The sequence below is a fragment of the Rivihabitans pingtungensis genome (assembly GCF_003201855.1).
Lineage (GTDB): Bacteria > Pseudomonadota > Gammaproteobacteria > Burkholderiales > Aquaspirillaceae > Rivihabitans > Rivihabitans pingtungensis.
In genome coordinates, this window is record NZ_QJKI01000005.1 from 118,431 (window position 1) to 174,811 (window position 56,381).

At 61.2% G+C, this 56,381-nt stretch carries 52 protein-coding genes and 3 tRNA genes; 15 read left to right on the forward strand and 40 right to left on the reverse strand.

Annotated features, from left to right (window positions below):
- The 8 genes from DFR34_RS17850 to DFR34_RS05835 all read right to left on the reverse strand — a co-directional run.
- The coding region (locus tag DFR34_RS17850) for a GTP-binding protein (protein ID WP_039011239.1) at window positions 1-96 on the reverse strand (96 nt) is incomplete at its 3' end.
- 39 nt (window positions 97-135) lie between these two features.
- Window positions 136-210, reverse strand: a tRNA-Thr gene (locus DFR34_RS05805).
- 14 nt (window positions 211-224) lie between these two features.
- Window positions 225-298 (reverse strand) — tRNA-Gly (locus tag DFR34_RS05810).
- 33 nt (window positions 299-331) lie between these two features.
- Window positions 332-416: transfer RNA gene (locus DFR34_RS05815), tRNA-Tyr, on the reverse strand.
- Window positions 417-581: 165 nt separating this feature from the next.
- Window positions 582-836 carry a YfhL family 4Fe-4S dicluster ferredoxin gene (locus DFR34_RS05820; RefSeq protein WP_110390212.1) on the reverse strand — a complete coding sequence of 85 codons (255 nt, stop codon included), beginning with the start codon at window positions 834-836 and terminating at the stop codon, window positions 582-584.
- 66 nt (window positions 837-902) lie between these two features.
- Complete coding sequence (gene rsmD, locus DFR34_RS05825; protein ID WP_110390213.1) at window positions 903-1,463, reverse strand: 16S rRNA (guanine(966)-N(2))-methyltransferase RsmD; 561 nt, start codon at window positions 1,461-1,463, stop codon at window positions 903-905.
- Between the two features lie 129 nt (window positions 1,464-1,592).
- Window positions 1,593-2,915: a M16 family metallopeptidase gene (locus tag DFR34_RS05830; protein ID WP_110390214.1), complete on the reverse strand. Its 1,323-nt coding sequence runs from the start codon at window positions 2,913-2,915 to the stop codon at window positions 1,593-1,595.
- Window positions 2,905-4,287 carry a M16 family metallopeptidase gene (locus DFR34_RS05835; protein ID WP_110390284.1) on the reverse strand — a complete coding sequence of 461 codons (1,383 nt, stop codon included), beginning with the start codon at window positions 4,285-4,287 and terminating at the stop codon, window positions 2,905-2,907. The genes DFR34_RS05830 and DFR34_RS05835 overlap by 11 nt, the downstream gene beginning before the upstream one ends.
- Before the next feature lie 115 nt (window positions 4,288-4,402).
- Here DFR34_RS05835 and ftsY point away from each other — a divergent pair, with 115 nt between their 5' ends.
- The 6 genes from ftsY (at window position 4,403) to DFR34_RS05865 (ending at window position 9,071) form a co-directional block, all read left to right on the forward strand.
- On the forward strand, window positions 4,403-5,509 hold the full coding sequence (gene ftsY, locus DFR34_RS05840) for a signal recognition particle-docking protein FtsY (RefSeq protein ID WP_110390215.1): 1,107 nt from the start codon (window positions 4,403-4,405) through the stop codon (window positions 5,507-5,509).
- A gap of 18 nt (window positions 5,510-5,527) precedes the next feature.
- Window positions 5,528-6,181 carry a cell division ATP-binding protein FtsE gene (gene ftsE, locus DFR34_RS05845; RefSeq protein WP_110390285.1) on the forward strand — a complete coding sequence of 218 codons (654 nt, stop codon included), beginning with the start codon at window positions 5,528-5,530 and terminating at the stop codon, window positions 6,179-6,181.
- Window positions 6,178-7,086, forward strand: coding sequence for a permease-like cell division protein FtsX (gene ftsX, locus DFR34_RS05850; protein WP_110390216.1), 909 nt, complete (start codon window positions 6,178-6,180; stop codon window positions 7,084-7,086). Before ftsE ends, ftsX begins: the two co-directional genes overlap by 4 nt.
- A gap of 339 nt (window positions 7,087-7,425) precedes the next feature.
- Complete coding sequence (rpoH, locus tag DFR34_RS05855) at window positions 7,426-8,277, forward strand: RNA polymerase sigma factor RpoH (RefSeq protein ID WP_110390217.1); 852 nt, start codon at window positions 7,426-7,428, stop codon at window positions 8,275-8,277.
- A gap of 22 nt (window positions 8,278-8,299) precedes the next feature.
- Window positions 8,300-8,602: a hypothetical protein gene (locus DFR34_RS05860; protein WP_110390218.1), complete on the forward strand. Its 303-nt coding sequence runs from the start codon at window positions 8,300-8,302 to the stop codon at window positions 8,600-8,602.
- A gap of 4 nt (window positions 8,603-8,606) precedes the next feature.
- Complete coding sequence (locus DFR34_RS05865) at window positions 8,607-9,071, forward strand: PIN domain-containing protein (RefSeq protein ID WP_110390219.1); 465 nt, start codon at window positions 8,607-8,609, stop codon at window positions 9,069-9,071.
- Window positions 9,072-9,125: 54 nt separating this feature from the next.
- Here DFR34_RS05865 and DFR34_RS16785 read toward each other — a convergent pair whose 3' ends face one another.
- The 9 genes from DFR34_RS16785 to DFR34_RS05905 form a co-directional block, all read right to left on the reverse strand.
- Window positions 9,126-9,473 (reverse strand): hypothetical protein, encoded by a 348-nt coding sequence (locus DFR34_RS16785; RefSeq protein ID WP_146215061.1) that lies wholly within the window; start codon window positions 9,471-9,473, stop codon window positions 9,126-9,128.
- Window positions 9,474-9,672: 199 nt separating this feature from the next.
- Complete coding sequence (locus DFR34_RS05870; RefSeq protein WP_110390286.1) at window positions 9,673-10,257, reverse strand: DUF4339 domain-containing protein; 585 nt, start codon at window positions 10,255-10,257, stop codon at window positions 9,673-9,675.
- Window positions 10,258-10,516: 259 nt separating this feature from the next.
- On the reverse strand, window positions 10,517-10,723 hold the full coding sequence (locus tag DFR34_RS05875; RefSeq protein ID WP_211309301.1) for a YkgJ family cysteine cluster protein: 207 nt from the start codon (window positions 10,721-10,723) through the stop codon (window positions 10,517-10,519).
- Between the two features lie 76 nt (window positions 10,724-10,799).
- Window positions 10,800-12,419, reverse strand: a complete 1,620-nt coding sequence (locus tag DFR34_RS05880) for a dynamin family protein (RefSeq protein ID WP_211309302.1) — start codon at window positions 12,417-12,419, stop codon at window positions 10,800-10,802.
- A 14-nt stretch (window positions 12,420-12,433) separates the two neighbouring features.
- Complete coding sequence (locus DFR34_RS05885) at window positions 12,434-14,188, reverse strand: dynamin family protein (RefSeq protein ID WP_110390222.1); 1,755 nt, start codon at window positions 14,186-14,188, stop codon at window positions 12,434-12,436.
- 7 nt (window positions 14,189-14,195) lie between these two features.
- Window positions 14,196-14,786 carry a hypothetical protein gene (locus tag DFR34_RS16790; RefSeq protein WP_146215062.1) on the reverse strand — a complete coding sequence of 197 codons (591 nt, stop codon included), beginning with the start codon at window positions 14,784-14,786 and terminating at the stop codon, window positions 14,196-14,198.
- Window positions 14,787-14,802: 16 nt separating this feature from the next.
- Entirely contained in the window at window positions 14,803-15,675 is an 873-nt protein-coding gene (locus tag DFR34_RS05895) for a GTPase (RefSeq protein ID WP_110390224.1), read from the reverse strand.
- Window positions 15,676-15,983: 308 nt separating this feature from the next.
- Window positions 15,984-16,871, reverse strand: a complete 888-nt coding sequence (locus tag DFR34_RS05900) for a helix-turn-helix transcriptional regulator (protein ID WP_110390225.1) — start codon at window positions 16,869-16,871, stop codon at window positions 15,984-15,986.
- Window positions 16,872-17,253: 382 nt separating this feature from the next.
- The gene (locus tag DFR34_RS05905; protein ID WP_146215063.1) at window positions 17,254-17,766 is read right to left on the reverse strand and encodes a pilin; all 513 of its coding nucleotides are present in this window, start codon (window positions 17,764-17,766) and stop codon (window positions 17,254-17,256) included.
- A 95-nt stretch (window positions 17,767-17,861) separates the two neighbouring features.
- Between DFR34_RS05905 and bioA the strand changes: the two genes are divergently transcribed.
- Complete coding sequence (gene bioA, locus DFR34_RS05910; protein ID WP_110390227.1) at window positions 17,862-19,214, forward strand: adenosylmethionine--8-amino-7-oxononanoate transaminase; 1,353 nt, start codon at window positions 17,862-17,864, stop codon at window positions 19,212-19,214.
- 60 nt (window positions 19,215-19,274) lie between these two features.
- Here the strand turns inward: bioA and DFR34_RS05915 are convergent, their stop codons facing one another.
- The gene (locus tag DFR34_RS05915; RefSeq protein WP_110390228.1) at window positions 19,275-19,748 is read right to left on the reverse strand and encodes a DUF2721 domain-containing protein; all 474 of its coding nucleotides are present in this window, start codon (window positions 19,746-19,748) and stop codon (window positions 19,275-19,277) included.
- 175 nt (window positions 19,749-19,923) lie between these two features.
- Here DFR34_RS05915 and proB point away from each other — a divergent pair, with 175 nt between their 5' ends.
- Window positions 19,924-21,042, forward strand: coding sequence for a glutamate 5-kinase (proB, locus tag DFR34_RS05920; RefSeq protein WP_110390229.1), 1,119 nt, complete (start codon window positions 19,924-19,926; stop codon window positions 21,040-21,042).
- A gap of 130 nt (window positions 21,043-21,172) precedes the next feature.
- Here the strand turns inward: proB and DFR34_RS05925 are convergent, their stop codons facing one another.
- The 19 genes from DFR34_RS05925 to mmuM all read right to left on the reverse strand — a co-directional run bounded on the left by DFR34_RS05925 (window position 21,173) and on the right by mmuM (window position 42,481).
- Complete coding sequence (locus DFR34_RS05925; protein ID WP_110390230.1) at window positions 21,173-22,225, reverse strand: PDDEXK nuclease domain-containing protein; 1,053 nt, start codon at window positions 22,223-22,225, stop codon at window positions 21,173-21,175.
- A 43-nt stretch (window positions 22,226-22,268) separates the two neighbouring features.
- Window positions 22,269-22,745, reverse strand: coding sequence for a cyclic pyranopterin monophosphate synthase MoaC (gene moaC / locus DFR34_RS05930; protein WP_110390231.1), 477 nt, complete (start codon window positions 22,743-22,745; stop codon window positions 22,269-22,271).
- 65 nt (window positions 22,746-22,810) lie between these two features.
- A complete protein-coding gene (lpxC, locus tag DFR34_RS05935; RefSeq protein ID WP_211309308.1) occupies window positions 22,811-23,722 on the reverse strand; it encodes a UDP-3-O-acyl-N-acetylglucosamine deacetylase in 912 nt (303 codons plus the stop codon).
- A 259-nt stretch (window positions 23,723-23,981) separates the two neighbouring features.
- Window positions 23,982-25,181, reverse strand: coding sequence for a cell division protein FtsZ (gene ftsZ, locus DFR34_RS05940; RefSeq protein WP_211309303.1), 1,200 nt, complete (start codon window positions 25,179-25,181; stop codon window positions 23,982-23,984).
- 78 nt (window positions 25,182-25,259) lie between these two features.
- Entirely contained in the window at window positions 25,260-26,498 is a 1,239-nt protein-coding gene (ftsA, locus tag DFR34_RS05945; RefSeq protein ID WP_110390288.1) for a cell division protein FtsA, read from the reverse strand.
- A 29-nt stretch (window positions 26,499-26,527) separates the two neighbouring features.
- The gene (locus DFR34_RS05950) at window positions 26,528-27,268 is read right to left on the reverse strand and encodes a cell division protein FtsQ/DivIB (RefSeq protein ID WP_110390233.1); all 741 of its coding nucleotides are present in this window, start codon (window positions 27,266-27,268) and stop codon (window positions 26,528-26,530) included.
- Entirely contained in the window at window positions 27,258-28,169 is a 912-nt protein-coding gene (locus DFR34_RS05955; protein ID WP_110390234.1) for a D-alanine--D-alanine ligase, read from the reverse strand. Before DFR34_RS05955 ends, DFR34_RS05950 begins: the two co-directional genes overlap by 11 nt.
- A 10-nt stretch (window positions 28,170-28,179) precedes the next feature.
- Window positions 28,180-29,577 carry a UDP-N-acetylmuramate--L-alanine ligase gene (murC, locus tag DFR34_RS05960; RefSeq protein WP_110390235.1) on the reverse strand — a complete coding sequence of 466 codons (1,398 nt, stop codon included), beginning with the start codon at window positions 29,575-29,577 and terminating at the stop codon, window positions 28,180-28,182.
- Between the two features lie 98 nt (window positions 29,578-29,675).
- A complete protein-coding gene (murG, locus tag DFR34_RS05965; RefSeq protein WP_211309304.1) occupies window positions 29,676-30,743 on the reverse strand; it encodes an undecaprenyldiphospho-muramoylpentapeptide beta-N-acetylglucosaminyltransferase in 1,068 nt (355 codons plus the stop codon).
- A gap of 5 nt (window positions 30,744-30,748) precedes the next feature.
- Window positions 30,749-31,909: a putative lipid II flippase FtsW gene (gene ftsW / locus DFR34_RS05970; protein WP_211309309.1), complete on the reverse strand. Its 1,161-nt coding sequence runs from the start codon at window positions 31,907-31,909 to the stop codon at window positions 30,749-30,751.
- A 14-nt stretch (window positions 31,910-31,923) separates the two neighbouring features.
- Window positions 31,924-33,291, reverse strand: coding sequence for a UDP-N-acetylmuramoyl-L-alanine--D-glutamate ligase (gene murD / locus DFR34_RS05975; protein ID WP_110390236.1), 1,368 nt, complete (start codon window positions 33,289-33,291; stop codon window positions 31,924-31,926).
- A gap of 14 nt (window positions 33,292-33,305) precedes the next feature.
- Window positions 33,306-34,391, reverse strand: coding sequence for a phospho-N-acetylmuramoyl-pentapeptide-transferase (gene mraY / locus DFR34_RS05980; RefSeq protein WP_110390237.1), 1,086 nt, complete (start codon window positions 34,389-34,391; stop codon window positions 33,306-33,308).
- A 118-nt stretch (window positions 34,392-34,509) separates the two neighbouring features.
- Window positions 34,510-35,892: a UDP-N-acetylmuramoyl-tripeptide--D-alanyl-D-alanine ligase gene (locus tag DFR34_RS05985; protein ID WP_245906817.1), complete on the reverse strand. Its 1,383-nt coding sequence runs from the start codon at window positions 35,890-35,892 to the stop codon at window positions 34,510-34,512.
- A complete protein-coding gene (locus tag DFR34_RS05990; RefSeq protein WP_110390238.1) occupies window positions 35,885-37,369 on the reverse strand; it encodes a UDP-N-acetylmuramoyl-L-alanyl-D-glutamate--2,6-diaminopimelate ligase in 1,485 nt (494 codons plus the stop codon). Before DFR34_RS05990 ends, DFR34_RS05985 begins: the two co-directional genes overlap by 8 nt.
- Window positions 37,366-39,114 carry a peptidoglycan D,D-transpeptidase FtsI family protein gene (locus tag DFR34_RS05995; RefSeq protein WP_110390292.1) on the reverse strand — a complete coding sequence of 583 codons (1,749 nt, stop codon included), beginning with the start codon at window positions 39,112-39,114 and terminating at the stop codon, window positions 37,366-37,368. Before DFR34_RS05995 ends, DFR34_RS05990 begins: the two co-directional genes overlap by 4 nt.
- Window positions 39,115-39,116: 2 nt before the next feature.
- Window positions 39,117-39,401, reverse strand: a complete 285-nt coding sequence (gene ftsL / locus DFR34_RS06000) for a cell division protein FtsL (protein WP_110390239.1) — start codon at window positions 39,399-39,401, stop codon at window positions 39,117-39,119.
- Window positions 39,398-40,351 carry a 16S rRNA (cytosine(1402)-N(4))-methyltransferase RsmH gene (gene rsmH / locus DFR34_RS06005; protein WP_110390240.1) on the reverse strand — a complete coding sequence of 318 codons (954 nt, stop codon included), beginning with the start codon at window positions 40,349-40,351 and terminating at the stop codon, window positions 39,398-39,400. Before rsmH ends, ftsL begins: the two co-directional genes overlap by 4 nt.
- The gene (gene mraZ / locus DFR34_RS06010; RefSeq protein ID WP_110390241.1) at window positions 40,348-40,791 is read right to left on the reverse strand and encodes a division/cell wall cluster transcriptional repressor MraZ; all 444 of its coding nucleotides are present in this window, start codon (window positions 40,789-40,791) and stop codon (window positions 40,348-40,350) included. The genes rsmH and mraZ overlap by 4 nt, the downstream gene beginning before the upstream one ends.
- Before the next feature lie 742 nt (window positions 40,792-41,533).
- Window positions 41,534-42,481 (reverse strand): homocysteine S-methyltransferase, encoded by a 948-nt coding sequence (gene mmuM / locus DFR34_RS06015; RefSeq protein ID WP_110390242.1) that lies wholly within the window; start codon window positions 42,479-42,481, stop codon window positions 41,534-41,536.
- A gap of 791 nt (window positions 42,482-43,272) precedes the next feature.
- On the opposite strand from mmuM, the gene DFR34_RS06020 reads away from it, so the two are divergent.
- Window positions 43,273-44,478, forward strand: a complete 1,206-nt coding sequence (locus tag DFR34_RS06020; protein WP_110390243.1) for a TylF/MycF/NovP-related O-methyltransferase — start codon at window positions 43,273-43,275, stop codon at window positions 44,476-44,478.
- A 378-nt stretch (window positions 44,479-44,856) separates the two neighbouring features.
- Here the strand turns inward: DFR34_RS06020 and gatB are convergent, their stop codons facing one another.
- The 3 genes from gatB to gatC are packed head-to-tail and all read right to left on the reverse strand — an operon-like array spanning window position 44,857 to window position 48,122.
- Entirely contained in the window at window positions 44,857-46,290 is a 1,434-nt protein-coding gene (gatB, locus tag DFR34_RS06025) for an Asp-tRNA(Asn)/Glu-tRNA(Gln) amidotransferase subunit GatB (RefSeq protein ID WP_110390244.1), read from the reverse strand.
- A 46-nt stretch (window positions 46,291-46,336) separates the two neighbouring features.
- Entirely contained in the window at window positions 46,337-47,785 is a 1,449-nt protein-coding gene (gatA, locus tag DFR34_RS06030; protein WP_110390245.1) for an Asp-tRNA(Asn)/Glu-tRNA(Gln) amidotransferase subunit GatA, read from the reverse strand.
- 49 nt (window positions 47,786-47,834) lie between these two features.
- Window positions 47,835-48,122, reverse strand: coding sequence for an Asp-tRNA(Asn)/Glu-tRNA(Gln) amidotransferase subunit GatC (gatC, locus tag DFR34_RS06035; RefSeq protein WP_110390246.1), 288 nt, complete (start codon window positions 48,120-48,122; stop codon window positions 47,835-47,837).
- A gap of 217 nt (window positions 48,123-48,339) precedes the next feature.
- Between gatC and DFR34_RS06040 the strand changes: the two genes are divergently transcribed.
- From DFR34_RS06040 to DFR34_RS06065, 6 genes are all read left to right on the forward strand, one after another.
- On the forward strand, window positions 48,340-49,380 hold the full coding sequence (locus DFR34_RS06040) for a rod shape-determining protein (protein ID WP_110390247.1): 1,041 nt from the start codon (window positions 48,340-48,342) through the stop codon (window positions 49,378-49,380).
- A gap of 82 nt (window positions 49,381-49,462) precedes the next feature.
- Window positions 49,463-50,365 (forward strand): rod shape-determining protein MreC, encoded by a 903-nt coding sequence (gene mreC / locus DFR34_RS06045; RefSeq protein WP_110390248.1) that lies wholly within the window; start codon window positions 49,463-49,465, stop codon window positions 50,363-50,365.
- A 3-nt stretch (window positions 50,366-50,368) separates the two neighbouring features.
- Window positions 50,369-50,878, forward strand: coding sequence for a rod shape-determining protein MreD (gene mreD / locus DFR34_RS06050; protein ID WP_110390249.1), 510 nt, complete (start codon window positions 50,369-50,371; stop codon window positions 50,876-50,878).
- 3 nt (window positions 50,879-50,881) lie between these two features.
- The gene (gene mrdA, locus DFR34_RS06055; protein ID WP_110390250.1) at window positions 50,882-52,849 is read left to right on the forward strand and encodes a penicillin-binding protein 2; all 1,968 of its coding nucleotides are present in this window, start codon (window positions 50,882-50,884) and stop codon (window positions 52,847-52,849) included.
- Window positions 52,846-53,955: a rod shape-determining protein RodA gene (gene rodA / locus DFR34_RS06060; RefSeq protein WP_110390251.1), complete on the forward strand. Its 1,110-nt coding sequence runs from the start codon at window positions 52,846-52,848 to the stop codon at window positions 53,953-53,955. The genes mrdA and rodA overlap by 4 nt, the downstream gene beginning before the upstream one ends.
- Before the next feature lie 161 nt (window positions 53,956-54,116).
- Window positions 54,117-56,273 carry a putative bifunctional diguanylate cyclase/phosphodiesterase gene (locus DFR34_RS06065; RefSeq protein WP_158281744.1) on the forward strand — a complete coding sequence of 719 codons (2,157 nt, stop codon included), beginning with the start codon at window positions 54,117-54,119 and terminating at the stop codon, window positions 56,271-56,273.
- Window positions 56,274-56,381 lie beyond the last annotated feature (108 nt).

Consider the following 56,381-nt stretch of genomic DNA (forward strand, 5'->3'; position numbering starts at 1 on the left):
GATCGCAGCGGTCAGGGTGGTCTTGCCGTGGTCAACGTGACCGATGGTGCCAACGTTGACGTGCGGTTTGGTCCGTTCGAACTTTTCCTTAGCCATGATGAAAATGCCCTAAAAAGCTGATAGTCGAAAAAATTTTGGTGCCCATGGGCAGAATTGAACTGCCGACCTCTCCCTTACCAAGGGAGTGCTCTACCCCTGAGCTACATGGGCCAATAGACTTACTTTGGAGCGGGTGAAGGGAATCGAACCCTCGTCTTAAGCTTGGAAGGCTTCAGCTCTACCATTGAGCTACACCCGCAATTCCAACTAAAAACGCACGCCGCTAAAAAACTGGTGGAGGGAGAAGGATTCGAACCTTCGAAGGCAGAGCCGTCAGATTTACAGTCTGATCCCTTTGACCGCTCGGGAATCCCTCCGTTCAAGAGAGGCGCATTATGATCTCACGCCCCGATCTCGTCAACACTTTTCTGGCAAAAAATTTGGATATTTTTTCCAAAATCACATTAGTCATTGTTTTTACAACAAAAAAACCCGTCAACTTTCGTCAACGGGTTTTGACCAAACCGGCCACGGCGCAAACATCAAGCCGCTTTGCCAGAGATGATCAGGTATTTCTTCATCAGTTGATCTTCAGTTTCTTCGTGGTTCGGATCAAGCGGGATGCAATCAACCGGGCACACCTGCTGGCATTGCGGCTCATCATAGTGGCCCACGCACTGGGTACAGAGGTCAGGATCGATCTGATAGATTTCCTCACCCTGCGAGATGGCGTGGTTGGGGCATTCCGGCTCACAGACATCGCAATTGATGCATTCGTCGGTGATCATCAAAGACATAGTATTTTCCTCAAGTATTCACTGTTTGAATTGTGGCACTTCCCTTCCTCACTCGCAAGGAAGGGTTCAGGATTCGTCCGTCACGCGTCGCAGCAGGCCGTAATGCACCGCCCCGGCCTGTCCGCTGCGCATCAACTGCCAGCCATCCGGGATGGTCGGCCACTGACCGCACTCTATATAGATGCAGCCATCGGCGCGCACCCGCTCGGCCGCCAGCGGCAAGATGCGCGCCAGCAGTTCGGAAGCAAACGGCGGATCCAAAAAAATCACGTCAAAACTGTCACGGCAGTGCATCAGCCAGGCCAGGGCGTCGGCGCAGGTGACTTCCACCCGCGACATGCCCAGCTCACGCGCCTGATTGCGCAGCGATTGGGCGGCCGGCGCGGCTTTTTCCACCAGCATCACCCGCCGGGCGCCGCGCGACGCGGCCTCCAGGCCCATGGCGCCGCTGCCGGCAAAGGCGTCCAGCACGTCCAGACCATCCAGCGTCTGGCCCAGCCAGTTGAACACGGTTTCGCGCACGCGGTCTGGCGTCGGACGCAGGCCAGGCAGGTCCGGAAAGCTCAGCAGTCGCCGCCGCCACTCGCCCCCAATGATCCGCACTGTATTCTTGCCCGCCTTCGCCATGCCCACTCCTTGTGACTTCACCCTGAAACGCAACAGGGGGCAACATTATGCGCCCCCCGTGCCGAAGAAGAAACCTTCTTGCTCAAACAGCTGTATGGATGCCAGCCGGCTGACGGCGGGCTGATTCGGTCATGGCGCCGGCTTGGGCCCCACCCGCACCTGACTGAGCGCCGCCAGGCTCAAGCGGCGCTTCCAGGCGTCGCGCACTTGCGCCAGCGTCACCGCCGCCACCTTGTCCGGGTAGCGGTTCAGCCACTCATTGGGCAGATCGTACTGACCCAGCATCGACACATAGCCCATCAGCTTCAGATTGCTGTCCAGCCGCAGCGGAAAACCGCCAATGATATGGCGCTTGGCCTGGGCCAGTTCGTCTTCGCTCGGGCCCTCGGCAATAAACTGGGCGATGGTGTCTTCCACCACTTTCAGCGCAGTGTCCGCCTGGGCGTTGCGCGTGCTCAGGGCAATTTCAAACTCGCCGGCCTGCTCCATCGGGCTGAAATGACTGGACACGCCATAGGTCAGCCCACGCTTGTCGCGCACCTCTTTCATCAGCCGCGAATCAAAACCGCCGCCGCCCAGCACGTAGTTACCCACTAACAGGGGAAAATAATCCGGGTCGTCGCGCCGCAGCACCGGCATGCCCAGGAACAAATGGGTTTGTGTGCCGCTGTGCAACAGCTGCTCGCGCCCGCCCTGCGCTGGCGCAGACACCGGCGGAATCGGCTTGAGCGCGTCCGCGCCGGCCGGCAGGCGGGCGGTGAGCTGCTCGGCAATGCGTTCGGCGTCGGCGCGGCTGATGTCGCCCACCAGCGACACCACCGCGCGCCGGGCGGTGTAATGCGCGCGCCAGAAGCGCAGCACATCGTCGCGGCTGATGCGGCGCACGCTGTCGGCGTTGATGCGCGCCGACAAGGCGTAGGGATGCGCGCCATACATCAGGCGGCGCAAGGCGCGCTCGCCGCGCCCGGCCGGATCGTCCTCCGCCTCGCGCAGCGCGGTCAGCATCTGGGCTTTTTCTCGCGCCAGCAGCGCTGCCGGAAAGCTGGGCCGCGCCAGCATATCGGCCAACAAGGCCAGCGCCGGCTCGCGCTGCGCCGGGTCGGACAAGGTGCGCAAGCCAACCCCTGCGCGCTCGATATCACTGGAGCCGCTCAGTTGCGCGGCCAAGTCGGCCAGACGCGCCTTGATGGCTTCTTCGCTCAGCGCATCGGTGCCGGCGTCAAGCAAGGTCAGCGTCAGGTCAGAGACACCCGGCTTGTCGGCGCTGTCGCGACGATTGCCGGCATCAAAGTCCACCCGCACATCCAGCAAGGGATTGTCGTGGCTGGCAACAAACAGCACCTTGGCGCCGTGCGCCGTTTGCCAGCGTTGAATGTCCACCGCCTGCGCCGGCGTCAGCCAGCCCAAACTGATCAATAGCAGGGCAGCCCCTGCGCGCCAATTAGCGAACATGTGCGCCTCCTTCAGTCAAGGGCGCCGCTGGCGCCTGGCCGGGCGGCGTGGCCTGAGCGGCCAGCACGGCCACAGTCAGGCGGTCGTCAGTCAGATAACGGCGGGCGGCGGCCTGCACCTGCGCCGGCGTCACCGCGTCCAGCCGACGGTCGATTTCGGCGTCATCGCGCCAGGAAAACCCCAACGCCTCCAACTGGCCAATCTTCATGGCCTGACCAAACATCGAGTCTTTTTCATATACCCGCGCAGCTTTCAGCTGGGTGCGCACCCGCGCCAGCTCGGCTTCACTCACACCTTCGCGCGCCAGCTTGCCCACCTGGCTGCGCAGGGCGGCTTCCAGCTGGGCGGTGGTCTTGCCCTCGGCTGGCGTGGCGATCACGGTAAACAGGCTGGCGCCGCGCCCGCTCATGTCGTAGCTGGCGCCCACGCTGCTGGCCAGACGCTGTTCACGCACCAGGGTGCGCGGCAAACGCGAGGCGGCATGGCCATCCAGCACGGCGGCCAGCATATCCAATGCGTAAGGGTCGACTTCATCCAGCTTGCTCAGGCGCGGCGCCGGCCAGGCCAGCGCCACATAGCTTTGCTGGGCGGGCAGTTTCAGCGTCAGCCGGCGCTCGCCGTATGGGCTGGGCTCGGGCAACACCGCGCGCGCCGGCAGGGTGTGCGCCGGAATGCGGCCATAGTGCTGCTCGGCCAGCTGAAACACCGCCTTGGGATCGACATCGCCCACCACCACCAGGGTGGCGTTGTTCGGCGCGTACCAGCGTTCACGCCACTGGCGCAGGTCATCGGCGCGCATGCGCTCCAGGTCGGCCATCCAGCCGATCACTGGCTGGCGCGCCGGATTGGCGGTGATGGCCGCCGCGTACAGCTGCTCAAACAGCACGCCAGTGGGCTGGTCTTCGGTGCGCTGGCGGCGCTCTTCACGAATCACGCTGATCTCGCTGGCAAAATCCGCCTCGGCGATGTTCAAATGCGCCATGCGGTCTGCTTCCAGCGCCATCGCCTCGCCCAGGGTGTGGTTGGCCAGTTGCTGGAAATACACCGTGTAGTCGCGGCTGGTGAAGGCGTTTTCCTTGCCGCCCAGTGCGGCAATGCGGCGGGAGAACTCACCCGCAGGCACTTTCGGCGTCCCTTTGAACATCATGTGCTCCAGCGCGTGCGACACGCCGGTGATGCCGGACACTTCATCCACACTGCCCACCCGATACCACAGTTGCGACACGGCCACCGGCGCGCGGCGGTCTACCTTGACCACCACTTTCAGGCCATTGGCCAGCGTGGCTTCCTGTGGCGCATCGGCCCAGACCGGCGCGGCGCACAAGGCGGCGGACAGGCTCAACACCGCGCCCAAACGGAGGGATTGAGACATGGTTTTCCCGTTCTCCATGAAAACTTATTACAATCGCAGGCAAGATGCCGTCAGACTTGCGTCTGCACAGGTGCGCATCATGAACCAAACGCCGGGAAGTTGACACCCTGACACCATGTTTAGTTTCTTCAAGAAAAAACCCAAACCCGAAGACCTCGCTGCGCCGCAAGCCGCGGCCACGCCTATTGCCGAAGCCACTGCGCCGGTCAACCCAAGCAGCCCAAGCACGGCCGAGCCGCTCGCCCCAGCCGCGCCGGCGGTGATCCCTGCGCCAGCGCCTGCCGTAACGCCGGTCGAGCCAGAAGCGCCACGCAAGCAGAGCTGGACCGAACGGCTGAAAGCCGGCCTGTCGAAAACCCGCGACAAGCTGGGCAAATCGCTGGCCGGGCTGTTTGGCGGCGGCAAGATCGACGAAGACCTGTACGAAGAGCTGGAAACCGTGCTGCTGACCGCCGATATGGGCGTACCGGCCACCATGCACCTGCTCAAGGACGTGCGCGAGCGGGTCACTCTGCGCGGGCTGAAAGACGCCAGCGAACTCAAGCAGGCGCTGAAGGATTCGCTCACCGAGCTGATCGCCCCGCTGCAAATCCCGCTGGACACCAGCGGTCACCAGCCGTGCGTGATCATGCTGGCTGGCGTCAACGGCGCCGGCAAAACCACCTCGATCGGCAAGCTGGCCAAATACTTCCAGAGCCAGGGCAAGAGTGTGTTGCTGGCCGCCGGCGACACCTTCCGCGCCGCCGCGCGCGAACAGCTGATGGCCTGGGGCGAGCGCAATAATGTCACGGTGATCGCCCAGCAGGGCGGCGACTCTGCCGCGGTGTGCTACGACGCCATCCAGGCGGCGGTGGCGCGCAAGATCGACATCGTGCTGGCCGACACCGCCGGCCGCCTGCCCACACAATTGCACCTGATGGAAGAAATCCGCAAGGTCAAACGGGTGATCGACAAGGCGCTGCCAGGCGCGCCGCACGAGGTGATTCTGGTGCTGGACGCCAATATCGGCCAGAACGCGCTGACCCAGGTGAAAGCCTTTGACGACGCGCTGGGCCTCACCGGACTGATCCTCACCAAGCTGGACGGCACCGCCAAGGGCGGGGTGATTGCCGCCATCGCCCGCGAGCACCCAGTGCCGTTGCGCTTTATCGGCGTGGGCGAAGGGCTGGACGATCTGCGCCCCTTCCTGGCGCGCGACTATATCGACGCCCTGTTTGACTGAGCCGGCGCGGACATGACCATGATCCAATTCGACAACGTCACCAAACGCTATCCAGGCGGCATCGACGCCTTGAAAAACCTGTCGTTCAAGGTGGAAAAAGGCGAAATGGTGTTTCTGGCCGGCCACTCCGGCGCCGGCAAATCCACCCTGCTGCGGCTGGTGGCCGGCATCGACCGCGCCACCAGCGGCACGGTGCTGGTCAATAACCAGAATCTGGGCAAGCTGGGCGGCACGCAACTGTCGTTCATGCGCCAGCACATCGGTCTGGTGTTTCAGGATCATAAAATCCTGTTTGACCGCTCGGTATTCGACAATGTCATGCTGCCGCTGGACATCATCGGCTTCGAGCCGCGCGAGGCCGCCAAGCGCGTGCGCGCCGCGCTGGACAAGGTTGGCCTGCTCGACCGGGAAAAATCCAACCCCATCCGACTGTCCGGCGGCGAACAACAGCGCCTGTGCATCGCCCGCGCGGTGGTGCACCGCCCGTCCATCCTGTTGGCCGACGAACCGACCGGCAATCTGGACCGCGACTACGCCCATGACATCATGGAGCTGTTCCGCTCATTCAATCAGGTGGGCGTCACCGTGCTGGTGTCCGCCCACGATGAAATGCTGATGCACACCTATGGCCGACGCATCATCCGGCTTGCACAGGGACATCTGACCCCATGAAACATCTGCTCTACCTGCACGGCCGCGCCGCCCGCCAGGCGCTACGCACCCTGTTGCGCCAGCCGCTGGGCAGCCTGCTCAGCCTGTTCATGCTGGCCGTGGCCATCAGCCTGCCGCTGGGGCTTTATCTGACCGTGGCCAGCCTGGCCAGCTGGAGCAATGGCCTGGCCGCCTCGCCGCAGATCACCCTGTTCATGGAACTCAACGCCGACCGGGCCGACGTGGAAACCGTCAACCAGACGCTCAAGCAGCACGCACTGGTGCACTCGCATCGCTTTGTCAGCAAGGAAAGCGCGCTGAAAGACCTGATGGCGCGCAATGGCCTCGCCGAAGTCACCGACGGTCTGGCCGGCAACCCGCTGCCCGATGCGTTTATCGTCAGCCCCAAAGACACCGAACCCGAAGCACTGGAGCGGCTGCAAAAAGAACTGTCCGGCCTGCCGATGGTGGAAACCAGCCAATTTGACGCCGGCTGGGCGCGCAAGCTGCACAGCCTGCTCACTCTGGGCCACCAGTTGACCATCCTGCTGGGGGCGGCCTTGGGCATTGCCCTGGTGCTGGCCAGCTCCAACACCATCCGCCTGCAGATTCTGGCCCGGCGCAATGAAATCGAAGTGTCCAAACTGATTGGCGCCACCGATGGCTTTATCCGCCGGCCGTTCATGTATTTTGCCGTATTCCAGGGCATGCTGGCCGCGCTGGTGGCCTGGGGATTGAGCGCCTGGCTGATTGCCACCGCCAACCCGGCCGTGGCCGAGCTCGCCGCGCTCTACAACAACCATGCCACCCTGCGCCAGTTGGCGCCAGAAGAAGTCGCCGCCCTGCTGCTGGGGGTGGCCACCCTGGCCGCGCTGGGCGCCCGCCTGGCCACCGGCCATGTACTGCGCGAGATGGAACCTTCCTGAATCTGCCGGGTCTTGTTCGCCACCCATCCGGGCCCTGCGCCGTCCAACCCCGGACGGCGCAGCCAGTCAGCTCTCCCCGGACGGCGCAGCCAGTCAGCTCTCCCCGGACGGCGCAGCCAGTCAGCTCTGCCAGCGGCCATACCCTTGCCAGCCAAGGGGTTTTCCGCCACACGACCCGCTGATGCTGACAAAAGTCATCCCACCCTGGGCCGTCTGATTGAGGCATAGTGGCAGGCTATCAACACCATTGAAAAAATTTTTGCCGGAACTCGTTCGACACTTTGGCACTCTCAGACTGCGAGTGCTAAGATTGGCTGAACACAGGAGCTTGTCCACCTTATGAGCGCTACGTTTGCCTTGCCCATCCCGGCTGCCGCCGGCAGCCTTGAACAGTACATCCAGACTGTCAACAGCGTGCCGATGCTAAGCCAGGAGGAAGAAACCGAACTGGCCACCCGCCTGCACCAGCACAACGACCTGGACGCCGCCCGGCGTTTGGTGATGTCGCACCTGCGCGTGGTGGTGTCCGTCGCTCGCGGTTATTCTGGCTACGGCCTGCAACAAGCCGACCTGATTCAGGAAGGCAATATCGGCCTGATGAAAGCCGTGAAGCGTTTTGAACCGCAGCGCGGCGTGCGGCTGTTTTCGTTCGCCATCCACTGGATCAAGGCGGAAATTCACGAATTCATCCTGCGCAACTGGCGTCTGGTGCGCGTGGCCACCACCAAGCCGCAGCGCAAGCTGTTTTTCAACCTGCGTTCGATGAAATCCGGCTTTGCCGCGCTGAGCGACAAAGAAGCCCGCCAGATTGCCGAAGACCTTGGCGTGAAGCCAGAAGAAGTGCGCGAAATGGAAACCCGCATGAGCGGCCAGGACGTGGCGCTGATGGCGGACGATAACGACGACGAAGGCGGCTACGCGCCGATTGACTGGCTGGCCGACGCCGAAAACGAGCCCACCCGCCAGATCGAGAAAAAAGCCTTCGACCGCCTGCAACGCGAAGGCCTGGAACACGCGCTGTCCACGCTGGACGCCCGCAGCCGCCGCATTGTCGAATCGCGCTGGCTGGCCGACGACGGCGGCCTGACCCTGCACGATCTGGCAGCGGAATACGGCGTGTCGGCGGAACGGATTCGCCAGATTGAAGCCAAGGCGCTGCAGAAGATGAAGCAGGCGCTGGTGGTGGCGTAGCGGCAACACAGCGGAGATCGCCATGATTGACTTCGATGAGGCGATACGCATCGCCCAAGAGAATGTCGTAAAGCTGGTGAAGGGCGCCAAAAACCTGGTGCTGGAAGGTGCCCTGATCTCTGCAGACAACACGCGTTATGAAGTCACCATCAGCTATGAGCTTGAAGGAGACGATCCCCCTCCGGCCCCAGACAGCGCAAAAGACAACGCCGCCAATTTGATGGCGCTGATTGCCATCATGAAAAAGCGCAGAGAATGCAAAGTCTTCTTTGTGGACAGCCACAGCGGACAGTTCAGAGGTTTCAAGCGCAGCACTGAGGGATGATGTCTTGGGCAAGAAGAAGTTGATCATCGACACAAATCTTCTCCTTCTTCTTGTCATTGGCGCCGTAGAAGGTGGCCGGCATATACAAAACTCAAAGCGCCTGAATAAATTCACCCTCCAAGACTACGATGCCATTCTTGATGTGATGGCCAGCCACCAAGAAATATGCATCACCCACTACATTGCCACCGAAGTGTCCAACTTGATCGACCTGACCGGCTACGCGTCCAGACTTGCCTATGAAACAGCCAGAATCCTGTTCTCGCAATTCACACAGGTTCATTCCAACATTACGTCAGATTGCGCCCAAGACACATTTCTGGCGTATGGCCTCACCGATAGCTCACTGGTGAGACTGGCTGCTGATCACACCATACTCACAGACGACCAAAGGCTCTTTGGCGCATTATTCTCGGCCTGTGCGGAAAACATCCTTCCTTTTGAAGTGGTTCGAAAAGTACGCGAGTAAATAACAAGAAGCCCCCTACCCATGAAATGAGCAAGGGGCGTTCTCGTTCAAAAGCTACTCATTGCTGGCAGCCTCAAATACGGCGGGCGAACCTACCGTAAAAATGGTCAGAAGCGCCCCAGCCCGCTGCCAGGCGAAGCGGCAATTGGCTCGACCACTTCCTGCACAAGCTTCCATCTCGGGCCGACCCTGGCAACGATCATCTCCCTGCATGCATTGATCGGCATCTGGCATACGCCGTGGCTTCCAGCCGGCATTCAGCAATTTGATGCGCACCTTTGCGTAATCCTCCCCTTGCTTGAACTTTGGCATGCTCTCAGCCTGAGCCAGTGCTGACCCAGCAACCATCATAAGCGCACAAAGCCCCAAAGACAGACACCGCCATTTACCAAAAATAGACATACCAAAACTCCATATTAAATATTGAAGACCACCATTTTCCAGAAATGGGTCAGTACATTTCAACATAGGCTGCTGACAGGATGCGTCACTCACTCAAGAGCTGGCGCATAATTTTTCGACGAACGTATAGCATAGTAGAGCGCGTTATCTCACAGCAAGCACGCACCTGCAGAGCAGATCACACATACGCCAAACAGATTTAGCGACCATATTCAGCAGCCATGCTCAGCATCAGTACAAAAGCGCCAATCCACACTGCAAAATAAGCCATATTGTGTTTTAGCGCTTTGGCACGCTGAAACAGATACACGGGCACCAACCACACCCAACCCTTGAATTTTTCAGTATTCAATCCGCCTTCCTGCAGACGCTTTTCATCCCAGAACGACAAGCCAATGTTCAAGGCAATGGTCACATACCAGAACTTGTTATGCGCCATGGCCAACTCAACGAGATGGTCATTTCCATGATAAACAAACCCTGCCACCAGGCCTTCCAGAATAAAGCCCAGCACCGGGGCAAACGCCAGCACCCACACCAGCGTGTTATTGACATGCTCGCCAGTCAATGGTGGCGGCGCGCTGTCATCCAGATGCACACGTAGCTCGGTGTTTTCAATTTTCATCCAGTCAGGCATGCCCTTGCACCAGACGGCAGCGCCATGGGTGAGCTTTCCTTCTTTAATCAATGCGATGATTTGCGCCTCAGGCACACCACCTTTACGCTGTCCTTCGCTTTCGTAGAACCACTGTTTTTCTGACACAACTTGTACGGCTTTTTCCATGATGAAATCCTCAAAACCAAGATCAATCAAATTACCGACAGTCAGATGGCAGACTGCGGCACTTAGTAGGGATTTCAACACATTGAGCTGACAGGTAATGTCATAGACATGAAGATAATGAAAAACCAAAAAAACGGGCCGACAAGCGGCCCGTAGCAATGAAAAACCATTCAGTATTTAGCGGAACATCCATAAAGAAGGCGACACATGTGTGTGAGCGCACTGCCCCAGCAAGAAAAACCCAACATAACACCTTGATTCATTCAGCAGCCTCACTATTTACACATTCCTGCAACTGTTTACATCCAGCTTCATTCAATCTGACGAATTTTTCCCATGACATCTCTCGGCGATAGCGCAGTTCAAACTGCCGATCAACGCGGCAAATATCCGGTCGCTGATCATAGATACGGCATCCAGTATTGACTTCATCCAAATGCTGGCACACCCCATCGCCACGGTCCATCGCTGCGGTTTCTGGGAGTAAGTGAACACGGCGGCAGCATTCCATGCAGCGGTTGCATACAAATGCCTGACGTATCTCAGACATACTCACCCATTGCAGCCTGGCATTGAACCAGGTGCTCACGATCCTCGCTGAGGCGGCGCTGCGTCTCGTCTAAGCTGCCACGCAAGGCGTATAGTTTTTCTTTGATCTCTGCAAAGCTGGATTTGATATGCGTCTCAACCACAGTGCTCAGCGCTTGTGAGAACTCCCATGCGGTCTCTTCACCGAAAGCACGAATGGCCTGCTCACGGCGCTCTCGTTCCTGAGTTTCTCGTTTGATGTGCTCATTCAGATACTGTTGCTCAGGGTCGCCTACGAACGCAGAATACAGAGTGCTCCCAACTAGAAAAGCGATACTGATAACCGGAATGACTTTGCCGACAATCTGCTCGGCAACCTTACCCATGGTAGCTGGACCGATACCTTTGAACAGCGTAGGCAGCCACTCCTTACCAATTTTCATTGCACTAACCACATGCTCGGCATTCACCATACTGCCAGCCTGGCGTGCACCGAACTTGAGCAGAGTTAGATCGATACCAGACGGCGATGACGGCATCTGGTCGGAGTGCACAGACTCGGCCTCGAAGCCTGGCATAGCCCTGCGTATGTTGCCCTGTAACTGCACCTGAATATCCTGAATAACTTCACCAAGCATTTCAGAGGCATCCAGACCCAGGCGCTTGAGGGCATCTTCAAGTTCAGTACAGACTTGCTGATTGGCCTGGCTGATAAGTTGCTCGATCTTGCCTTGAGTACCCTCACCATCCTGATTCAGAGCGATGATTGTGCTTTTGCAAATATAAGCAGCCTTGGCTTCGATCAGCGATTTCAGGCCCTGCCGGATATCGATTTCTCGACGAGCAATTTCTGCGTAAAAGGCATCAAGGCGTTTGATCGAAGCCTGATCCTGTTGTTTGTCCAGCTCGATCACTGTCTCATCAATGAAACTGCGCAGTTCAGTCGCGACCCGTGCAACGATCTCCTGTTGTTGGACCGAAGCAAAGAAAGTGGACAACTCACTCTCAAACCTCGGAAAACCCGAGCTGTTCAACAGGTTCGGCTTGTTCTCCAATTTTGCCTTGAGTGCAGAACGGGCATTCACCTCGACAATCGGAATGTTGCCCAGTACTTGTCGATTACCTGCTTTTTGCTGAATGCGCTCACGGAGCTCGTTCTTGATTCGTGCCAGGTCGATCGGGTCAAAGCGGTTTTTGCAGTTAAGTACCAGAAAAATCTTCTTTCCTGCAAGAACCAACTCCAGTAGCACATTGAGGGTTTTTTCTTCCTCAACCACCCCAAGCGGATTGACCACGAAAATCACGATATCTGACTGAATCAGCTGTTCGCGGGTGATCTCCTCATGCTCAAGCGGGGCATCAATACCGGGGGTGTCGACCACTTCGAAATCCCCCCAACGATAACCCTGCACACGGGCCGTCTCGGGTACGTCAGCAACTGCAGCCAATTCTTGGCCGAGTAAAGCATTGATCAAAGTGCTTTTACCCGCGTTATAAACGCCATACACCATGATGGTTGCGCCAACCTGGGCTTTTTTAACACGGCTCAATTCGCGAATGCTGGCAACAGCGTTCGGATTGTAGGCTTCGCACAGGCCATCCACTTCGTCGTAAAGAGCCAGCAGTTTAGTCATCGGGCCTGGTTGTATCATTGTACGGTGCTCGTCTCAAGAGATTTGAGCGCTTGGCGCAGGCACTCCATTTCCCGGGTCAGCGCTTGGCAGTACTTAAGCATGGCATTCCGCAGGGGTTCGTAGATGCCTCGTACCTGTTCATTCAGATATTCAGGCACTGCATTAGCATAGTGCTCGATAGCAACCTGGCGTTGTTCTTCCAGATTATCTCCGACGACTACGTGGTGTTTTGTGTACCTAGCCTGAGCGCCTCGCCCGATCATATTGGCAGTACTACCCAGAGACGCCCCGATAAAGGCACCCATAGGGCCGCCGACCATAGCACCGGCGATAGCACCAAGTAGAGCGCCCCCCGCACCCCAGGCAGTCTTGGTGCCACGCTCAGTACCAGTCATATATTCCTTCTCGACCGTGACCTCCCGGTATTCCGGGATGGCTCCAAGACGGCTGGTGTCAAACGCACGCTGCAGCGAACTTTGCTGGGTTTCACCGATAGTTGTCATCGCCTCACCCGTCAGTTGGCAGATAACCTTACCCAACTGCTCGCGCAATGTGGCCTGCACATCGGCATGGTAAGAACCGTTGAACAGTTCATTGATGAAGCCACGCATCTGGGTAACGCCTTTCTGGCCCAATTTGCGCAGCTCTCGCTCTATCAACTGCTCCTGAGCCTGAATCTGCTGCTCAAACGATTCGGTCAGCTCTTTGATCAGGTTCAGATCGTTGCTGGTTTCTGCTACAGCCTTGCGCAGATTGTTGATCGGAGTGGTCAGTTTGAGCTTGAGGCCTTGGCTCTGAGAGAGGCTCTTGAGCGTCTGGAACAAGACACCCAGACCACTTTCCTCCAAGTGGGAAGGATGCCGTTCAGCAAAGCGGGTCGAAATGGGTAAGATGCGAACTTTTTCAGCGGTGTTCGCCCCCAGATTACGGATAACCTCGTCAATCTGCTTGTGCTGGTCAGCCGTAGGCTTCATCAACACTTCGGTTACAAGCTCACCGTTGTCGTCCTCATCTTCCTCGGTGATATCACTCCCCGTGAGCAAAATCATCAGTGACCGCTCATCAGTCAGCAATGTGTGAACTTCGTCCATATCCGACGCCCTTCCGGGAGCCTGAGAGGCCATGGTGTAGAGGATCAAATCCGCCTGATCAACATACTTGCGCGCAAGCTCTCCATTTGCAGCATTTGTCGAATGCAAACCAGGAGAATCAACCCAAGTGAACCCTGGCAACTTGAACCCCTGAATCGAACTAGTGGCCTCCGTCGCACCGATGCGGAACTGCTTTGAGCGGGAAGCCTCGCCCTCCTGATCGCCACTGGCAACATTGGTGCGTTCATGGGAGAAATACTCGGGTTTCAGGGTAACCTGATCTTTCAGTGGTGTAGTGGGTTCGCTATGCCCCCAGGCCACATAATTACCCAGCGAGCTTTTACCTGACTTGACCTTACCGTAAACAAACACCAACAGCGAGTCATTGAAACCTTCGCGAAACTCCGCGCCGTGCGAGCGCTTTTCCGCGCGGCCTTCCCAAACGTCGAACTGATCGGCCAAGCGCTGAACCAGTTGAACCGCCCCCATTTTGAGAGGGTTTTCCTCGCTGACTGTGGAGGCCATCTGTTCCGCATGCTGGCGCATCTGCTTTACAAAATCTATGCGCAGCACATCGAATTGCTGCTGAACCTGCGCAAATCTCTGTTTCTGGCTGGAAAACTGGCCCTGCAGCCCTTGAAAAACATGCATCAGCTCATCACGAGTCACTGTGCTCATTGTTCAATCACGCCTGGGTGAGAAGTTGATGTTTCAGTTCCTGCAATCGCTCGATGCGTGCCTGGGCAGACTGTACTTGAGCAAGCACGGCCTGGTTACTGGCCGCCGCATTGACAGGCGCGGTCACGGTTTCGAGCAGGTTAACCCCTTGCATGAACTGGCTGATTTGCCTCTCTGTCACTGCCGAGGAAGCCTGGAGAATAGCTTTCATGGTCTTGCCATAACTTGACGTTGAAGATTTCGTGCTGCGGATTTGCTGTTCAAGCTGATCTTCAGTAAATCCTTCCAGCGTCAAGGCGGTCATTTTGCTCAAACCTTGCACCACATTTTCATGTTCATCTGACGGAGAAACCAATGCCAAGGCAGCTACTCTGAGCTGAGCTTTGAGTTGTTCACGTTGCTCTCCTGCCAGCGCCTGGATACGAGCTTGCAGGCCCTCTCTATCGCGTTGGCGCTTGGCAGCCTGCTCTTGACGACGCCGCTCCCTATCACTATCGCTATCATCGTACGAGGAAGAGGAGCTATCGTCTGAAACAGCTTTGGCAACAACAGCTACGGCAGCGACTACCGCAGCGCCGATCAACCAGGGTAAAGGCATTTTAAATCTCCTTAAATTAAAGGCTATCGAGTTTTTCGCGGGTTTTCCGCATGTCGGATGTATGGGCTTCGAAGGTTCGTCGAGCGCCGTCAATCAACTCAACGAATGCTTTTGCTTTCATCACATAAGGCTGGGCTACCTGCTCAATCAGTTTGGTTTCCTGCGCGATTGCCGCGTCGATGTGCTCGCAGAGTTCCAGAGCACGTCGTTCCAGCCGCTTTTTCCGTGCTTCTTCTAACGAGGGCGAGCGAGTGAGGTTTTTCGAAAGCGTCTGTAGATACTGAGCCAATGGTGGAATCCCGCTCTTGATGCACAGCCCCTCTTTATTCTTCTCAACACCACTTTTAAAACGGGTATTTGATATGACAAAACATTTCGATTGGGCGCCGAGCCAGATCTGTGCCTGACGTTCAATTTCTTTCTGAACCTCCGCCAGGTCCGCATCTTGGAGCTTGTCCAGCTGGCTTATCACCAACACCACGCGTTCGCTAACATCCTCGCCAAAAGTATTCCGCAGTTGTTCAAGCAGAGCCACTTCCTCTTGGTCCAGCTCACCTGGAGGGGCATGAACGAAGAGCACGATATCAGCGACATCAAGGCCTTCGTTTGCTTGCTGCGAGTCATCTTTATCAATACCCAGGCCCGGAGTATCGACGAGCACGTAGTCGGCCAACTCCAACGCCTGATTGGCTCGGGTAGTGCGAATGACACCTGTTTCAAAATATTCGTCGCTGGCGTGTCCGCTTAGCATGTTGAGCAGAGAACTTTTTCCCGCTTTGACTAGACCCCAGGCAGCAATACGAGGTTTGCTCGGGGAGGTATCGTTGCGCTGCCTGGAGAGTTGCTGATACTCCGCCTCCAGCGCCTCAATCAGTTGTGTTTGATCCATAAATTTGTGTCTCCTTCTACACACTGTTCCTTGCAACGCATCATTTCGCTGCAAAACTTTACCCTTAGAATCAACAATGCTATGCAACTTAGAATTATGCAAATACACTTTTCATCGTCAACGAAGCTCCAGTAATCGCTTCAGCGCAGCCTGAAGCACGTTGGCCGGCTGGACGGTAAGAGAATGATGGCCACAACGCAGGCATGCAGCAGGCTCGCCCAGCAGCACATCGCCGATGGGGGTCACGATATGTCGCCAACCGCAAGCCGGGCACTGATAAAGCAACGGACGCGCAGCCACCGGCATGGTCACTTCTGCTCCAGGTAATCGCGCAGCACCGTCTCCAGGCGCTCGCGTAGCCAGGCTGGTTCAACAACACGAATGCGCGGCAGCCAGAACTGGGCCAGCGGCAGAATCTGGTCCACATGGCTGATCTGGCTGCTGACGATCAAGCCGCCACTTTCCAGCTCGCGCACCAGCTCCTGCTTGGGCAGCAGCTTGCGGCGACGGAAGTAGTAGGCAATTTCCGGGGCGATGCTGAGCAGGACTTCGGTTTTTTCTCGGCTGAACCAGATATCGTCTTCGTTTTCGATATTGGCCTGAATCGTGGCATCGGGGGTAAAGGTCTGCTCAGTCACGCTCAGTTGGCTGATCCGGCTGAAGGCAAACGCCTTGAGCTGGCCTTGCTCGGTGGCGGCCAGATACCAGATGCCGTTTTTGTTGATCAGCCGATAGGGGTGTAGTTCGCGGGGAGTGTCACGATAGGTCAGCCGGCAGATTCGTTGCCCGGTCACCGCTTCATTGAGCAGGTCAAAGCTTTTGTCGTGCGGTTTGAAGCGTTCATATTGATGACCATGCACCAAAAAACTGCCCTGACATAGGGTATCAAGCAAGGCCATCAGAAACTGCGGACTGGCGTCAGGAAACAAGTGATCCACCCCGGCTAGCTGGGCGAAGGATTGCAGGTCCTTGGGTTTGAGCTTGCCTCGGTACTGGCTCACCAACTGGTAACGCCCATCCGGCAGTTGTTCAACAATGCTGCCCAGGCGGTTCAGGTCGCGATAGATGGTGCGCTCAGTCACCTTGAACTCTGCAGCCAGTTCTTGCCGGCTGGGACGTTCGTCCAGATTGAGCTTGAGCAGGATTTCCGCCAGCCGGTTGGCCAGCATTTCGTGTTTGGGTGGATCAACTGACATGAAACAGTCCGCTTGGAAAAATCTGACATGTGAAGCAGTAAACCACAACGGACTGACAGGCTATGTCAGCACAATTTAGGTTTTTATCGCATCCGAGTATGATTTATATTGAATCATCGAGCAAGTCACCAACCCGTTGTCGTCAGCAATTGTCATTTATCACCAGGCTTGATCAGCCTTAGCCAGGGATAGCGCCACCCTGACAACAAAAAGCGCCGGATAGTCCGGCGCTGGGTCAAGGCTCAAGAGACGCCACAAGGCGCCACATTTAGAGTCGCTAACAAAACCCAGCGAAGCGGCCCTGGCTAGGCGTGTGACCGCAGACAGTACAAGCAGTACGGCAAGGTCACACAACAACGCCAGGGGGTTTTGTTAGCGGCTCTTATTCGGATTTCGGCTCCGGCGAACGGCTCGGCTTGTACTGACACGGCGCCGGCAGTTGCTTATGCCAGCGCGGGTCCACATCGCTGGCGCACACCCAGCGCACATCGCCATCCTCTTCCAGCCAGCCCTTGAGCAGCAGGCGCTGGCCGTCCAGATGGCGGCCGGTGTCCTGCAATTGCACCGACACGGTCAGCAGCCGGTCCTGGGCGCTGGCCTGCCAGCTGCCGGGCACAAAGTGGCTGCCTGCCGGCGCTTCGCCCAATGTGGCCATGGCCAGGCTGGCCGGCCACGGTTGGCCGCGCTGTTCGCGGCCGAGTTTTTCTGCCGCAGGCTTGATGGCCTCCAGCTGGTTGTACGCCTCGGTGGCGCGCTCGCGCACCTGCACATCCAGCCACGACGACAAGGCCACCGCGCCCAGCGCGCCGGCTACCAGCAACACCATCATCTGACCAATCAGGGTCAAGCCCTGTTGCGCCGGCGTTGCCCGCCGCGCCCTGAAAACCTGCTTCATGCCACTTTCCTGAAATAAATCGCCCACCGCGCAGGTTTGCCTGCCGCCGCCGGACTGCTTAGACTGCCTGTTTTACGTTCTGCCCCGGATTTGTCATGCCCAGCACTGATTGGCTCAGCCGCAGCACCCGCGCCGTCTGGCACCCCTGCACGCAAATGCAGCGCCACGAAACCTTTCCGCTGATTCCCATCGCCCGTGGCGAAGGGGTGTGGCTGATCGACTTTGACGGCAAGCGTTATCTGGACGCAGTCAGCTCGTGGTGGGTCAATCTGTTTGGCCACGCCAACCCGCGCATCAACGCCGCGCTGATCGACCAGCTGGGCCGGCTGGAGCATGTGATGCTGGCCGGCTTTACCCACCAGCCGGTGGTGGAGTTGTCCGAGCGGCTGGCCGCCCTGTCCGGGCTGGGCCATGCATTTTACGGCTCGGACGGCGCCAGCGCGACGGAAATCGCGCTGAAAATGAGTTTTCAGTACTGGCAGCAAAGCGGCGCCCCACAAAAAAGCCGCTTTATCCATCTGGAACACAGCTACCACGGCGAAACCCTGGGCGCGCTGGCGGTCACCGACGTGCCACTGTTCCGCCAGACCTATGCCCCACTGCTGAACGCCGCGCTGACCGCGCCCAGCCCCGATGCGCGGCTGGCCGGCCCCGGCGAAACCGCCGAAACCGTCGCCCGCCGCGCCGCCGCCGGGCTGGAAGCGCTATTGCAGCAACACGCTGGCGAGGTGGCGGCGCTGATTATCGAGCCGCTGGTGCAAGGCGCCGCCGGCATGGCCATGCACCATCCGCTGTACCTGGCCGAGGCGCGCCGGCTGTGCAGCCAATATGGCGCGCACCTGATCGCTGACGAAATCGCCGTCGGCTTTGGCCGCACCGGCACGCTGTTCGCCTGCGAGCAGGCCGGCGTGCGCCCGGACTTTTTGTGTTTGTCCAAGGGCATCACCGGCGGCTACCTGCCGCTGTCCTGCGTGCTGACCACCGATGAGGTGTATGCGGCGTTTTACCACCCGGACATCCGTCGCGGCTTCTTGCATTCGCACAGCTACACCGGCAATGCGCTGGCCTGCCGCGCCGCGCTGGCGGTGCTGGACATCTTTGCCGAAGACGACGTGCTGGCGCAAAACCGCGCCAAGGCCGCCGCCTTTGCCCCGCTGCTCGCACCGCTGCAAGCGCACCCGGCGGTGCGTCACTTCCGCCAGCAGGGCATGATCTGGGCGTTTGACGTGGCCACCACGCGCAGCGACTTTGCCCTGGCGTTTTTCAGCGCCATGCTGGAGCAAGGCTGCTTGCTGCGCCCGATTGGCCAGACGGTGTATTTCATGCCGCCGTATGTGATTGAGGCAGAACAGATGGCACAACTGGTGAACGCCACCTTGCGCACACTGGATGCGCTGGTGGGCGATGGCGACGCTCAGGCAGGCGAACAAGAGCCAGCTGTGCCGTGAGCCGCGCCCGGCACGGTTAATCCATCAAACATGGACGCGCCGTCCACCCCAAAGGCGGGGCTAAGACTGGCCGTCGGGCGGAGGTGGGGTGTCCTGGCGCAAATCTGCGTCAAACGCCGCTTCCAGCCGCCAGGTGGCCAGGGAAATTTCCTTGAGAAAACACACCAGGCTGGCAATCAGCGACAGCATGCCGCAGACAAACAGCGCAGCAATCAGCGGCGACAGCTCGCTGCCCAACTCCACACCAATGAACAGCAAGGAAATCACCACACAAATCAGTAAAGCGCACAGTGTGCTGTAGCGAATGGCAAAGTGAATCAGCCGCGAACGCCGTTGCAGCAGCGCCATCTCGGCCCGATGCGGGATGATCTGTTCAGCCGGCAGGCTGCGCAACTGGCGATAGCGATCGACAATCCGCCCCAGCCGGTTGACCAGCACGCCCAGCAGTGAACCAACCCCGGTCAGCAAAAACACCGGGGCAACGGATTGTTGAATGGCGTGAGCCAGGGTAGGGATGGCAGAGGTCAGCTCCATGCAAGCTCCGTGGCGCAGGGCGCCATCATGACAGCGCAAAAGCATAGCGGGCGCGGCGTTGGCAAACAAGCGCCGAAAACGGCCATCCCCGTCAGCACACGCGGCGCGCGCAAGCCTCCCCTCAGCCTGCGCCAGCTTTGTATAATGGCGCACCGCAATTTTCAGGAATGGCCTTATGCAGTCCGTCATCCACGCCAGCCAGCGCATTGTCGTCAAGGTCGGCTCCAGTCTGGTCACCAACGATGGCAAGGGCCTGGACCACGCCGCGCTGTCGCGCTGGGCCAGCGAAATCGCCGACCTGACCCGCCGGGGCAAGCAAGTGGTGCTGGTGTCGTCCGGCGCGATTGCCGAAGGACTGCAACGGCTGGGCTGGGCGACCCGACCCAAGGCGGTGCACGAATTGCAAGCCGCCGCCGCCGTTGGCCAGATGGGGCTGGTGCAGGCGTATGAAACCGCGTTTCGCGCCGAAGGCCTGAAAACCGCCCAGGTGCTGCTCACCCACGAAGACCTGGCCGACCGCACCCGCTATCTGAACGCCCGCTCGACGCTGATCACCCTGCTCAAGCTGAATGTGGTGCCGATCATCAACGAAAACGACACGGTGGCCACCAGCGAAATCCGCTTTGGCGACAACGACACCCTGGGCGCACTCGTCACCAATTTGATTGAAGCCGACGCGCTGATCATCCTTACCGACCAGCAAGGCTTGTACACCGCCGATCCGCGCAAGCACGCCGACGCCGAGTTTGTGCACGAGGCGCAGGCGGGCGACCCGCGTCTGGAAGACATGGCCGGCGGCGCCGGCAGCTCAGTGGGCACGGGCGGCATGATCACCAAGATCATCGCCGCCAAGCGCGCCGCGCGCAGCGGCGCCGCCACGGTGATTGCCTGCGGGCGCGAAGCCAATGTGCTGTCGCGGCTGGCTGACGGCGAGGCGATTGGCACCCAGCTGATTGCCGCCGACACCCCGCTGCTGGCGCGCAAACAATGGCTGGCCGATCATCTGCAACTGGCCGGCCGCCTGGTGCTGGACGAAGGCGCCGCCCATGCCGTCGTGCACAAAGGCACCAGCCTGCTGCCGATTGGCGTGGTGGCGGTGGAAGGAGAGTTCCTGCGCGGCGAAGCGCTGGCCTGCGTCGATCCGCAAGGCCACGAAGTGGCGCGCGGGCTGGTCAACTACAGCTCGGACGAAACCCGGCTGATCATGCGCCACGCCACCCGTGAGATCGAATCCATTCTGGGCTATATGGGCGAACCGGAGCTGATTCACCGGGATAATATGGTCAGCGTGTAGCAGCGCTTAACGTCGCTCACAAAACTCAGCGCGGAGGTCCTGGCCAGGCGCGTGGCCGCAGACAGCGCCAGCAGCCTCACCACGCCATAAGAGTTTTGTGAGCGACACTCAGGAGCACCGCGTTTATCCCTTACCCGGCGTCCTCGTCCAAGCCAACAGCCAACTCGGCCTGCAATGCTTCAATGCTTGGCAATTGATCGCGCAGCGCCTCTGGCAGCGTATGTGACAGCGCATAAGTGGCCAGACCCAAAGGCTTTTGGATATCGGATAAGGCATATTCCGCCACCAGCCTATCCTTGCTCTTGCACAACAAAAGCCCGATGGTGGGCGCATCCTGTTCACCGCGTAGCTGCTGGTCTACGGCCTTCAAATAAAAATTGAGCTTACCGGCAAACTCTGGCTCAAAATCCACGGTTTTCAGCTCAACCACCACATAGCAATGCAAACGGGCGTGATAGAACAGCAGATCGAGAAAAAACTCACGCTCGCCCACTTGCAGCGGCACTTGCCGGCCCATGTAAGCAAAGCCAGCGCCCAGCTCCAACAGAAATTGCGTGATATGGTCAATCAGCGCCCGCTCCAGCTCGCGCTCGGTATGCTCTGGCGTCAGCGAGAGAAAGTCGAACAGATACGGGTCTTTCAGCAACTGTGTCGCCAAATCTGACTGCGACGGCGGCAAGGTCTGGGCAAAGTTGGTGATAGCCTGTCCTTCACGCTGCCACAAGCCGCTTTCGATCTGGTGAGTCAACACTGCGCGACTCCAGCCATGCGCCTGGGTTTGCTGCACGTAGTACCAGGCTTCAGCGTGGCTGCGACACTTACTCACGACAGTCACGTGATGCCACCACGGAATGGCGAATAATTGCGAAGCAGGCTGCTTCGCAATTGACGGGGCATGGCTCCAAAAGCTGTGCCAGCGCCGAATGTGCTCCAGATTGCGCTTGGAAAACCCTTTCACACCAGGAAAAGCCTGCATCAAATCACGGCTCAGTTTTTCCAGAAAACCACTGCCCCAGGCATGATGCGCCTGCTTGGCGACAATCTCGGCGCCCAACTCCCAGTAAAACTGCAACAATGCCGTGTTCACCGACACTGCCGCCTTGAGCTGCACGCGCCGAAAGCGGGTTTTCAGATCAGCCAGCCAGCTTCGATAATCCGGTGACGCCGAAATATCCAGATCCATGCTGCGCGCCTCTCCATGCGCTGTTAAACCATTGCCGATTCGTTTACTCCGCCCGCCACAGCCCCGACTTGCCGCCTTGTTTTTCCAGCAGGCGCACTTCACCGATCACCATGCCGCGATCCACCGCCTTGCACATATCGTAGATGGTCAGCAGGCCGATTTGCACGGCGGTCAGCGCTTCCATTTCCACGCCGGTTTTGCCAACGGTTTCGGCGGTCACCTGGCAGGTGATGGCGCTGGCGGCGGCGTCCAGCTGAAATTCGACATCGACATGGCTCAGCGCCAGCGGGTGACACAGCGGAATCAGCGTGCTGGTGTGTTTGCTGGCCATGATGGCGGCGACGCGGGCAATGCCCAGCACGTCGCCTTTTTTGTGGCTGCCGCTTTGCACCAGAGCAAAGGTGTCCGGCTGCATGCGGATCACGCCGCTGGCGATGGCGCGGCGGTGGGTGTCGGCTTTGTCGCCGACATCGACCATATGCGCCTGGCCGTCGGCGTTGAAGTGAGTCAGTGCCGACATGGGCGCTCCTTGCAATCAATCAGGCCGCCGGCAAAGACGCCGGCGGCAAACAGGGGGAAATCCGCTCAGGCGGCTTGGGGCAGGCGATGGAAGCTGGACGGCGCGTCGCTGGGGCGGCGGAAGGTGGCGTATTCCCAGGCGTCCGGCCGCGCCTGCAATTCGCGCAGCAGCTTGTTGTTCATGGCGTGGCCAGACTTGAAGCCGGAAAAAGCGGCAATCAGCGGGTGGCCAATCATGTACAGGTCGCCGATGGCGTCGAGAATCTTGTGGCGGACAAATTCGTTGTTAAAGCGCAGGCCGTCTTTGTTCAGCACCGAGTCGTCGTCGATCACGATGGCGTTGTCCAGATTGCCGCCCAGGCCCAGGCCGTTCATGCGCATGTATTCAACTTCGTGCATAAAGCCAAAGGTGCGCGCGCGGCTGACTTCGTCGATATACGATTGCGCGGCAAAGTCGATGGTCAGGTGTTGCGGGGTGCGGCGAAACACCGGGTGATTGAATTCGATTTCCAGGCTGACGGTAAAGCCGTCATACGGGGTGAGCTTCACCCATTTGTCGCCTTCCACCACTTCCAGCGGCTTGAGCACGCGAATATAGCGCTTGAGCGCGGTTTGCTCGCTGATGCCGGCGCTGTCCAGCAGATAGATAAACGGCGCGGCGCTGCCGTCCATGATCGGCGTTTCCGGGCCGGTCATTTCTACAATCAGGTTGTCGATGCCCAGGCCGGCCAGGGCGCTCATCAGGTGCTCGACGGTGGCCACGCGCACGCCGTTTGGGTCCACCAGGGTGGACGACAGACGGGTGTCGTTGACCAGCGCAGGTTCGGCGCGCAATTCAACCGGCGGGGTGAGGTCGGTGCGACGAAAGATGATGCCGGTGTCGGGCGGGGCGGGGCGCAGGGTGAGTTTCACCCGTTCGCCGGAATGCAGGCCGACGCCGCTGGCGGAGATGGTTTGGCTGAGTGTGCGCTGGTGAATCATGCCGGGTCCCTTCTGGCGACAGGGGGCGAAACGATGTGATGAAGTCTAACACAGCCGAATTGACCGGCTGATTGATTGTCTTGCCGACTCTGATAGCCCAGCACTATCAAAGTTCCGAAGGCAATAAAAATCCGCGCCTGCCCGCGAAAGGCGGGCAGCCGTCATGCGTTGTCGAGGCAACGCACCAAGCGGACAGGCGCGAAACCGGGGCGTGTTCGCGCGGCGCAGCCTACGCCGCACGCACACACAGTCAGCTTCAATCAGCCTGGCGGCGCAGGAAAGCCGGAATATCGAACGAATCGCCCACCGAGGGATTAGAGAAATCCACCTGCTGCGGCGCGCCACGGCCCGAACGGGCGCGGAACACGCTGGGTTTGTCGAAATCCGGCTGCTGGAAGTCCGGCACTTCCATGGTGGTGCCATCGGTGCCATTCTTCACCACTTTCAGTTGCTCGCGACGTTCTTCGCGTGCAGGTTTCTTGCCGCCGCCCAGCCCGGTGGCGATCAAGGTCACACGGATTTCGTCTTCCGACATGCCGTCTACTTCAGCGGTGCCGAATTTCACTTCGGCGTCGGCGTGGGCGTAGTTGCGGATGATTTCCATGATTTCATGGTATTCACGCAGCAGCAGGCAGCCCGGGGCGGTAGAGATGTTCACCAGCACGCCGCGTGCGCCGTCCAGGCTGATGTCGTCCAACAGCGGGCTGGCAACGGCCTCTTCAGCGGCAATGCGCGAGCGATCCAGGCCGGAAGCCACGGCCGAGCCCATCATCGCCATGCCCATCTGGCCCATCACGTTCTTGACGTCGGCAAAGTCAACGTTGATGAAGCCCGGGCAGGTAATCACTTCAGCGATGCCGGCCACGGCACCGCGCAGCACATCATCAGCGGCGCGGAAGGCCTGGCGCATGGTCACATCCGAGCCCAGCACTTGCAGCAGCTTCTCGTTGGGGATGACGATCAGCGAATCGACGTATTTTTTCAGTTCTTCGATGCCTGCGCCGGCCACTTGGTGGCGACGGCCTTCGTGCGAGAACGGGCGGGTGACCACGCCAACGGTCAGAATGCCCATTTCCTTGGCGATTTCGGCAATCACCGGCGCAGCGCCGGTGCCGGTGCCGCCGCCCATGCCGGTGGCGATGAACACCATATTGGCGCCGCGCAGCACTTCAGCGATGCGGTCGCGGTCTTCGATGGCGGCGCTGCGGCCGACATCCGGGTTGGCGCCTGCGCCCAGGCCCTTGGTCAGGGTCTGGCCGATTTGAATCTGCACCGGCGCACGATTGCGGCGCAAGGCCTGGGCGTCGGTATTGGCGGCGATGAATTCAACGCCCTTGACCTGGCTTTCGATCATGTTATCGACGGCATTGCAGCCACCACCCCCGACGCCAATCACCTTGATGACGGCTTCGGGTGCGATTTCCTGCACCATCTCAAAGACCATGTTGGAAGACATGACGGTTCTCTCCTCGAAAAACTGCGTTGACGACTGCCCTATAAAACAAAAAATGTCGCTACAACGATAATGCGTGCGTCAGAAATTCCCGGCGAACCAGGCTTTCATCCGCGAGAACAGGCCACCCACCGAGGCGGTTTCGGGTTTTGGACCTGCGGTTTTTTGCAACTGATCCTTGCCGATCAGCAACAAGCCGATCGACGTGGAAAAGCGGGGATCCTTCACCGCTTCGGCCAGCCCGCCGAAGTATTTGGGTACCCCCACCCGGACCGGCATGTGGAATACTTCTTCCGCCAGTTCCACCATGCCGGGCATTTTGGCTGCCCCACCGGTCAATACGATGCCGGAGGACAGCACATCTTCAAAACCGGTGCGGCGCAGTTCCTGTTGAATCAATTGGAACAATTCTTCCACACGCGGCTCGATCACTTCTGCCAGGGTGGCGCGCGACAGCTGGCGCGGCCCGCGCTCACCCACGCCGGGCACGTCAATCATATCTGCCGGATCCGCCAGTTGCATCAACGCGCAACCGTGAACCAGCTTGATATCTTCGGCCTCTTTGGTTGGCGTACGCAAAGCCATGGCAATGTCATTGGTAATCTGATCCCCGGCAATCGGAATCACCGCCGTGTGGCGAATCGCCCCACGGGTGTACACGGCAATATCGGTGGTGCCGCCGCCGATGTCGATCAGGCACACGCCCAGATCGCGCTCATCGTCAGTCAACACCGCCGTGGCCGATGCCAGTGGCTGAAGGATCAGATCGGCGACGTCCAGATTGCAACGTCGCACACACTTCAAAATATTTTGCGCGGCGCTGACCGCCCCGGTGACGATGTGCACCCGGGTTTCCAGGCGCACGCCACTCATGCCCAGCGGTTCGCGCACGTCTTCCTGACCGTCAATGGAAAACTCCTGGGTCAGGATGTGCAGCACTTGGTGATCCGGCGGTGTGGTCACCGCCCGCGCCGTCTCGATCACCCGATCAATATCAGCCTGGGTGACTTCACGCTCACGAATCGCCACCATGCCGTGAGAATTTACGCTTTTAATATGGCTGCCGGCAATCCCGGTAAATACTTGGTGAATGGTGCAGTCAGCCATCAGCTCGGCTTCTTCCACTGCACGCTGAATGGCTTGCACGGTGGATTCGATATTCACCACCATGCCCTTTTTCAGGCCACGCGACGATGTCTGACCCATGCCGATGATGTTCAGCGCGCCATCCTCGAGCACCTCGGCCACGGCGGCAACAATCTTGGACGTGCCCACATCCAGCCCGACCAGCAGGTTTTTAGGTTCTCTCGGTTTGCTCACCACGTGCTCCGTTAAGCTTTCGTATTCATTCAGGCCGCCGGACGCGGCATGGCCGGAGTGCCCTTGCCCGGCTTGTAGTCCGGCATGCGCACGGCAAAGCCGTTGGGGTAGCGCAAATCCACATATTCAATTTTGTACGACAGGCGCGACAGTTGATCGCGCCAGCTGGCAGCAAAGCGGCCCACCCGCAGGCCGATGTCCTGGCGCCCCAACTCCAGGATCACACTATTGTCCAGCTTGACCTGCCAGGCGCGCCGCGCCGACAGTTTCAGTTCTTCCGGCAGCACGCCCACCGGTTGTAATACCTGCTTGAATGCCAGATAGGCGGCAAGCATTTCTTTCTCACTGCCCTTGGGGCCAGCCAGCAGCGGCAACGGCTGGCTGAATGCCGCGTCAAACCATTCGCCGTAGGTGTTCACCAGACCATTTTCTGCCCAGCGGGCAGCAGCCTGGTGTTCTTCAACGTCGATTTCCAGCCGGTCCGGCCAACTGCGCCGCACCGAAACTTTACGCACCCACGGCAGTTTCTCGAACGCCGCACGGGTTTCGGTGATATCCACCGTCAAGAACGAGCCTTTCAGCTCGTGCTCGGCCACATAACGCAACTGCTCCTGCGTCACGTGGGTAAGCTTGCTGCGGATATGCACCGCACGGATCGGCAGCAAGCCGCTCCTCACCACCCACTGCGCGCCCGCCACCAGCAGCGTCAGGATCGACGCCAGCAACAACAGGTTGGCGATGCCGCGCAGCAGCCGGTGGTTATCCCACATGCGCGCCGTCCAGGATGCGCAGGCACAGCGCATCAAATTCAATACCAGCCACCCGTGCTGCCATCGGCACCAGACTGTGGCTGGTCATGCCCGGCGAGGTGTTGATTTCCAGCAGGTAAAACCGGCCGGCGTCATCCAGCATGATGTCGATGCGGCCCCAGCCTTCGGCCCCCAGCACCTTGAACGCACGCAACACCGTATCGCGCATCTGCGCTTCCAGGTTCTCCGGCAAACCGCACGGACAGAAATACTGGGTGTCGTCGGTAAAATACTTGTGCTGATAGTCGTAATTGCCCTCTGGTGCGGCAATGCGAATCAGCGGCAAAGCCTGATCGTCCAGCACCGGCGCGGTGTATTCACGCCCGGCGATGAAACGCTCGGCAATCACCAGGCGGTCCAGGCTGGCGGCGTCGTGCCAGGCGGCAGCCAGTTGCCCCGGCTCGCTGACCTTGACGATGCCAATCGACGAGCCTTCGTGCGCCGGCTTGACCATCAGCGGCAAGCCCAGCCGCGCTTCCACCTCGGCAAAATCACTGTCGGCGGTCAGCACTTCGTACTCCGGGGTGGGAATGCCCACCGCCTGCCACACCAGCTTGGTGCGCCATTTGTCCATGCCGATGCTGGAGGCCATCACGCCACTGCCGGTGTAGGGCAGCTTCATCAGTTCCAGCGCGCCTTGCACCGTGCCATCTTCGCCACCGCGACCGTGCAGGGCGATGAACACGCGATCAAACCCTTCATCCTGCAGTGCCGACAGCGGTTTTTCCGCCGGGTCGAAGGCATGGGCGTCCACGCCCTGGCGACGCAGGGCGTCAAGCACAGCCTGACCGCTCATCAGCGAGACTTCCCGCTCGGCGGAGGCGCCGCCAAACATCACCGCCACTTTGCCGTATTGCTTCATTCCTGCTTCCTCATCCACGCGCAGCGGCGGCCAGCTTGCCCGGCGTGGCGCCAATCGAGCCCGCGCCCATGGTCAGCACCACATCACCGTCGCGGACAAATTCCATGATGGCCGCCGGCAATTCGGCCACCTGCTCGACAAACACCGGCTCAAGCTTGCCAGCCACACGCAAGGCGCGCGCCAGTGCGCGACCATCAGCGGCAACAATCGGCGCTTCGCCCGCCGGGTAGACTTCAGTCAACAACACACCATCCACCGTACCCAGCACGCGGACAAAGTCCTCGAACAGGTCGCGGGTGCGCGAGTAGCGATGCGGCTGGAAGGCCAGCACCAAGCGTCGCCCCGGAAATGCCCCGCGCGCGGCGGCCAGCGTGGCGGCCATTTCCACCGGATGATGGCCGTAGTCATCCACCAGCGTGAAGCTGCCACCTGTCGGCACAGGCACTTCGCCATAGCGCTGAAAGCGCCGGCCCACACCAGAAAACTGCGCCAGGCCCTGACGGATGGCGTCGATGCCGGCGCCACACTCCAGGGCGATGGCGATGGTGGCCAGCGCATTGAGCACATTGTGGCGGCCCGGCGTGTTCAGCACGATGGGCTCACGATGCGTCTCGCCATTCACCCACACCGCGTCAAAGCGCATGCACTGACCATCCGGCACGACATTCTCGGCGCGCACCTGGGCGTCGGCGGCAAAGCCGTAAGTGGTCACCGGGCGCTTCACCTGCGGCAGAATGCTGCGCACATTGGCGTCGTCCACGCACAGTACGGCATGGCCATAAAATGGCAGCCGATGCAAAAAATCGACAAAAGCCTGCTTAAGTTTTTCCAGGCTGTGGTCGTAAGTATCCATATGGTCGGCGTCGATGTTGGTCACCACGGCCATCACCGGTTGCAGACACAAAAACGAAGCATCCGACTCATCCGCTTCGGCCACCAGGAAATCCCCCTGGCCCAGCCGGGCGTTGGTGCCGGCGGCTTCCAGCCGGCCGCCGATGACAAAGGTTGGATCCAGACCGGCGGCGCCCAGCACCGAGGCCACCAGACTGGTGGTGGTGGTTTTGCCATGGGTGCCGGCAATAGCGATGCCCTGCTTGAAGCGCATCAGCTCGGCCAGCATCATGGCGCGCGGCACCACCGGAATGCGCGCGGCCTCGGCAGCCAGCACTTCCGGGTTGTCGGCTTTCACCGCCGTGGATGTCACCACCACATCCGCGCCGGCAATATATCCGGCATCATGCCCAAAATACACTTTTGCCCCGGCGTTGACCAGACGGCGCGTGGTGGCGCTGTCGGCCATGTCCGAGCCGGACACGGCGTAACCCAAGGTCAGCAAGACCTCGGCGATGCCGCTCATGCCGACGCCGCCGATGCCGACAAAGTGAATATGCTTGACTCGATGTTTCATCGCTCGATGCGTTCCAGCCGCCCCGCGTCCGGGGCAACGTCAAAAAGTTTGCTATTGTGCCGCAAAGCGGGCCTGGCAGTACATATTTACATCGTTTGTCATGGCGCCAGTTCAGCGCACACGTCGGCCACCTTGCTTGCCGCGTCGGTCAAAGCCATGCGCCGCGCCGCCTGCGCCATCTCCAGACAGCGCTCTCGCGTCAGCGCCGCCAGCCAATCGGCCAAGGCTTCGGCGTTCAGTTCACCCTGCGGCCACAGCCGCGCAGCGCCAGCGTCAGCCAGATAACGCGCGTTGCCGGTCTGGTGGTCGTCCACCGCGTGCGGATACGGCACCAGCACACTGCCCACCCCCACCGCCGCCAGCTCGGCCACGGTCAGTGCACCGGCGCGGCAAATCACCAGATCCGCCTGGGCGTATTCGCTGGCCATGTCGTCGATAAAGCTGCGGCAGTCGGCATTCACTTTCACAGCGGCGTAAGCGGCCCTCAGCGCGTCGATCGCCTTGGCGCCGGCCTGGTGGGTCACCTGCGGGCGCTGCGTCGCTGGCAAGCGCGCCAGCGCCGCCGGCAGCGCCTCGTTCAGCGCCTGCGCGCCCAGACTGCCGCCCACCACCAGCACGCGCAAGGGGCCGTTGCGGCCGGCAAAACGCGCCTCGGGCGCCGGCACGGCGGCGATGGCGGCGCGCACCGGATTGCCCACTAGCCCCTCGCGCTGCGGAAACGCCGCCGGAAAGGCAAACAAGGTGCGCGAAGCCAGCCGCGACAACAGCCGGTTGGTCAGCCCGGCCACCGAGTTCTGCTCGTGAATCACCAGCGGCTTGAACAACAGCCGGGTCATCAGCCCGCCGGGAAAGCCGGTGTAGCCGCCAAACCCCACCGACACATCCGGCCGGTGGCGAAAAATCACATTGGCCGCGCCGGCCAAGGCGCGCGCCAGCATCCACGGCAGCGACAGCCAGCGGCGCAGACCATTGCCGCGCATGCCGCGCATCGGCAGGGTTTCCAGCGTATAGCCGTGCTGCGGCACGAGTGTGGTTTCCATGCCGCCTTCGGCGCCAAGAAACACCAGCGTCCAGCCGCGCGACTTGAGTTCGTCCGCCACCGCCAGCGCCGGGAAAATATGCCCGCCGGTGCCGCCGGTCATGATCAGGGCAGTGCGTCTTGCCATCTTGCTTATACCTTGTAGCCGCGCAGGGTCTGGCGGTTTTCCCAGTCAATGCGCAGCAGAATCGCCAGCGCCGAACAATTGGCCAGCAGTGCGCTGCCGCCATAGGACAGCAGCGGCAGGGTCAGACCCTTGGTCGGCAACAGGCCCATGTTCACGCCGATATTGATAAACGACTGCACGCCCAGCCAGATGCCCATGCCCTGCGCCACCAGCGCCTGAAAATAACGCTCCTGGTCGCGCGCCTGCGCGGCAATCACAAAGGCGCGACGCACCACGGTGGCAAACAGGGCAATCACCACGGCGATGCCGATAAAGCCGCATTCTTCGGCAATCACCGCCATCAAAAAGTCAGTATGCGCTTCTGGCAGGTAGAACAGTTTTTCCACGCTGCCGCCCAGGCCCACGCCCAGCCACTCGCCCCGGCCAAAGGCAATCAGCGAGTGCGACAACTGATAGCCCTTGCCGTACGGGTCTTGCCAAGGATCCATAAAGCCGGTCACCCGTTGCAAGCGGTAAGGCGAGCTGATGATCAGCACCACAAAAGCCCCCAGACTGACCACCAGCAGCGCGGCAAAAATCCGCCCGTTGATGCCGCCCAGAAACAGTGTGCCCATGGCAATCGAGGCAATCACGGTAAAGGCGCCAAAGTCGGGCTCCAGCAGCAGCAAGGCGCCGGTGGCGATCACCGCAATGGCCATTGGCATAAAGCCTTTGCGCACGCTGTGCATCCACTCGGCCTTGCGCACGGTGTAATTGGCGGCATACATCACCACCGCCAGCTTCATCAGTTCGGATGGCTGCAAATTCAGCACCACCAGATTGATCCAGCGCCGCGAGCCGTTCACCACTTTGCCGATGCCAGGCACCAGCACCAGGATCAACAGCACAAAGGCGCCAACAAACAGATACGGTGCTTTCTCCTGCCAGACCCGGCTCGGAATGTGGTACACCACCCAGCCGACAATCAGTGAGATGGTCAGATACACGCCATGGCGGATCAGGTAAAAATGGCGGTTATGCGTGTCCGGGTCGGCCTCGGCGTAGGCAATCGATGCCGAATACACCATGACAAAACCAATCGACAGCAATAAGGCCACCGCCCAGATCAGCGCATCGTCGTGGTCGGTCAGCGGCACGCTGGCGCGCGGCGCGGCCTCACGGCTCAATAAGCCAGCGAATTTCACGCCGCCTCCCCGGCCAGGGCCCGTGCGGCAGAGATAAACACCTCGGCGCGATGTGCGTAGTTGCGGAACATGTCCAGGCTGGCGCAGGCCGGCGACAGCAGCACCACATCGCCCGGCTGCGCAACCTCATAGGCCAGGCGGGTGGCTTCTTCCAGCGTGTCCACCCGCTGCACCGGCACGCTCACGCCGGCCAGGGCAGCGGCGATACGCTCGGCGTCGCGGCCAATCAACAGCACCGCGCGGGCAATGCGCGCCACGGCCGGGGCCAGGGGCGAAAAATCCTGGCCCTTGCCGTCGCCGCCGGCAATCAGCACCACCGGCCGGGTCATGCCATTCAGCGCGGCTTCGGTGGCGCCGACATTGGTGCCTTTGGAATCGTCGTAAAAGTCCACGCCCTGATGCTGCAAGACATGCTCCACCCGATGCGCCAGCCCCTTGAACGCGCACAGGCCGTCCAGCAGCGCCGCGCGCGGCAGGCCAATCGCCTCGCACAAGGCCAGCGCGGCCAGCGCGTTGGCGGCGTTATGCAGGCCGGTGAGCTGCATGCGGGCAAAATCCAGCACCGGCTTACCGTCCACCGCCAGCCACACCGCCTCGCCATCGCGGCGCAGGCCATAGGCGGCCGGCGCGTTCAGCGCAAAGCGGCGGATATCGCGGCCCGGACGCGCCATGGCGCGGCAGAACATATCGTCCTGATTGAGCACCTGCACGCCGTCGCCGGCAAAAATGGCCGTCTTGCTGTGCGCGTAATCCAGCAAATCCTGATAACGGTCGAGGTGGTCTTCAGAGATATTCAGCACCGTGGCGGCGTCGGCGCGCAGGCTGCGCACGCCCTCCAGCTGAAAGCTGGACAACTCCAGTACAAACGCCTCCGGCCAGACGCCGCTGTCTTCGATGTCGCACAGCGCGTCCAGCACCGGCAGGCCGATATTGCCGGCCACCACGGTGTTCAGCCCGGCGTGCTGGCACAAATGCCCCACCAGCGAGGTCACCGTGGTCTTGCCGTTCGAGCCGGTGATGGCGATCACCTTGCTGGCCTGCCCGGCGATGGCGCGGGCAAACAACTCCACATCGCCGATCACCTCGCCGCCAGCCTGGGCAAACGCCACGATTTGCGGCGTGGCCAAGGGCACGCCGGGGCTGACCACCAGCAGCTGGCAGCCAGCAAAACTGTCGGCGGTGAAGGGGCCGGCGCGCAGCTCGGCCTCAGGGGCCAGTTGCGCCAGCTCGGCCAGATGCGGCGGCGCCGTGCGGCTGTCAATCGCCACCAGCCGCGCGCCGCGACGCGCCAGCCAGCGCAGCGCCGACAGGCCGCTGTCGCCCAGGCCAACCACGCCGATGGTGAGTCCGTGCAAATCCTTCATCGCCTCTTGCTCTCTTATCGCAGTTTCAGGGTGGACAGGCCAGCCAGCACCAGCATCATGGTGATGATCCAGAAGCGCACCACCACCTGGGTTTCCTTCCAGCCCTTCAATTCATAGTGGTGATGCAGCGGCGCCATGCGAAACACCCGCTTGCCGGTGAGCTTGAAGCTGCCCACCTGAATCATCACCGACAGCGCTTCCATCACGAACACCCCGCCCATGATGAACAGCACGATTTCCTGACGCACAATCACCGCCACCGTGCCCAGGGCCGCGCCCAGGGCCAGCGCGCCGACGTCGCCCATGAACACCTGCGCCGGGTAGGCGTTGAACCACAAAAACGCCAGACAGGCGCCGCACATGGCCGAGCAGAACACCACCACTTCGTGCGCACCGGGAATATGCGGCAAGCCCAGATACTTGGCGAACACCGCGTGGCCGGCCACATAGGCAAACACCGCCAGCGCAGCGCTGACCAGCACCACCGGCAGGGCGGCCAGGCCATCCAGGCCGTCGGTCAGGTTGACGGCATTCGAGGTGCCGACAATCACGAAATAAGTCAGCACGCAAAAGCCAATCGCGCCAAACGGGTAAACCACGTTCTTGAAGAACGGCACGATAAACTCGGTGGATGCCGGCAAGTGCGCGGTGCCAGACAAAAACAAACCGGCGGCAATGGCGATGGCCGACTGCCAGAACATCTTGGCGCGCGCCGACAGGCCTTTCGGGTTTTTGTACACCACCTTGCGGTAGTCATCGACAAAGCCAATCAAGCCCGTGCCGCCAGTCACCGCCAGCAGCAGCCAGACAAAACGGTTGCTCAGGTCAGCCCACAGCAGCGTGGTCAGGCCGATGGACAACAAAATCAGCGTGCCGCCCATGGTCGGCGTGCCAGCCTTGATCAAATGCGTTTGCGGGCCGTCGTCGCGCACCGCCTGGCCGACTTTCAGCTCGGTCAGTTTGCGAATCACCCACGGCCCCAGATACAGACCAATGCCCAGCGAAGTCAGCGTGGCCAACACCGCGCGCAAGGTGATGTAATTCAGCACATTGAATGTGCGGATATGTTCGCTCAGCCAGTTGGCCAGCAGCAGTAACACGTTGCAGCTCCCTCAGATCATCTGGATTGCTGCGCCCCCCGCCACACTGCGCGGGCAGCGCCATGCAATCCTGGTTTTTATATGTGTCATCCGCCGCGCCCCCGCGCGGCGGTCAAACTCAGTGTGCCGCCGCCGGGGCTTGCCCCAGCAAGGCGGCGCTGACCCGCTCCATGCGCATGAAGCGCGAACCCTTGACCAGCACCGTCGCCGGCGCGTGCAACAGCGGTGCAAGCCCGGCCAGCAGCGCATCGAGGTCAGCGTAATGCTGGCCGCCCGAACCAAACGCCGCCACCGTGTGTGCGCTCAGCTCGCCCAGACCATGCAGGCTGTCGATGCCCAGCTCGCGGGCAAAAGCGCCGACTTCGGCGTGCATGGCCGGGCCGCCATCGCCCAATTCGCCGATATCGCCCAGCACGGCGTGGCGCGCGCCCGGCTGCGTCGCCAGCACGCGCAGCGCGGCGCGCATGGAGTCCGGGTTGGCGTTGTAGGTGTCGTCCAGCACCAGCACGCCGTCGGCGCGCAGTTTGCGCTGCAAGCGGCCGGGCGCGCCGGCAAACTGGCTCAAGCCTTGGGCAATCGCCGACGCCGACACGCCCAGGGCAATCGCCAGGCTGACCGCAGTCAGGGCGTTGCGCGCCACATGCTCGCCCGGCGCGGGAATCTCCGCGACAATCGGCCCCAGCGGCGTGGCCAGGGTCAGCGCCACGCGGTCGCTGTGCAGTTGGCAATCGGTGACGTGCACCTCGCCCTGCGACCAGCCAAAACCCATCTGGCGGGCGTCGCCAGCGAGGGTTTGCCACAGGCCGGCGTAGGCGTCGTCCAGGTTCACGCAGGCGGTGACGCCGGCAGGCAAGGATTCAAACAGCTCGCCCTTGGCGCGGGCGATGTCCGCCACCGAGGCAAAATGGCCGGCGTGGGCGCGCTGGGCGTTGTTGATGGCCACCGCATCGGCGCGCGCCAGGCTGGCCAGATAGCGGATTTCGCCGGGATGGTTCATGCCCATCTCGATCACGGCAAAGCGGTGTGCCGCGCGCAGGCGCAGCAAGGTCAGCGGCACGCCGATGTCGTTGTTCAGATTGCCGGCGGTGGCCAGCACGGCGTCTTCGCCGGCTTCGGCCACCAGGATGGCGCGCAGCATTTCCTTGACGCTGGTCTTGCCGCTGCTGCCGGTGATGCCGGCCATGCGCCCGGCAAAGCCCACCGTGCGCCAGTGCGCCGCCAGCCGGCCCAAGGCCGCCAGGGTGTCGTCCACCCGGATCAGGCTGGCGCCGGGCAGCTCAGGAAAATCCGCGCGCACCAGCGCCGCCGCCGCGCCAGCAGCCAGCGCGCCGGCGACAAAATCATGCGCGTCAAAGCGCTCGCCCTTGAGAGCGACAAATAAATCCCCGGCCTGCACGGCGCGGCTGTCGGTGGTGACGCGGGCAAAGCCGACGTCCGCGCCGCTGGCAAGGCCGCCTATCGCCTGGGCGGCGGCGTAAGTGGTCAGCATCACATCAGCCATGTTGGCGGCTCCAGCGGCTTAGCGCGGCCTCGGCCACGGCAAAATCAGAAAACGGCTGCTTGACGCCGGCGATGTCCTGGTATTCCTCGTGGCCCTTGCCGGCAATCAGCACCACATCGCCCGCCTGCGCCTGGGCAATCGCCCAGTCGATGGCGCGGGCGCGGTCGGCGTCCACATGGCCCGGCGCGGACATGCCGGCCAGAATATCGGCGATGATGGCCTCGGGCGCTTCGCTGCGCGGGTTGTCGCTGGTGACCACCGCCACATCGGCGCGCGCCTGGGCAATGCCGCCCATTTGCGGGCGCTTGCCGGGGTCACGGTCGCCGCCGCAGCCAAACACCGCATAGAGCTGGCCGCCGGCCGGGCGGATGTCGGCCAGGGTGGCCAGCGCCTTGTCCAGCGCGTCCGGGGTGTGGGCGTAGTCCACCACCACCAGGGGCAGCGCGCCGCCGCCCAGATGCTGCATGCGCCCGCGCGCCGGAGCGATGCGGCCCAGCGCCGCACAGGCGTCGGCCAGCGCCACGCCGTTGGCGCACAGCGCGCCCAGGCTGGCCAGCAGATTGGCGGCGTTAAAGCGACCCAACAGCGGCGATTCAATCCGGCCCTCGCCCCATGGCGTGCGCACGCTCAGCCGCAGGCCGGCCAGTGAGGCCTCCAGCTGGCTGACGGTGATGTCGCCACCGTCCAGCCCGTAGCTGAACACCTGCACGCCGCTGCCGGCCAGGCTGGCGACCAGCTCGCGGCCAAAGGGGTCATCCACATTGATCACCGCATGGCGCAGGCTCTGCCAGTGAAACAGGCGCGCCTTGCTGGCGCCGTAAGCAGCCATATCGCCGTGGTAGTCCAGATGGTCGCGGGTAAGGTTAGTGAACACCGCCGTGGCAAAGGCCACGCCGTTGACGCGAAACTGATCCAGCCCATGGCTGGAGACTTCCATCGCCACCACCTGCGCGCCCTCGGCGCGGTACTCGGCCAGCTTGTGCTGCACGGTCACCGGGTCGGGCGTGGTGTGGGTGGCGGCGGTGAGCTGGCCGATAAAGCCATTGCCCACGGTGCCCAGCAGCGCGGCCTTGTGGCCCAATAGCGAAAACGCCTGCGCCAGCCAGTGGGAAATGGATGTTTTGCCATTGGTGCCGGTGATGCCAATCACCGTCATCGCCTGGCTGGGGTAGCCCAGCGCATGGCTGGCGATCACCCCGGCGCGCGCGCGCAGCTCGGGCACGGCCAGATTGGGCGTGTCCACCCACTGCGCCGGCCAGGCAAAGCCATCGGCCGAATCCCACAGCACGGCGGCGGCGCCGCGCTCCAGCGCAGCGGCGATATAGTCGCGGCCGTCGGCGTATTCGCCGCGAAACGCCAGGAACACATCGCCGGGCTGCACGCGGCGGCTGTCGGACACCACCTGGGCGGCGGGGGCCAGCAAAGCGTTAAGCTGGCCCATATCCCAGACGGAGAGAGGGGTCATCTGGCTGATCATGTTTCTTCCCGCACTTCTGGCAGATTATCCAGCGGAATCAAAGTATTGTTGGTGGGCGCATCTGGCTCGACGCCAAGAATGCGCAGGCTGCCGGACATCACCGCACTGAACACCGGGCCGGCCACCGTGCCGCCGTAATACTGGCCTTGCGGCTCGTCGATCATCACCGCCACGATCAGGCGCGGGCGAGTGGCCGGGGCAAAGCCGACAAATGACGAAATATATTTGCTGGCGGCGTAACCCCGGCCTTCCTGCTTGTGCGCCGTGCCGGTCTTGCCACCAACGGTAAAGCCCAGCACCTGGGCGCGCGGCGCAGTGCCGCCGGGTTGGGTGACGGTCAGCAGCATGTCACGCATCTTGCGCGCGGTGTCCGGGCGGATCACCTGCTTGCCGGGCAAGGGCTGATCCAGGCGCATAAAGCTCACCGGCTTGAGTTCGCCGTCATTGGTAAAGATGGTGTAGGCGCGCGCCAGCTGCATCAGGCTGAGTGAAATACCATGGCCGTAACTCATGGTGGCCTGTTCAATCGGCTTCCAGGTTTTATACGGACGCACGCGGCCGCTGGCCTCACCAGGGAAGCCGCTTTGCGGCGGCCGGCCAAAGCCCACTTCGTCAAACATCTGCCACAGGGTTTGCGGCTGCATCAACAGGGCGATCTTGGACGAGCCGACGTTGCTGGATTTCTGGATGATTTCCCACACCGCCAGCGAAGACGCCGCATGGGAATCCTTGATGCGCGCCGGACCGATGGTGTAGCTCTCGGTGTTGAACACCTGATCCGGGCGAACAATGCCCAAATCCAGCGCCCGCGCCACGGTAAACGGCTTGAGGGTGGAGCCCGGCTCGAACAAGTCGGTCAGCGCACGGTTGCGCTTCATGGACGGATCCAGTCGCTGGCGATTATTGGGATTGAACGAGGGCAGATTAGCCAGCGCCAGCACTTCGCCAGTGTGGGCGTCCAGCACCACGATGCCGCCAGCGCGCGCCTTGAAGTTTTCCACAGCGGTTTTCAGTTCGCGGAACGCCAGATACTGAATCTTGCGGTCAATCGACAGCGACAGCGTCTGGCCGTCGCGCGGGCGCTCGATGGCGGCGATGTCTTCAATGATATGGCCGCGCCGGTCCTTGATGACATGGCGGCTGCCCGGCTTGCCGGCCAGCATTTTTTCCTTGGCCAGCTCCAGCCCTTCCTGGCCGCGACCATCCACGCCGGTAAAGCCCACCACATGCGCCATCATCTCGCCGGCCGGATAAAACCGGCGGTATTCCTGCTGCTTGGCGATGCCGGGAATGCCCAGCTTCATCACCGCGTCAGCCAGCTCCGGGCTGATTTGCCGCTTGAGATACAAAAATTCACGGCGCTTGTCGGCCAGCTTGCGGCTGACTTCGCCTGGGTCCATTTCCAGCAGGCGGGCCAGTTGGTTGATTTTGTCCACCGGCACCGGCTCCATGTCCGCCGGACTGGCCCAGATGGATTGCACCGGGGTGGAAATCGCCAGCGGCTCGCCATTGCGGTCGGTGATCACCCCGCGATAGGCCTCCAGCTGAATGCTGCGGCTATAACGTGCCGCGCCCTGGTTTTGCAGAAAATCCTGCTTGACCAACTGCAAATAAATCGACCGCCCCAGCAAGGCAACAAACAGCAGACCCAAACCCATGCCCACCAGGCGCATGCGCGAGGGCGGCAGGCGCACGCTGGGGCTGGAAGACGGGGTGGAATGGCGGGTAGCGCCGACAATGGCCATGGTCATTGACTCCGCTTGGCTAAGCTGGATTGCACCACCTGCACTTCGCGCGGGTCGGGAATGTGCATGGACAGCCGGTCGGTGGCGGCGCGCTCAATCAGCGAATGCGCCGCCCAGGTGCTTTGTTCGAGTTGCAGCTTGCCGAACTCGACTTCCAGTTCACGGGTGAATTTCTGTTCTTTTTCCAGCTCGCTATACAGTTTGCGCGCCAGATGCTGCGAGGTAATCACTCCCAGCGCGCAGACAATCAGCGCCAACAGCAGAAACCAGGTGAACTTGTGTCTCATGCCTGGCCTTTCCAGACGCCGGCAGTGCGCTCAGCCACGCGCATGATGGCGCTGCGCGCGCGCGGGTTGTCGCGCACTTCTTCCGCGCTGGGGCGCACGGCCTTGCCCACCAGGCGCACCGGTGCTTCGGGAATGTCGGCCGCGCGCACCGGCGCCCAGGAGGGCAGGGTGTCGGCAGTGGAGACATCGCGCAAAAAGTGTTTAACGATGCGGTCTTCCAGCGAATGAAAGCTGATCACCGCCAGGCGGCCGTGCTGCGCCAGCCGGCCGATGATTTGCGGCAGGGTGGCGCTTAATTCTTCGAGTTCACGATTGAGGTAAATCCGAATAGCCTGAAAGGTGCGCGTGGCCGGATCCTGCCCCGGTTCACGAGTACGCACGTTTTGCGCGACCAGGCGGGCGAGCTCGCCCGTGCGCGTGATCGGGGATTCGGCCCGAGACGCCACAATCGCCGCTGCAATCTGTTTAGCAAACCGCTCTTCGCCATAGGTTTTGATCACTTCCCGGATATCGGCCTCGTCGGCCTCGGCCAGCCATTGCGCCGCCGTCAGGCCACGGGTGGTGTCCATGCGCATGTCCAGCGGGGCGTCAAAGCGGAAACTGAAGCCGCGTTCGGCTTCGTCGATTTGCGGCGACGAAATGCCCAAATCCATCAGCACGCCGTCCACCTGCGCCACGCCCAGCGCCTCCAGCGCCTGGGCAAAACAGACAAAACCGTCGTGCACAATCTGAAAACGGCCGTCGTCGATAGTCTGGGCGTTGGCAATCGCCGCCGGATCCTTGTCAAAGGCAATCAGCCGGCCCTGCGGGCCCAGTTGTTGCAAGATGCGCCGGCTATGACCGCCGCGCCCGAAGGTGCAATCCACATAAATGCCGTCGGGCTTCACCGACAGGGCATCAACCGCTTCGGCCAACAATACCGTGCGGTGAATCAGGGTTTCGGCGCTCACAGTGACAACGCCCCCAGTTCAGCCAGCGCTTCGGCCGGCATGGCCAGCGCAGCGTCGGTTTCCGCTTCAAAGGCGGCGGCGTTCCACAGCTCGAATTTATGGCCCATGCCCACCAGCGCAACCTCTTTGCCCAGTCCGGCTTTTTGGCGCAAACGGGCAGGCAGCAACACGCGCCCGGCAGAGTCCAGCTCCAGGGTTTCAGCATTGCCCAGCAGCAGGCGGGCGTAGGCGCGGGCGCCAGGGTGTGTCACGGGCAGGGCCGCGAGTTTTTCCATCACAGGAAGCCAGTTCTTTTCCGGGTAAACAAGCAAAAACTTCGGGGAATCCAGGGTCACCACCAGGCGACCGGAGAATTCGGCCAGCAGGCGCTCGCGGTGCCGGGCCGGAATGGCCAGGCGACCTTTGCTGTCGAGCGAGAGCGTGCTGACGCCACCAAACATGGAAGGACCCGGTTCACGTATTTTCAATATTCGCCCCCGTGCGCCCTTGCCAGGCAAGGGTTTCGCCGGGTGGCGATGTATTCGGCCGCCAGGTTTGGCAGCCCCCTGCTCCCGCACGGGGCGGGATGGGTGTGGCCGGACATGCCGGCCATTTTTGTCCTGTCAACCCGCGCTTGCCCAGCAGAGTATTTCCCTGAGCGCCGCCAACAGATTGCTCAGGTGGACTTACCCGACCTTGCCGGACTTCTGGTACGGACCGTGGTCATACATCTGGCCAGGCGGGCTGCGCCGAGTTTTGTTCGCTGTTGTTGGCAGTCGCGCTGAAGCGCGGTTTTTTGAGGCTTTATCGGGATTTTCCCACTTTCAACCACTTTTTCCCACTGCGCGCCACTATAAGGACAAAAAAAACCCCGGTCAACCACGCCCCGGGGTTTTGGCTTGTTTTACAAGCACTTAGCGAGCACTACAGAAATATGCCCATGCAAATCATGGATTTAACCTCAGCCCGACCCTTTCTGTATGCTGCAATGCGGCAAGCCGATTGGCCATTGTCTGCCACACCACCGATGCCATGACAATAAAACCTCCGTATTTTTACGGATAAAACGTAGCGCAATGCTCAATCGTGCCCAAGCACAAAGTGGATCATTGGTGGTTTTTTTGCCACAGCATGCATGTTGCATTGCTCCATCATCAGACGGCCGGTCAAGGAACCAGATGCTGGAAAAATAATGCCGATGGATTAATTTGTCACCACCGGCCGCGCCCAAGCCGCCAGCGCGCGGATATCCTCCGGCGTGGTGCGGCAGCAGCCGCCAATCAGCCGCGCACCCTGGGCATGCCAGAGGCGGGCCGCTTCGGCAAAGGCCTGCGGGTCGGCGCAGCCGTGCCAGCATTTGTGCACCGGGTCGTAGGTTTCGCCGGCGTTGGGATACACCAGCACCGGTTTGTCGCTGGCGGCGCGGGCGGCGGCCACCAGCTCGGGGATAAAGCCTGGCGCCGTGCAGTTCACCCCCACCGCCACCACTTGTGGGCAGTCGGCCAGCGCTGCCACCGCCTCGGCCAAAGGCTCGCCCTGGCAGGTGTGGGCGCCATCGCGGCAGCTGAAGCTGACCCAGGCCTGTGCCTGCGGAAACTCCGCGCGCAGCAATTCAGCCAGCACGCGCGCTTCTTGCAGGCAGGGCAGGGTTTCGCAGGCCAACACATCCGGCCCGGCCGCCAGCAGCGCCGCCAGGCGCGGGCGATGAAAATCACGCAGCGTGGCGTCGTCCACGCCATAGTGACCAACGTATTCCGAGCCATCGGCGCGCATGGCGCCAAACGGCCCCACCGACGCCGCCACCAGGGGGCGCGGGCGCACGCCGTGCAGCTGCGGATTGGCCGCCCAGAACGCATCGCGCGCCTCACGCGCCAATTGCACCGACAATTGCAGGCAGGCGGTGGCCTGCTCGGCGCTCAAACCGCGCCGGGCAAAGCCTTCATAGCTGGCCTGATAACTGGCGGTGGTGGCCACATCGGCGCCAGCGGCAAAATAATCGTGGTGCACGGCGCGAATCAGCTCGGGGTTATCCAGCAGCACGCGCGCCGACCACAGCGCATCGCGCAAATCGCAGCCGCGCCGCTCCAGCTCGGTGGCCAGCGCGCCATCGAGAATCAACAGGGGAAAATCTTGCAGGGTTTGGCTTAGCATGGCGGCTCCGTCGATCAGGATAAAACCAAATGATAACGTGGCTCAAAACATCCCGAACAATCGCTGCGACCAAACAAAATACAGCCACCAACAGAGCAGTCACTAAGAGCGACTAACAAAACCCTCCTGGCGTCGTTGCACGACCTTGCCGTACTACCCGTACTCTCTGCGGTCGTGCGCCCAGCCAGGATCGCTACGCCGGGTTTTGTTAGCGGCTCTAACGCCAGACCGCATCGCGCCGCTGAATGTGGCATGATCAGCATTCACGAACATGCCAGAAACGGAAATTAGCCAGACTCCACGACACTGGAAAGCCGCTTCACCCGAGACGTATTGGAGGCGCCAACGGCCATGTTCAACCACATGCCCAACTTGGCGCTACGCCAGACCCTGACGGCAGAGAAGGAGAACCGGCATAAAGCAGACAGTACACAGCGGTGTTCGGGCGAACGATGCCGACTCACACTGCCCTCGACGGCACGACGGCAACAAGAACGCTAACAATCTGATCTGGCAGCATTTATCCAAGCACACAGACCTATCACCGCCCGAGCAGAAGGCACGCTCGGCGCTACTATGCACCAATGCAACATCCAGTCCCGTAGGAGGCTGCGCTCAAAATGCCGAATGAAATATTTGCCGAACATTTGGAAGCTGTGATTGAATCTTGGTGCAAGGGTAAAACCCATCCTGTTGTACTTAGCCCTTAGAAGCCGTAGCCAGCCATAATCTTCTTAAAATTGCACTGCTGCACTTTTTTATTGTTAGCCACCCCTCATGATTGCTTGACCATGGCCATTTCGTTCAAAAAAAAGCACACGCCCAACTCGCCCAGCACCAGTCTACAAGACATGCTGGCGATAGCAGTAAAACATCACCAAGCTGAAAATTTTGATGAAGCCATCACCATTTATCTGAAGCTACTGGCACATGCCCCTGACAGCCCTGAAATCAACTACTTGTATGGGCATGCATTGATTGCACGAAAAAATGATGGGGACATTGAAAGCAGTCTGCCTTACCTGGAGACAGCCGCACAAACACTCAATAATCAGTCACCCGTCATGCTCGCACTTGCCGAAAGCTTGATGCTCAACAAAAAATTTCATCTTGCCAATGAAGCTTTATCAAAAGCAGAAGCATTGGGCGCCTCGGCAGAGACGTGTGAAAAATGTAGAAAATACATCACACAAGCAACAATGGAACATACCATTCAAGAGCGCTACCTCAGCAGTGGAAGCTACGTCGCGCCAGAGTTTTATCTGGACTTTCCCGACACCCTGAGTGAAACCTGTTTTTACCAAACACTCGAAGAAAGCCTGTCACAACCCATCACCGATCACCGCATTTTCATCGGAGACAATCTCATTGCGCTTAGCCGGACACTTAGCTTTCTTGACGATGCCAAATTAGTAGAATCTTTTCAAAAGCACACAGAAACCGCCGCAGAAAAAGCAACGCTATGGCGGGTTGCAGTATTGCTGTGGGGCGCACGCCAAGGATTGAATTTACCGGGTGATTTTGTCGAATGTGGCTGCTACCGGGGCATTTCAGCACGCATCATTTGTGATGTGCTGAATTTCAAGCAACAAGAACAAAGACAATACTATCTATACGACTTGTTCGAACACAGCGATCAAGAAACCACACACCATGCCATGCCGGCACATAGCAGCACGCTGGTCAATGAAGTGCGTCAGCGGTTTGCTGACATGAAAAACGCTCAGATTATTCAAGGACGGGTGCCAGACAGCCTGCATGACAACATGCCGGAGAAAATTGCTTTTCTGCACATTGATCTGAACAATGTCGCCGCCGAGCTAGGTGCACTGGAGCTGCTATTCGAGCGCCTGTCACCCGGAGGCATCATGATTCTGGATGACTATGGTTGGCAGCCTTATATGCAGCAACGTCTCCAAGAGGAGCCTTGGCTGCTGGCGCGTGGTCACTACGTATTAGAGTTGCCCACCGGGCAGGGCATGGTGATCAAACATTGACGCCCGCCGTTCGCCCCCCCTCACGAGTCGAGTCGCTCACCAAATCCTCCTGGCGGCCTTGCGCGGCCTGCCGTACTGCTGGCTCAGTCTGCGCACGCCGCCAGGATCGCTCTGCGCTGGGTTTTGTGCGCGGCTTTTAACGCACGAATAAAACGCCGCGCAGCGCGCCTGGCAGACATGTGCAGATAGCACAAGAAACACAGCAAACCACACATATCACCAAGAGGATAGCGCTGCCAAGCCAAGCAAAGCGTCAATAAGAGCCGCTCACAAAACCCAGCAAAGCGGTCCTGGCTAGGCGTGTGACCGCAGACAGTACAAGCAGTACGGCAAGGTCACACAACAACGCCAGGGGGTTTTGTGAGCGGCTCTAAAGACTCAACCCGCCAGCTTCTGGCGCAGAATATCCTGCACCTGCGCCGGGTTGGCCTTGCCCTTGCTGGCCTTCATCACCTGGCCGGCCAGCGCGTTCAGCGCCTTTTCCTTGCCGGCGCGGAATTCTTCCACCGCCTTGGGGTTGGCGGCGAGGGCTTCTTCCACCAGTTTTTCGATGGCGCCGACGTCCGATACCTGCTTGAGGCCGTCGCGCTCGATCACCGCGTCGGCGCTCAGCTCGCTGTCCCACAGCGCCTCGAACACCTGCTTGGCCAGTTTATTGGACAAGGTGTTGTCAGCCACGCGCGCCACCAGGCCGGCCAGCCGTTCGGCGGACAGCGGGCAGTCGGCGATGGACTTTTCTTCGCGGTTCAGCCGCGCGGCCACTTCGCCATTCACCCAGTTGGCCACCAGCTTGCCTTGGCCCGGGCAGGCCTGGGCGGCGGCTTCAAAGTAGCGCGCCAGCGCCAGCGATTGCGTCAGCAGGCCGGCGTCGTAGGCGGATACGGCAAAGCTGTCGATAAAGCGCTGCTTCATCTCGCCCGGCAGTTCCGGCATGTCGGCGCGGATGGCGTCCACTTCGGCATCGCTGACCTTCAGCGGCAGCAGGTCCGGGTCGGGGAAGTAGCGGTAATCGTGGGCGTCTTCCTTGCTGCGCATGGCGCGGGTTTCGCCGCTGTCCGGGTCGAACAGCACGGTGGCTTGCTGCACCTTGCCGCCGTCTTCGATCAGCTCGGTCTGGTAGCGGATTTCGGCGTTGATCGCCTGCTCCAGAAAGCGGAAGGAGTTCAGGTTCTTGATCTCGCGGCGGGTGCCGAACTCAGCCTGGCCAAACGGGCGAATCGACACATTGGCGTCCACGCGGAAGCTGCCTTCCTGCATATTGCCGTCGCAAATGCCCAGCCAGGTCACCAGGGTGTACAGCGCGCGGGCGTAGGCCACTGCTTCGGCGGCCGAGCGCATTTCTGGCTCGGAGACGATTTCCAGCAGCGGGGTGCCGGCGCGGTTCAGGTCGATGCCGGTCATGCCGTGGAAGTCTTCGTGCAGGCTCTTGCCGGCGTCTTCTTCCAGGTGGGCGCGGGTGAGGTTGACGGTTTTTTCGCTGTCGCCCACCTGAATTTGCAGGCTGCCGCCTTCGACAATCGGCAGCTCGAACTGGCTGATCTGATAGCCCTTGGGCAGGTCAGGGTAAAAATAATTTTTGCGGGCGAAGATCGAGGTGCGGTTGATCTTGGCGCCAATCGCCAGGCCAAAGCGGATGGCCTTGTCCACGGCGGCGCGGTTCATCACCGGCAGCACGCCCGGCAGGGCGATGTCCACCGCGCTGGCCTGGGTGTTGGGCGCCGCGCCAAAGGCGGTGCTGCTGCCAGAAAAGATTTTCGACTGGGTGGAGAGCTGGGTGTGGACTTCCAGCCCGATCACGACTTCCCATTTCATGCCTAGAATTCCTTGCGCAATAACGTGCTTGTGTGGCCGCGCGCTGTCACAGCGCCGGCGTGCGGGCGTGCCAGTCGGTGGCGAGCTGGAACTGATGGGCGGCGCCCAGCATGGCGGCTTCGCTGAAGTAATTGCCAATCAGCTGCACGCCCACCGGGCGGCCATTGTCGGCAAACCCCGCCGGCAGGCTCATGCCCGGCAGACCGGCCAGGTTCACCGCCAGCGTGTAGATGTCGGACAGGTACATTTGCACCGGGTCGTCAGACTTCTCGCCCAGATTAAACGCCGCCGTCGGCGCTACCGGGCCCAGAATGAAATCACACTGCTGGAAGGCGGCCTGGAAATCCTCGGCGATCAGCCGGCGGATTTTTTGCGCCTGAATGTAATACGCGTCGTAATAGCCGTGCGACAGCACATACGTGCCCACCAAGATGCGGCGCTTGACCTCGGCGCCAAAGCCTTCGGCGCGCGAGCGTTCGTACATATCGGTGAGGTCTTTGTACTGCGCGGCGCGGTGGCCATAGCGCGCGCCGTCGTAGCGCGACAGATTGGACGAGGCTTCCGCCGGGGCGATCACATAATACGCCGGGATGGACAGCTCGGTTTTCGGCAGGCTGACTTCCACAATCTTGGCGCCCAGCGCCTTGAACTGCGCCACGGCGGCGTCGATTACCCGCGCCACATCGGCCGACAGGCCGGCGGCAAAAAATTCTTTGGGCAGGCCGATGGTCAGGCCGGCCACTGGATGGTTCAAGCTGCGGGTGTAGTCTTCTTTGGCGCGGTCCAGGCAGGTGGAGTCGCGCGCGTCAAAGCCGGCCATCACATTCAGCAGCAGCGCGCAGTCTTCGGCGGTGCGCGCCATCGGCCCGCCCTGATCCAGCGAGCTGGCGTAGGCCACCATGCCATAGCGGCTGACCGTGCCATAGGTGGGCTTGATGCCGGTGATGCCGCAATGGCTGGCCGGCTGGCGGATCGAGCCGCCGGTGTCGGTGCCGGTGGCGGCGGGAACCAGGCCGGCGGCCACGGCGGCGGCCGAGCCGCCCGAGCTGCCGCCCGGAATGGCCTTGACGTCCCACGGGTTTTTCACCGCGCCAAAGGCGGAGTTTTCATTGGACGAGCCCATGGCGAACTCGTCCATATTGGTTTTGCCCAGCATCACCAGGCCGGCCTGGCGGCACTGGCTGACCACGTGAGCGTCGTAGGGGCCGACAAAATTGCCCAGCATTTTCGAGCCGCAGGTGGTCAGCAGGCCTTCGGTGACGAACACGTCCTTGTGGGCAAACGGCACGCCGGTCAGCGCGCAGGCCTGACCGGCGGCGCGCGCGGCGTCGGCGGCATCGGCGGCGGCCAGGGCGCCGTCGTGGTCGACGGTGATGAAGGCGTTCAGCTGCGGGTTAAGGGCGTCAATGCGGGCGAGGTAGTCGCGGGTGAGTTCGCGGCTGGACATCTGGCCGGCGGCCAGGGCGTCGGAAAGCTGTTTGAGCGTGTAATTCATGACGGGCACACGAAAAGAATTCTGTAGGAAGGATCCGCTGCGGCGCGGTTTATTCAATCACCTTGGGCACCAGGTAAAGGCCGTTTTCCACGCTGGGAGCCACGGCCTGGTAGGCGGCGCGGCGGTCGCTTTCGCTGACCACATCGTCACGCAGGCGCAGGCTGACGTCCTGCGGGTGCGACATGGGCGCCACGCCAGTGGTGTCCACCGCCTGCATGGCTTCGATCAGGCCAAAAATCCCGTTGAGCTGGCCCTGCACGGCGGCAATTTCCGACTCGTCCATGTGCAGGCGGGCAAGCCGGGCGATCCGGCTGACATCGGTCGCGGAAAGGGACATAAAAACCTCGTTAAGACTTTAATTTGTCGAATGTTGTAGGGTATCATAGTCTGCTGGTTTCGCCCAATTGCCTGCCGGCTGTCATGCCGGCCGCGCCACGCTTGCGGAACCAGGCCCATCCCGTCGTGTCAACGTCACGACAACCTGCCACCCAAAATTTCGCCACGCCGGCCTGCGCCATGACGCGCCGACGCGGCCCGCCGACAACAGGACTACGATGTTTCGCTCGATTACCGGTTATTTTTCTCATGACCTCGCCATCGACCTTGGCACTGCCAACACCCTGATCTACGTGACCGGCAAGGGCATCGTGCTCGACGAACCCTCGGTGGTGTCGATCATGCACGAAGGCGCATCCAATAAAAAATCCATCCTGGCCGTTGGCCTGGAAGCGAAAAAAATGCTCGGCCGCACGCCGGGTTCGATTCAGGCCATCCGCCCGATGAAAGACGGCGTGATCGCCGACTTCACCGTCACTGAACAGATGCTCAAGCAGTTCATCAAAAAGGTCAGCCCCAGCCGGGTGTTCAGCTCCAGCCCGCGCATCGTGATTTGCGTGCCGTGCGGCTCCACCCAGGTGGAGCGCCGCGCCATCAAAGAGTCGGCGCTGGGCGCTGGCGCGCGCCGCGTTGAGCTGATCGAAGAACCGATGGCCGCCGCAATTGGCGCCGGCCTGCCGGTGGAAGAAGCCACCGGCTCGATGGTGGTGGACATCGGCGGCGGCACCACCGAAGTGGGCGTGATCTCGCTGGGCGGCATCGTGTATTCCAACTCGGTGCGCGTGGGCGGCGACAAGTTCGATGAAGCCATCATCAATTACATCCGTCGCAATTACGGCATGCTGATTGGTGAAACCACCGCCGAAGAAATCAAGAAAACCATCGGCTCGGCCTTCCCCGGCGCCGAAGTGCGCGAAATGGAAGTCAAAGGCCGCAATCTGGCCGAGGGCATCCCGCGCGCCTTCACCGTGTCGTCCAACGAAATCCTCGAAGCGCTGACCGAGCCTTTGAACCAGATCGTCTCGGCAGTGAAAATCGCCCTGGAGCAAACCCCGCCGGAACTGGGCGCCGACATTGCCGAAAAAGGCATGGTGCTGACCGGCGGCGGTGCGCTGCTGCGCGACATCGACCGTCTGCTGCAAGAAGAAACCGGCCTGCCGGTGTTCGTCGCCGACGATCCGCTGACCTGCGTGGTGCGCGGCTCGGGCCGGGCGCTGGACAAGATGGACAAGGTTGGCACGCTGTTCACCAACGACTGACGCGACACCCCGCGCTGACCAAGACGCGCCATCCGGCACCCTGTCCGGCTGGCGCGCGCCGACTTCCCCCTGATGGCATGTGATGGATATCGCCAGCTCTCCCCGTTTTTTTCGTCGCGGCCCCAAGCCGCTGACGCGCCTTCTGGCGTGCGGCGCCTTATCGCTGGGTCTGCTGGTGGCCGACGCCAAGCTGCATCTGCTCGACCCTGCGCGCGGCGCGCTGACCGCGCTGCTCTACCCGATGCAGTGGCTGGTGACCGCCCCACCGGAAGGCTTGCGCCAGCTAGACACTTTTTTGACCACCCAGGCGACGCTGACGCATGAAAACCAGGCTTTGCGCACCTACCAGCTGGAGCTGGAAGCACGTCTGCAACGCCAGGCAGCGCTGCAACGGGAAAACGCCGAGCTGCGGCAAACGCTGAACCTGCGCAGCCAGCACGGCGGCAATACCCTGCCGGCAGAAATCGTCTACACCAGCCGCGATCCGTTCACCTTCACGCTGATTATCGACAAAGGCAGCATGGACGGTGTGCAGGCCGGCTTGCCAGTGATCGACGCGCGCGGGCTGATCGGGCAGATTACCCGCGTGCAGCCGCTGACCGCCGAAGTGACCCTGCTGATCGAGCGCAACCATCCGGTGCCGGTGATGATCCAGCGCAATGGTCTGCGCGCAGTGATGTATGGCATGGGCGGCCAGGCAGAAATCCGCCATATCGCCGCCCACGCCGATGTACAGGTGGGCGATATGCTGGTGACCTCGGGCATCGACGGCGTCTACCCAGCCGGCCTGCCGGTGGCCAAAGTCGCCATGGTGGACCGCAACGGCGGCTCGCCGTTTGCCCGCATTGTCTGCACCCCACTGGCCGGCGTGGGCGAAAACCGCACGCTACTGGTGCTCAACGAAACCTTGAACCTGCCACCCCGGCCGGAAGCGGCGCCCGCGCCCAAGACCAAATCCCGCCGCAAACGTGGAAGTGATGAATAAACCATGGCGTTTGACCGTCCCAAAGAACTGCTAAAGCCAATCAAGCCGCGCTGGATTGTGCTGAGCTTTGTGCTGGCCATTGCCGTCGAGCTGCTGCCGCTGGATGCCACCCTGGCCAACTGGCTGCCAGACTTTACCGCCATGCTGGCCCTGTACTGGACGCTGAACCAGCCGCGCCGTTTTGGCATTGGCTGGTCGTTTGGCATCGGCCTGATTGCCGACGTGGCCAGCGCCAGCGTGTTCGGCCAGCACGCGCTGGCCTATAGCGTGATCAGCTATCTGCTGCTGTCACGCCAGCGCCAGGTGGTGATGTACAACCTGGGCCAGCAAACCCTGGTGGTGCTGGGTGGGCTGCTGATCAGCCAGTTTGTCATGGCGGTGTGCCGCATGCTGCTTGGCGGCCCGTGGGCCGGCAGCGGCTATTTTATCGGCCCGCTGATTGGCGCATTGCTGTGGCCGCTGCTGACCAAGGTGCTGTTGCTGCCGCAACGGCGCGGCAGCCTGCCGGGGTAAGCCATGGCGCCGTTTACTTCACAACAACAGGCGGAAAACCAGTTCCAGCTGCGCCTGCTGCTGGCCTTTGCCGCCATGCTGCTGGGTTTTGTCACCCTGGCCGCCCGCTTTGCCTGGCTGCAAGTGTATCAACACGAACACTTTGCCACCCTGGCCCAGAATAACAGCATCACCCTGTCGCCGATCATCCCCAACCGTGGGCTGATTGTGGATCGCAACGGCGTGGTGCTGGCGCAGAATTACTCCGCCTACACGCTGGAACTCACGCCGTACAAAATTGAAAATCTGGAGCAAACCCTCAGCCAGTTGGCCGAGCTGGTGGACATCAACGCCCGCGACATCAAGCGCTTTCGCAAACAAGCGGAAGAAAGCCGCAACTTTGAATCCATTCCGCTGAAGATCAAGCTCACCGACGACGAAGTGGCCAAAGTGTCGGCCAATATCTGGCGCTTTCCGGGTGTCGAGGTGAAAGCACGGCTGTTCCGCGATTATCCGTTTAAAGAGATCACCGCCCATGTGGTCGGCTATATCGGCCGCATCAACCAGAAAGAAATGGAGCGGCTGGAAGAAAACGACGAACTGGCCGACTATCGCGGCAGCACCCATATGGGTAAAACCGGGCTGGAATACACCTACGAAAAAGTCTTGCACGGCACCGCCGGCTTTGAAGAAATGGAAACCGACGCGGGCGGCCGGCCGGTGCGCACGCTGCGCCGGGTGTCGCCGGTCAATGGCCACACGCTGAAGCTGGCGCTGGACATCGAGCTGCAAAAGTTCGCCTGGGAGCGCTTTGGCGAGCGGCGTGGCGCGCTGGTGGCGCTGGACCCAGCCACGGGCGGAGTACTGGCGTTTATCTCCAAACCGGGCTACGACCCCAATCTGTTCATCGACGGCATCGACAGCCAGAGCTGGAAAGACCTGAACGACGACTGGAAAAAGCCGCTGGTCAACCGCGCCCTGCGCGGCCTGTATCCGCCAGGCTCCACCTTTAAGCCCTTCATGGCCATGGCGGCGCTGGAAACCAAATTCCGCGATCCCAATTACACCATTCCTGACCCGGGGTATTTCTCGCTGCCGGGCAGCACCCACCGCTTTCGTGATTCCAAGCCCAGCGGCTGGGGCAGCATGAGCATGTTCCGCTCGATTCAGGTGTCGTCGGATACCTATTATTACAAGCTGGCCTGGGACATGGGCATCGACCGGCTGGAGCCGCAGTTGGCCAAGTTCGGCTTTGGCAGCCCCACCGGCATTGATCTGGATGGCGAGGCACGCGGTGTGCTGCCCAGCAAGGAGTGGAAGCGCAAACGCTTTGCCGGCAAACGCTACCCCGAGGCCGCACGCGTATGGACCCCGGCCGACGTGGTGCCGATTGGCATTGGCCAGGGCTACAACACCTACACCCCGCTGCAAGTGGCGCATGCGGTGGCCATCCTGGCCAATAACGGCGTGGTCTACCGCCCGCACGTGGTCAAGGAAATCGAAAACCTGAAAACCGGCGAAATCACCAAGGTCGAGCCCAATCCGGTGCGCGACAATCATCCCGACCCGGCCAATATCGCCTTTGTGAAATCCGCCATGGAAGCGGTGCTGAAGCCCGGCGGCACCGCCGCGCGCATTGGCGCCGGCCTGAGCTACCGCATGGCCGGCAAAACCGGCACCGCGCAGGTGGTGCAGATCAAACAAGGCGCCAAGTACAACGCCGCCGCCCTGGCCGAACAACACCGCGACCACTCGTGGTTTGTGGCGTTTGCCCCGGTGGAAGCGCCACGCATTGCCATTGCCGTGATTGTGGAAAACGGCGGTTGGGGCGCCTCTGCCGCCGCACCGCTGGCGCGCGAGGTGGCCGACTTTTATCTGACCGGCCGCAAAGGCGAAGTCAGCGCCCCCAATAGCGACGCCCCCAGCGCGCAACATGTGCGCGCCGACAAGAACAAACCCGCCGCCGCCCCGGCGGAAGAGGTGGTGGAATGAACGACTATTACTTGCTGCGCCGTGCCTGGGAGCGGCTGCGCTCGCCCATCGACGGCTGGCTGCTGGCGCTGATCATGGCGCTGTTTGCGCTCAGCCTGGTGGTGTTGTTTTCGGCGTCCAACCAGAATCTGGACAAAGTCATCAACAAGATGACCTTCATGCTGGTGGCGCTGGGCATCATGTGGGGCGTGGCCAATGTCCGCCCGCAAACCCTGATGCAATTGGCCGTGCCCGGTTATATTGTCGGCGTGCTGCTGCTGTTGGGCGTGGCGCTGTTTGGTGACGTGGTCAATGGCTCGCGGCGTTGGCTGCATGTGGGCGTCACCCGCATCCAGCCCTCGGAAGTGCTGAAAATCATGGTGCCGATGATGCTGGCCTGGTACTTCCAAAAGCACGAAAACGCCCTGCGCTGGCACCATTATCTGGTGGGCGCGGTGATCATCATCATCCCCTCGCTGTTCATCCTCAAGCAGCCCGACCTGGGCACCGCCACGCTGATCATGGCCTCGGGTTTTTTTGTGCTGTTCCTCGCCGGCCTGCCGTGGAAAGTGATGATTACCGGCGCGGTGGCGTTTGGTGCCAGCCTGCCGTTTGTGTGGAACATGATGCACGATTACCAGCGCAAGCGCGTGCTCACCCTGATCGACCCCAGCTCCGACCCGCTGGGCGCCGGCTACCACATCATCCAGTCGATGATCGCCATCGGCTCCGGCGGCCCTACCGGCAAGGGCTGGCTCAGCGGCACGCAAACCCACCTGGAATTCATCCCCGAGCGCACCACTGACTTTATCTTTGCCGTGTACGCCGAAGAATTTGGCCTGGCTGGCAATCTGCTGCTGCTGGCACTTTACCTGCTGGTGATTGGCCGTGGCCTGATGATCGCCGCCAAGGCCACCACACTGTTTGGCCGCCTGATGGCCGGCTCGATCACCCTGTCGTTTTTCACCTACGCCTTCGTCAATATGGGCATGGTGGCCGGCATCCTGCCGGTGGTTGGCGTGCCGCTGCCACTGATCTCTTACGGCGGCACCGCCATGGTCACTCTGCTGATCGGTTTTGGTATTTTGATGAGCATTCACAAGAACCGACCGCTGATCAAGCGGTGAGGGCGGGCCAGGCAGTTTTTATCACGGTCTGGCATATCGGCGCATGATCTTGCCGCATTGCAGCGCATGCGCCCGCCCCACACTGGCCAAGCCACCCCAACGTGCTAAACTTCCCGGCCGGCATGCGCTTTGGCATGTCCACTGTCGCACGGGAAAGACAGATGAAACACAGCAAAAAATGGGGGGTGCAGGCCAAGATCCTGCTGGTGTTCACCGCCATCAATATCCTGGCCACCGCGGCCTATACCCTGTTTGTCTACCAGATCAAAACCGACAGCATCTACGAGGCCACCGATGCCCGGCTGACCGCAGCGGCGCATGCCGTGACCCGCATGCTGCCTGCCGATTATCTGGAACAGCCACTCAACACCGCCCCGCCGGCCAATTATCTCCAGCAAACCCGTTCGCTTTATGCCTACAGTCAGGAAGCCGGGCTGCGCTATGTGTACGCCTTTGTTGAAGACCATGGCCAGGTGCGCTATCTGGCGGATGCTGCCTCGGCCGACGAAATCCGCCGGGATAAATACGGCCAGTACATGCAAGCCTACCGTGAGCCGCCACCAGCATTGTTGCAGGCATTTCGCGATGGTCAGCCGCACTTTGCCGAATACCAGGATCAGTTTGGCCAGTTCCGTTCGCTGTTTGTGCCCGGCGAGCGCCGCGATGGCCTGCGCTATGTGATTGGCGCCGACATCGACGTGGCTTATCTGCAAAACCGCAGCCATGAAGCGCTGTTGACCTCGCTGCTGATTGGCGGCGCGATTTTTGCCATTTCGCTGGCCTTGTCGTGGTGGGTGGCGCGGGCGCTGACCCAGCCGGTGCGCGCCTTGCTGTCGGTTACCGAGCGGCTGGCCGATGGCGACTACAGCGCGCGCGCGCATTCGCATGGGCAGGACGAAGTCGCCCAGCTGGCCGGCGGGCTGAACGCCATGGGCCAGGCGATTGCCCAGCGTGAAGAAGCCATGCTGCAATTGATTTACCGTGACGAGCTCACCGGCCTGGGCAACCGCCTGGCGCTGGACGAGGCGCTGACTGCGGCGCTCAGCCAGCACCAGATGGGCGTGCTGATGCTGGTGCATCTGGACCGCTTTCGCGCCATCAACGATTTATTGGGCTTTGCCGCTGGCGATTTGGTGCTGCAAGTAGCCACCACCCGCCTGTCCGAGCTGTGGCCCGACGACAGCCGCGTGCATCGGCTGGGCGGCAATGTGTTTGCCCTGTTGGTGACTGGCCTGCCGGCATACGACAGCGACAGCCTGCACCGCCAGGTGTTTCGCGCGCTGGAAGGCGAGCCGTTCACCCTGGCCGACCAGCAGATCGACCTCACCGTCACCCTGGGCATTGTGCGCTTTCCGCAGCACGGCAATCAGGCCGGGCTGCTGCTGCGCAACGCCGAGGTGGCGCTGTACGCCGCCAAGCAGGCGCACAAACCGTGGAGCGAATACAACGCCGAGCAGGTGGGCAGCCGCCGCGAGCAATTGTCGCTGCTGGGCGAATTGCGCCGCGCAGTCGAACAGCACGAAATGCATGTGTTTTATCAGCCGCAGGTCAGCATCAACCAAGGCCAGCTGGTGCAGGCCGAGGCGCTGGTGCGCTGGCGTCACCCGGAGCGCGGCTGGGTGCCGCCGTCGGCGTTTATCCCGTTTGCCGAGCAAACCGGCCGCATCCGCTCGCTGACCGACTGGCTGCTGAACGAAGTGGCCCAGCAAACCACCGCCTGGCGCGCCAGCGGCCAGCCGTTGACTATCTCGATCAACGTCGCCGTGCATGACCTGGAAGACCCGGACTTTCCCAAGCGGGTGGCCGCCGCCCTGCGCCGCCACGACGCCCAGCCACAGGACTTGTGCTTGGAAATCACCGAAGGCGGGCTGATGGCCGACCCGGAACAAGCCCGCGCCACCCTCACCGCCCTGCACGAGGCCGGCCACCGGCTGGCGATTGACGACTTTGGCACCGGCTACTCCTCGCTGGCCTACCTGAGCCATCTGCCGGTGGACGAGCTGAAAATCGACCGCAGCTTCATCATGGATCTGAACCTGCACAACCGCTCGATTGTGCTGTCCACCATCAGCCTGGGCCATGCGCTGGGCCTGAAAGTGGTGGCTGAAGGCGTGGAAACCGGCAATCAATACCGCGAGCTGGCGCTGCTGGGCTGCGACATCGCCCAGGGTTATCTGATCGCCAAGGCGCTGCCGCTGGAAGAGTTCAACGCCTGGCGCCACGCCCACCCCCACGAATGCGACTGGGGCAGCTGCCCGGACGCCGCGCCGGATTTGCCACCGGGTGGGGTGACGCGCATGCTGGAAGGCGGGCAGTAAGAGCCACTCACAAAACCCAGCAAAGCGGTCCTGGCTAGGCGTGTGACCGCAGACAGTACAAGCAGTACGGCAAGGTCACACAACAACGCCAGGGGGTTTTGTGAGCGG

Coding starts and splice junctions, on each gene's coding strand:
- DFR34_RS05820 (WP_110390212.1), bottom strand. CDS start 836: ATGTCTTTGATGATCACCGACGAATGCATCAATTGCGATGTCTGTGAG.
- rsmD (WP_110390213.1), bottom strand. CDS start 1,463: ATGGCGAAGGCGGGCAAGAATACAGTGCGGATCATTGGGGGCGAGTGG.
- DFR34_RS05830 (WP_110390214.1), bottom strand. CDS start 2,915: ATGTTCGCTAATTGGCGCGCAGGGGCTGCCCTGCTATTGATCAGTTTG.
- DFR34_RS05835 (WP_110390284.1), bottom strand. CDS start 4,287: ATGTCTCAATCCCTCCGTTTGGGCGCGGTGTTGAGCCTGTCCGCCGCC.
- ftsY (WP_110390215.1), top strand. CDS start 4,403: ATGTTTAGTTTCTTCAAGAAAAAACCCAAACCCGAAGACCTCGCTGCG.
- ftsE (WP_110390285.1), top strand. CDS start 5,528: ATGATCCAATTCGACAACGTCACCAAACGCTATCCAGGCGGCATCGAC.
- ftsX (WP_110390216.1), top strand. CDS start 6,178: ATGAAACATCTGCTCTACCTGCACGGCCGCGCCGCCCGCCAGGCGCTA.
- rpoH (WP_110390217.1), top strand. CDS start 7,426: ATGAGCGCTACGTTTGCCTTGCCCATCCCGGCTGCCGCCGGCAGCCTT.
- DFR34_RS05860 (WP_110390218.1), top strand. CDS start 8,300: ATGATTGACTTCGATGAGGCGATACGCATCGCCCAAGAGAATGTCGTA.
- DFR34_RS16785 (WP_146215061.1), bottom strand. CDS start 9,473: ATGTCTATTTTTGGTAAATGGCGGTGTCTGTCTTTGGGGCTTTGTGCG.
- DFR34_RS05870 (WP_110390286.1), bottom strand. CDS start 10,257: ATGGAAAAAGCCGTACAAGTTGTGTCAGAAAAACAGTGGTTCTACGAA.
- DFR34_RS05875 (WP_211309301.1), bottom strand. CDS start 10,723: ATGGACCGTGGCGATGGGGTGTGCCAGCATTTGGATGAAGTCAATACT.
- DFR34_RS05880 (WP_211309302.1), bottom strand. CDS start 12,419: ATGACTAAACTGCTGGCTCTTTACGACGAAGTGGATGGCCTGTGCGAA.
- DFR34_RS05885 (WP_110390222.1), bottom strand. CDS start 14,188: ATGAGCACAGTGACTCGTGATGAGCTGATGCATGTTTTTCAAGGGCTG.
- DFR34_RS16790 (WP_146215062.1), bottom strand. CDS start 14,786: ATGCCTTTACCCTGGTTGATCGGCGCTGCGGTAGTCGCTGCCGTAGCT.
- DFR34_RS05895 (WP_110390224.1), bottom strand. CDS start 15,675: ATGGATCAAACACAACTGATTGAGGCGCTGGAGGCGGAGTATCAGCAA.
- DFR34_RS05900 (WP_110390225.1), bottom strand. CDS start 16,871: ATGTCAGTTGATCCACCCAAACACGAAATGCTGGCCAACCGGCTGGCG.
- DFR34_RS05905 (WP_146215063.1), bottom strand. CDS start 17,766: ATGAAGCAGGTTTTCAGGGCGCGGCGGGCAACGCCGGCGCAACAGGGC.
- bioA (WP_110390227.1), top strand. CDS start 17,862: ATGCCCAGCACTGATTGGCTCAGCCGCAGCACCCGCGCCGTCTGGCAC.
- DFR34_RS05915 (WP_110390228.1), bottom strand. CDS start 19,748: ATGGAGCTGACCTCTGCCATCCCTACCCTGGCTCACGCCATTCAACAA.
- proB (WP_110390229.1), top strand. CDS start 19,924: ATGCAGTCCGTCATCCACGCCAGCCAGCGCATTGTCGTCAAGGTCGGC.
- DFR34_RS05925 (WP_110390230.1), bottom strand. CDS start 22,225: ATGGATCTGGATATTTCGGCGTCACCGGATTATCGAAGCTGGCTGGCT.
- moaC (WP_110390231.1), bottom strand. CDS start 22,745: ATGTCGGCACTGACTCACTTCAACGCCGACGGCCAGGCGCATATGGTC.
- ftsZ (WP_211309303.1), bottom strand. CDS start 25,181: ATGTCTTCCAACATGGTCTTTGAGATGGTGCAGGAAATCGCACCCGAA.
- DFR34_RS05950 (WP_110390233.1), bottom strand. CDS start 27,268: ATGTGGGATAACCACCGGCTGCTGCGCGGCATCGCCAACCTGTTGTTG.
- DFR34_RS05955 (WP_110390234.1), bottom strand. CDS start 28,169: ATGAAGCAATACGGCAAAGTGGCGGTGATGTTTGGCGGCGCCTCCGCC.
- murC (WP_110390235.1), bottom strand. CDS start 29,577: ATGAAACATCGAGTCAAGCATATTCACTTTGTCGGCATCGGCGGCGTC.
- murG (WP_211309304.1), bottom strand. CDS start 30,743: ATGGCAAGACGCACTGCCCTGATCATGACCGGCGGCACCGGCGGGCAT.
- murD (WP_110390236.1), bottom strand. CDS start 33,291: ATGAAGGATTTGCACGGACTCACCATCGGCGTGGTTGGCCTGGGCGAC.
- DFR34_RS05985 (WP_245906817.1), bottom strand. CDS start 35,892: ATGGCTGATGTGATGCTGACCACTTACGCCGCCGCCCAGGCGATAGGC.
- DFR34_RS05990 (WP_110390238.1), bottom strand. CDS start 37,369: ATGATCAGCCAGATGACCCCTCTCTCCGTCTGGGATATGGGCCAGCTT.
- DFR34_RS05995 (WP_110390292.1), bottom strand. CDS start 39,114: ATGGCCATTGTCGGCGCTACCCGCCATTCCACCCCGTCTTCCAGCCCC.
- ftsL (WP_110390239.1), bottom strand. CDS start 39,401: ATGAGACACAAGTTCACCTGGTTTCTGCTGTTGGCGCTGATTGTCTGC.
- mraZ (WP_110390241.1), bottom strand. CDS start 40,791: ATGTTTGGTGGCGTCAGCACGCTCTCGCTCGACAGCAAAGGTCGCCTG.
- mmuM (WP_110390242.1), bottom strand. CDS start 42,481: ATGCTAAGCCAAACCCTGCAAGATTTTCCCCTGTTGATTCTCGATGGC.
- DFR34_RS06020 (WP_110390243.1), top strand. CDS start 43,273: ATGGCCATTTCGTTCAAAAAAAAGCACACGCCCAACTCGCCCAGCACC.
- gatB (WP_110390244.1), bottom strand. CDS start 46,290: ATGAAATGGGAAGTCGTGATCGGGCTGGAAGTCCACACCCAGCTCTCC.
- gatA (WP_110390245.1), bottom strand. CDS start 47,785: ATGAATTACACGCTCAAACAGCTTTCCGACGCCCTGGCCGCCGGCCAG.
- gatC (WP_110390246.1), bottom strand. CDS start 48,122: ATGTCCCTTTCCGCGACCGATGTCAGCCGGATCGCCCGGCTTGCCCGC.
- DFR34_RS06040 (WP_110390247.1), top strand. CDS start 48,340: ATGTTTCGCTCGATTACCGGTTATTTTTCTCATGACCTCGCCATCGAC.
- mreC (WP_110390248.1), top strand. CDS start 49,463: ATGGATATCGCCAGCTCTCCCCGTTTTTTTCGTCGCGGCCCCAAGCCG.
- mreD (WP_110390249.1), top strand. CDS start 50,369: ATGGCGTTTGACCGTCCCAAAGAACTGCTAAAGCCAATCAAGCCGCGC.
- mrdA (WP_110390250.1), top strand. CDS start 50,882: ATGGCGCCGTTTACTTCACAACAACAGGCGGAAAACCAGTTCCAGCTG.
- rodA (WP_110390251.1), top strand. CDS start 52,846: ATGAACGACTATTACTTGCTGCGCCGTGCCTGGGAGCGGCTGCGCTCG.
- DFR34_RS06065 (WP_158281744.1), top strand. CDS start 54,117: ATGAAACACAGCAAAAAATGGGGGGTGCAGGCCAAGATCCTGCTGGTG.